The 57671-nt window shown below is 70.5% G+C and carries 48 protein-coding genes and 1 pseudogene (1 of these 49 running past the window's edge); 31 read left to right on the top strand and 18 right to left on the bottom strand.

The genetic code is table 11. The annotated features are described in order from the left end of the window. The 4 genes in view from WCE37_RS09950 to map are tightly spaced (at most 37 nt apart) and all read right to left on the bottom strand, a layout consistent with a single transcriptional unit that may run on beyond the window. Window positions 1–276: the 5' portion of a Spx/MgsR family RNA polymerase-binding regulatory protein gene (locus tag WCE37_RS09950; protein ID WP_343279429.1), read on the bottom strand. The gene continues 84 nt to the left of window position 1, outside the view; only the first 276 of its 360 coding nucleotides appear in the window; its start codon is at window positions 274–276; its stop codon lies beyond the left edge, outside the window. A gap of 14 nt (window positions 277–290) precedes the next feature. After that, window positions 291–1358 carry a 2,3,4,5-tetrahydropyridine-2,6-dicarboxylate N-succinyltransferase gene (dapD, locus tag WCE37_RS09945; RefSeq protein ID WP_343279223.1) on the bottom strand — a complete coding sequence of 356 codons (1068 nt, stop codon included), beginning with the start codon at window positions 1356–1358 and terminating at the stop codon, window positions 291–293. Beyond that, a complete protein-coding gene (glnD, locus tag WCE37_RS09940; protein WP_343279428.1) occupies window positions 1355–3982 on the bottom strand; it encodes a [protein-PII] uridylyltransferase in 2628 nt (875 codons plus the stop codon). Before glnD ends, dapD begins: the two co-directional genes overlap by 4 nt. 37 nt (window positions 3983–4019) lie before the next feature. After that, complete coding sequence (gene map, locus WCE37_RS09935) at window positions 4020–4793, bottom strand: type I methionyl aminopeptidase (RefSeq protein WP_343255262.1); 774 nt, start codon at window positions 4791–4793, stop codon at window positions 4020–4022. Between the two features lie 314 nt (window positions 4794–5107). Here map and rpsB point away from each other — a divergent pair, with 314 nt between their 5' ends. The 22 genes and pseudogenes from rpsB (at window position 5108) to WCE37_RS09825 (ending at window position 30205) form a co-directional block, all read left to right on the top strand. Beyond that, window positions 5108–5971 carry a 30S ribosomal protein S2 gene (rpsB, locus tag WCE37_RS09930; RefSeq protein ID WP_343279222.1) on the top strand — a complete coding sequence of 288 codons (864 nt, stop codon included), beginning with the start codon at window positions 5108–5110 and terminating at the stop codon, window positions 5969–5971. Window positions 5972–6056: 85 nt separating this feature from the next. After that, window positions 6057–6926, top strand: a complete 870-nt coding sequence (gene tsf, locus WCE37_RS09925; RefSeq protein ID WP_343255264.1) for a translation elongation factor Ts — start codon at window positions 6057–6059, stop codon at window positions 6924–6926. Window positions 6927–7099: 173 nt separating this feature from the next. Next, entirely contained in the window at window positions 7100–7822 is a 723-nt protein-coding gene (gene pyrH / locus WCE37_RS09920) for a UMP kinase (RefSeq protein WP_343255265.1), read from the top strand. 50 nt (window positions 7823–7872) lie between these two features. Further along, window positions 7873–8430: a ribosome recycling factor gene (frr, locus tag WCE37_RS09915; RefSeq protein ID WP_343255266.1), complete on the top strand. Its 558-nt coding sequence runs from the start codon at window positions 7873–7875 to the stop codon at window positions 8428–8430. A gap of 10 nt (window positions 8431–8440) precedes the next feature. Further along, on the top strand, window positions 8441–9205 hold the full coding sequence (gene uppS / locus WCE37_RS09910) for a polyprenyl diphosphate synthase (protein ID WP_343255267.1): 765 nt from the start codon (window positions 8441–8443) through the stop codon (window positions 9203–9205). Beyond that, a complete protein-coding gene (locus WCE37_RS09905) occupies window positions 9202–10026 on the top strand; it encodes a phosphatidate cytidylyltransferase (protein WP_343255268.1) in 825 nt (274 codons plus the stop codon). The genes uppS and WCE37_RS09905 overlap by 4 nt, the downstream gene beginning before the upstream one ends. Then, complete coding sequence (locus tag WCE37_RS09900; RefSeq protein WP_343279427.1) at window positions 10011–11195, top strand: 1-deoxy-D-xylulose-5-phosphate reductoisomerase; 1185 nt, start codon at window positions 10011–10013, stop codon at window positions 11193–11195. The genes WCE37_RS09905 and WCE37_RS09900 overlap by 16 nt, the downstream gene beginning before the upstream one ends. 10 nt (window positions 11196–11205) lie before the next feature. Next, a complete protein-coding gene (gene rseP / locus WCE37_RS09895; protein ID WP_343279221.1) occupies window positions 11206–12558 on the top strand; it encodes an RIP metalloprotease RseP in 1353 nt (450 codons plus the stop codon). 67 nt (window positions 12559–12625) lie between these two features. Next, a complete protein-coding gene (gene bamA, locus WCE37_RS09890; RefSeq protein ID WP_343279220.1) occupies window positions 12626–15076 on the top strand; it encodes an outer membrane protein assembly factor BamA in 2451 nt (816 codons plus the stop codon). A gap of 18 nt (window positions 15077–15094) precedes the next feature. Further along, window positions 15095–16117: a UDP-3-O-(3-hydroxymyristoyl)glucosamine N-acyltransferase gene (gene lpxD, locus WCE37_RS09885; RefSeq protein WP_343279219.1), complete on the top strand. Its 1023-nt coding sequence runs from the start codon at window positions 15095–15097 to the stop codon at window positions 16115–16117. Then, entirely contained in the window at window positions 16114–16575 is a 462-nt protein-coding gene (gene fabZ / locus WCE37_RS09880; protein WP_343255272.1) for a 3-hydroxyacyl-ACP dehydratase FabZ, read from the top strand. Before lpxD ends, fabZ begins: the two co-directional genes overlap by 4 nt. After that, the gene (gene lpxA / locus WCE37_RS09875) at window positions 16568–17362 is read left to right on the top strand and encodes an acyl-ACP--UDP-N-acetylglucosamine O-acyltransferase (RefSeq protein WP_343279218.1); all 795 of its coding nucleotides are present in this window, start codon (window positions 16568–16570) and stop codon (window positions 17360–17362) included. Before fabZ ends, lpxA begins: the two co-directional genes overlap by 8 nt. Next, a complete protein-coding gene (gene lpxB, locus WCE37_RS09870) occupies window positions 17359–18543 on the top strand; it encodes a lipid-A-disaccharide synthase (protein WP_343255274.1) in 1185 nt (394 codons plus the stop codon). The genes lpxA and lpxB overlap by 4 nt, the downstream gene beginning before the upstream one ends. Window positions 18544–18557: 14 nt before the next feature. Further along, window positions 18558–19157 (top strand): annotated as a pseudogene (locus tag WCE37_RS09865) (ribonuclease HII); the annotation flags it as partial. A 123-nt stretch (window positions 19158–19280) separates the two neighbouring features. Then, window positions 19281–22862 (top strand): DNA polymerase III subunit alpha, encoded by a 3582-nt coding sequence (gene dnaE, locus WCE37_RS09860; RefSeq protein WP_343279217.1) that lies wholly within the window; start codon window positions 19281–19283, stop codon window positions 22860–22862. Between the two features lie 137 nt (window positions 22863–22999). Beyond that, a complete protein-coding gene (locus WCE37_RS09855; protein ID WP_343279216.1) occupies window positions 23000–23959 on the top strand; it encodes an acetyl-CoA carboxylase carboxyltransferase subunit alpha in 960 nt (319 codons plus the stop codon). A gap of 71 nt (window positions 23960–24030) precedes the next feature. Further along, window positions 24031–24315 (top strand): hypothetical protein, encoded by a 285-nt coding sequence (locus WCE37_RS09850; protein ID WP_343279215.1) that lies wholly within the window; start codon window positions 24031–24033, stop codon window positions 24313–24315. Window positions 24316–24364: 49 nt separating this feature from the next. Further along, window positions 24365–25771: a tRNA lysidine(34) synthetase TilS gene (gene tilS / locus WCE37_RS09845; RefSeq protein WP_343279214.1), complete on the top strand. Its 1407-nt coding sequence runs from the start codon at window positions 24365–24367 to the stop codon at window positions 25769–25771. A 10-nt stretch (window positions 25772–25781) separates the two neighbouring features. Continuing rightward, window positions 25782–26048, top strand: a complete 267-nt coding sequence (locus tag WCE37_RS09840; protein WP_343279213.1) for an exodeoxyribonuclease VII small subunit — start codon at window positions 25782–25784, stop codon at window positions 26046–26048. Continuing rightward, the gene (locus WCE37_RS09835) at window positions 26041–26952 is read left to right on the top strand and encodes a farnesyl diphosphate synthase (RefSeq protein ID WP_343255280.1); all 912 of its coding nucleotides are present in this window, start codon (window positions 26041–26043) and stop codon (window positions 26950–26952) included. The genes WCE37_RS09840 and WCE37_RS09835 overlap by 8 nt, the downstream gene beginning before the upstream one ends. Before the next feature lie 92 nt (window positions 26953–27044). Further along, complete coding sequence (locus tag WCE37_RS09830) at window positions 27045–28898, top strand: CHASE2 domain-containing protein (RefSeq protein WP_343279212.1); 1854 nt, start codon at window positions 27045–27047, stop codon at window positions 28896–28898. Then, a complete protein-coding gene (locus tag WCE37_RS09825; protein WP_343255282.1) occupies window positions 28874–30205 on the top strand; it encodes a M48 family metalloprotease in 1332 nt (443 codons plus the stop codon). Before WCE37_RS09830 ends, WCE37_RS09825 begins: the two co-directional genes overlap by 25 nt. Window positions 30206–30272: 67 nt before the next feature. On the opposite strand, the gene WCE37_RS09820 is transcribed toward WCE37_RS09825, so the two are convergent. After that, complete coding sequence (locus WCE37_RS09820) at window positions 30273–30710, bottom strand: DUF4870 domain-containing protein (protein WP_343255283.1); 438 nt, start codon at window positions 30708–30710, stop codon at window positions 30273–30275. A gap of 108 nt (window positions 30711–30818) precedes the next feature. Next, entirely contained in the window at window positions 30819–32189 is a 1371-nt protein-coding gene (pmbA, locus tag WCE37_RS09815) for a metalloprotease PmbA (RefSeq protein WP_343279426.1), read from the bottom strand. A gap of 62 nt (window positions 32190–32251) precedes the next feature. Between pmbA and yjgA the strand changes: the two genes are divergently transcribed. Next, window positions 32252–32815 carry a ribosome biogenesis factor YjgA gene (gene yjgA, locus WCE37_RS09810; protein WP_343279211.1) on the top strand — a complete coding sequence of 188 codons (564 nt, stop codon included), beginning with the start codon at window positions 32252–32254 and terminating at the stop codon, window positions 32813–32815. A 10-nt stretch (window positions 32816–32825) separates the two neighbouring features. On the opposite strand, the gene tldD is transcribed toward yjgA, so the two are convergent. From tldD to WCE37_RS09790, 4 genes are all read right to left on the bottom strand, one after another. Then, entirely contained in the window at window positions 32826–34268 is a 1443-nt protein-coding gene (gene tldD, locus WCE37_RS09805; RefSeq protein WP_343279210.1) for a metalloprotease TldD, read from the bottom strand. A 63-nt stretch (window positions 34269–34331) separates the two neighbouring features. Then, complete coding sequence (locus WCE37_RS09800; RefSeq protein ID WP_343279209.1) at window positions 34332–38297, bottom strand: YhdP family protein; 3966 nt, start codon at window positions 38295–38297, stop codon at window positions 34332–34334. A 27-nt stretch (window positions 38298–38324) separates the two neighbouring features. Continuing rightward, the gene (gene rng, locus WCE37_RS09795; protein ID WP_343279208.1) at window positions 38325–39824 is read right to left on the bottom strand and encodes a ribonuclease G; all 1500 of its coding nucleotides are present in this window, start codon (window positions 39822–39824) and stop codon (window positions 38325–38327) included. Further along, complete coding sequence (locus WCE37_RS09790; RefSeq protein WP_343279207.1) at window positions 39821–40414, bottom strand: Maf family protein; 594 nt, start codon at window positions 40412–40414, stop codon at window positions 39821–39823. Before WCE37_RS09790 ends, rng begins: the two co-directional genes overlap by 4 nt. 122 nt (window positions 40415–40536) lie before the next feature. On the opposite strand from WCE37_RS09790, the gene WCE37_RS09785 reads away from it, so the two are divergent. Both WCE37_RS09785 and WCE37_RS09780 read left to right on the top strand, forming a co-directional pair. After that, on the top strand, window positions 40537–41280 hold the full coding sequence (locus WCE37_RS09785) for an SIMPL domain-containing protein (protein WP_343279206.1): 744 nt from the start codon (window positions 40537–40539) through the stop codon (window positions 41278–41280). Between the two features lie 74 nt (window positions 41281–41354). Then, window positions 41355–42065: an energy transducer TonB gene (locus tag WCE37_RS09780; protein ID WP_343279205.1), complete on the top strand. Its 711-nt coding sequence runs from the start codon at window positions 41355–41357 to the stop codon at window positions 42063–42065. A 14-nt stretch (window positions 42066–42079) separates the two neighbouring features. On the opposite strand, the gene rlmH is transcribed toward WCE37_RS09780, so the two are convergent. Genes rlmH through lptE form a run of 5 tightly spaced genes read right to left on the bottom strand, consistent with a single transcriptional unit; the run spans window position 42080 to window position 45311 of the window. Further along, window positions 42080–42550 carry a 23S rRNA (pseudouridine(1915)-N(3))-methyltransferase RlmH gene (rlmH, locus tag WCE37_RS09775; RefSeq protein ID WP_343279204.1) on the bottom strand — a complete coding sequence of 157 codons (471 nt, stop codon included), beginning with the start codon at window positions 42548–42550 and terminating at the stop codon, window positions 42080–42082. 8 nt (window positions 42551–42558) lie between these two features. Beyond that, window positions 42559–42996, bottom strand: coding sequence for a ribosome silencing factor (rsfS, locus tag WCE37_RS09770; protein WP_343279203.1), 438 nt, complete (start codon window positions 42994–42996; stop codon window positions 42559–42561). A 29-nt stretch (window positions 42997–43025) separates the two neighbouring features. Further along, window positions 43026–43703: a nicotinate-nucleotide adenylyltransferase gene (gene nadD / locus WCE37_RS09765; RefSeq protein WP_343279202.1), complete on the bottom strand. Its 678-nt coding sequence runs from the start codon at window positions 43701–43703 to the stop codon at window positions 43026–43028. Then, window positions 43700–44737 (bottom strand): DNA polymerase III subunit delta, encoded by a 1038-nt coding sequence (gene holA / locus WCE37_RS09760; RefSeq protein ID WP_343279201.1) that lies wholly within the window; start codon window positions 44735–44737, stop codon window positions 43700–43702. The genes nadD and holA overlap by 4 nt, the downstream gene beginning before the upstream one ends. Window positions 44738–44753: 16 nt before the next feature. Further along, window positions 44754–45311 carry an LPS assembly lipoprotein LptE gene (gene lptE / locus WCE37_RS09755; protein ID WP_343279200.1) on the bottom strand — a complete coding sequence of 186 codons (558 nt, stop codon included), beginning with the start codon at window positions 45309–45311 and terminating at the stop codon, window positions 44754–44756. A 102-nt stretch (window positions 45312–45413) separates the two neighbouring features. Here lptE and WCE37_RS09750 point away from each other — a divergent pair, with 102 nt between their 5' ends. Then, entirely contained in the window at window positions 45414–46229 is an 816-nt protein-coding gene (locus WCE37_RS09750; RefSeq protein ID WP_343279199.1) for a sulfatase-like hydrolase/transferase, read from the top strand. Beyond that, window positions 46226–46579 (top strand): hypothetical protein, encoded by a 354-nt coding sequence (locus WCE37_RS09745; RefSeq protein ID WP_343279198.1) that lies wholly within the window; start codon window positions 46226–46228, stop codon window positions 46577–46579. The genes WCE37_RS09750 and WCE37_RS09745 overlap by 4 nt, the downstream gene beginning before the upstream one ends. A 2-nt stretch (window positions 46580–46581) precedes the next feature. Here WCE37_RS09745 and leuS read toward each other — a convergent pair whose 3' ends face one another. Further along, entirely contained in the window at window positions 46582–49341 is a 2760-nt protein-coding gene (gene leuS / locus WCE37_RS09740; protein ID WP_343279197.1) for a leucine--tRNA ligase, read from the bottom strand. A gap of 32 nt (window positions 49342–49373) precedes the next feature. Next, window positions 49374–50024 carry a DUF998 domain-containing protein gene (locus WCE37_RS09735; protein WP_343279196.1) on the bottom strand — a complete coding sequence of 217 codons (651 nt, stop codon included), beginning with the start codon at window positions 50022–50024 and terminating at the stop codon, window positions 49374–49376. Window positions 50025–50124: 100 nt separating this feature from the next. Here WCE37_RS09735 and trxA point away from each other — a divergent pair, with 100 nt between their 5' ends. The 3 genes from trxA (at window position 50125) to WCE37_RS09720 (ending at window position 53609) form a co-directional block, all read left to right on the top strand. Further along, entirely contained in the window at window positions 50125–51009 is an 885-nt protein-coding gene (trxA, locus tag WCE37_RS09730) for a thioredoxin (protein ID WP_343279195.1), read from the top strand. Window positions 51010–51011: 2 nt separating this feature from the next. Continuing rightward, the gene (locus tag WCE37_RS09725) at window positions 51012–51482 is read left to right on the top strand and encodes a DUF4442 domain-containing protein (RefSeq protein ID WP_343279194.1); all 471 of its coding nucleotides are present in this window, start codon (window positions 51012–51014) and stop codon (window positions 51480–51482) included. A gap of 75 nt (window positions 51483–51557) precedes the next feature. Then, window positions 51558–53609: a bifunctional serine/threonine-protein kinase/formylglycine-generating enzyme family protein gene (locus tag WCE37_RS09720; RefSeq protein WP_343279193.1), complete on the top strand. Its 2052-nt coding sequence runs from the start codon at window positions 51558–51560 to the stop codon at window positions 53607–53609. Window positions 53610–53614: 5 nt separating this feature from the next. Here the strand turns inward: WCE37_RS09720 and WCE37_RS09715 are convergent, their stop codons facing one another. Next, entirely contained in the window at window positions 53615–55003 is a 1389-nt protein-coding gene (locus WCE37_RS09715; protein WP_343279192.1) for a DEAD/DEAH box helicase, read from the bottom strand. Window positions 55004–55414: 411 nt separating this feature from the next. Here WCE37_RS09715 and WCE37_RS09710 point away from each other — a divergent pair, with 411 nt between their 5' ends. Continuing rightward, window positions 55415–57493 (top strand): M13-type metalloendopeptidase, encoded by a 2079-nt coding sequence (locus tag WCE37_RS09710; protein WP_343279425.1) that lies wholly within the window; start codon window positions 55415–55417, stop codon window positions 57491–57493. Window positions 57494–57671 lie beyond the last annotated feature (178 nt).

Below are 57671 nucleotides of genomic sequence, written 5' to 3'. Positions count from 1 at the left end.
CCGACGGACCAGCTGCGGATACTCGCGCAGCAGCAGCTTCCATTCGGCGTCAGACCCGGGCGCCTTGCGGTTGTCCGGCAGCTGGCGCCAGATGGTGGACGACTTGTTGACCATGGCCTCGAAGCCACCGAGCTTGCCGGCCCATTCGACCAGGGTGTCGGGCCCGGGCTTGTCGTCGCGGTAGTCGACGAACCCATGCGCGATGCCGAAGCGGTCCAGCCACTTCCGCGCCTTCCGGCAGGTGTCGCAATTGTTCAGTCCATACAGGGTCGTCATCATCGTTCCCCGCTTCAGAGCGCGTGGCCGCGCAGCAGCTCGTTGACCGAGGTCTTGGAGCGGGTCTTCGCGTCCACCTGCTTCACGATCACCGCGCAGTACAGCGAGTGCGTGCCGTCGGAGGCCGGCAGCGAACCCGCCACCACCACGCTGCCCGGCGGTACCACGCCGTAGCTGGTCTCACCGGTCGAGCGGTTGTAGATGCGCGTGGACTGTCCCAGGAACACGCCCATCCCGATCACGCTGTGATGGCCGACGATCACGCCCTCCACCACCTCCGAGCGCGCGCCGATAAAGCAATGGTCCTCGATGATCGTCGGCGAGGCCTGCAGCGGCTCGAGCACGCCGCCGATGCCGGCGCCGCCGGAAATGTGGCAGTGGCTGCCCACCTGGGCGCAGGAGCCGACCGTGGCCCAGGTGTCGACCATGGTGCCTTCGCCGATCCAGGCGCCGATGTTGACGAACGACGGCATCAGCACCACGTCACGGCCGACGTGGGCACCGCGGCGGGCGATCGCACCGGGCAGCACGCGGGCGCCAAGCTTGCGGAAGGCAGCCTCGTCGAAGTCGGCGAAGCGCATCGGGATCTTGTCCCAGTAGGGCGCCGGATACTGCTCGCCGGCTTCCATTTCCTGCACGCGGAAATACAGCAGGACCGCCTTCTTCAACCACTCGTTGACCGTCCAGCCACCGGCGCCATCGGGCTCGGCCACGCGCAGTCGACCCTCCTCAAGGCCTTCGATGGCGCGTTCGACCAGCGGCCGCGTGGAGCCTTCGATCTCCTCCGGGGTCAGGGTCGAGCGCCGGTGCCAGGCGCTGTCGATCATGAAAGCGAGCTCCTGGTCGGGGCCGTTGTGCGGCGCGGCCGGAACTCCAGCCGCGGCAAGCTTGCCTGCCGCCAGCTTCCGTGCCGATGCCGTCTTCGCGACGCCGCCGCCGGCAGCAGCCTTTTTCGCCGCGGCCTTCTTCACGGCAACTCTCTTCACGGCAACTTTCTTTGCTGCAACCTTCTTTGCTGCAACCTTCCTTGCTGCAGTCTTCGACACCGCCTTCTTCGCGGCGGGCTTCTTCCTGGTGCTCATCTGCCTGCTTCTCCGTCGATCCTTGCCAGCAAGGCGCTGCGCAGTCGCGCGCACGCCGCCTCGTCCAGCGGTTGCTTGTCTTCGCCGGTCACCCGGAACACGTCTTCGGCACGGGCACCGAAGGTTGCGATGCGCGCGTCATGCACGCGGAGGTCCTGGCTGCGCAGGACGTGGGCAACGTCGGCCAGCAGCCCCGGCCGGTCGGTGCACACCAGGCTCAGCACGGTGGCGGAGCCGTCGGCGCTGGGCGCGAATTCAACCTGCGGCACGATGCGGAAATGGCGCAGGTGCCGCGGCAGATTGCGCTGCGCCGGACGCACCCGGTCGAGCGGTCCCGCCAGCACCGCGGCCAGCTTGCGCGCGACCATGCGCGGCTCGCAGTCGGCGCGCGCGTCTTCCGGCAGCACCTGGAAACTGTCGAATACCCCACCGCCCGGCCCGTCGATCGCGCGCGCCTGCTGGATCGCCAGGCCCAGCCGGTCGAGCGTGACCACGATCGCCGCGAACAGGCCGTCGCGGTCCGTGTCGTGCACGAAAACCTCCATCGCCGGGCTGCCGGCGGCCACCCGCCTTGCCTTCACCACCGGCCGTCCAGCGACCTCGCCGGCCGCCGTCGACTCGTGCAGGGCCAGCGCCTGCCACGCGATCTGCTCGGCCCGCGCGCGCAGGAAGCTGTTGGCCGGGAAGCGCCCGAGCAGCGCGTCCGCATCCGCCGGGTCGATGCCCTTGTCGGCGAGCAGCGACGCCGCCGCGGCGCGGGTCCCCGCGATGCGCTCGGCGGCCGCGACCGGATGCTCCAGGCCCCGGCGCAGGGCCAGGCGGGTGGCGTTGCGCAGGTCTGCCAGCAGCCGGTCCTTCCACGCGTTCCACAGCTTGGGCGAGGTGCCGGCGATGTCGGCGCAGGTCAGCAGGTACAGGTAGTCGAGGCGCTCGCGATCGGCGACCTCGCCGGCGAAGCGATGGATCACCGCCGGATCGGCAATATCCTGCTTCTGCGCGGTTACCGACATCAGCAGGTGGCGCAGCACCAGCCACTCCACCAGCGCGGTGTCGGGCTCGTCCAGGCCATGCGCCTCGCAGAAGGCGCGCGCATCCACCGCACCCAGTTCGGAATGGTCGCCGCCGCGGCCCTTGGCGATGTCGTGGAACAGGCCCGCCAGCAGCAGCAGCTCGGGCTTGTGCAGGGTCGGATACACCGCGTGCGCCTGCGAAAAGCGCTGGTCGGGCACGCCGGTCGCGAACGCAGCCAGGTTGCGCAGCACCGCCAGCGTGTGCTGGTCGACGGTATAGACGTGGAACAGGTCGAACTGCATCCGCCCCGACACCTGGGCGAAGGCCGGGATCCAGCGCCCGAGCACCCCGAGGCGCGCCATGCGCTCGAGCGTGCGCACCGGCGACGGTCCGCGCAGCAGGTCCATGAACGCCTCGCGATGCGCCGGCGCGGCGGCGGTATGCGCGGGCAGTCCGTCCAGCGCTTCCGCGAGCGCGCGCGCGGTGTGCGTATGCAGGCCGCGGAGTTCGCCCAGCCGCGCCCAGGCCGCGAACAGCGCGAACACTTCACCCACGTCGCCATGCGGCCAGTCGTGGTCGCGCGCGGCAAGATAGCCCCGGCGCAGCTCGAAGTCCGCGTCGACCGGCTCCGGCACCGCGGTGCCGTCGAAGTGCTCCTCGAAGCGCTGCTGCAGCCGATCGCCGATCCGGCGCACCACCGCGGCGCTGCGGTAGAAGCCCTGCATCATCTGCTCGACGCCCAGGTTGCGGGCGTCGTCGGCGAAGCCCAGGCGCGCGGCCAACGGCTTCTGATGGTCGAACCTGAGGCGGTCCTCGCCGCGGCCGGCGACCAGGTGCAGGCCGTAGCGCAGCCGGGCCAGCGCACGATGCTCGCGGTCGAGCGCGGCGGCCTCGTCGGCACCGACGTGGCCCAGCGCGACCAGCGGCTCGAGCTCATGGGTGCCGAAGGCGCGGCGCGCCATCCAGCCCAGGGTCTGCAGGTCGCGCAGGCCGCCAGGGCCTTCCTTCAGGTTCGGCTCAAGGTTGTCGGAGGTGTCACCGAAGCGCGCGTGCCGGCGATCCTTTTCTTCCGACTTGGCGACGAAGAAGTCGCGCGCGGGCCAGGCCCGGTCGGGCGCGATGGCCCTCGACAGCGCCAGGCGCGCGTCATCGCCGGCCACCACCGGCCGCGCTTCGAGCAGCGCGGTCATCACGGAAATATCGGTGGCCGCAGCGGTGCACTGCTCGGGCGTGCGCACCGAATGGCTCGCCGGCAGGCCGCAGTCCCAGAGCAGCGCGAAGAAGCGCGACAGCGCGGTGCCCCCGGCCGCGTCGGCGTCAGGCTCCACGTCCACCAGCACCAGCAGGTCGATGTCTGAATGCGGGAACAGCTCGCCGCGGCCATAGCCGCCGACCGCGAACAGCGCCATGCCCGGCGCGTGCGTGGCGTCCAGCGGAGCCGGCTCGCAGCGTCGCCAGGCCGCGGCGACGATCAGGTCGACCGCTCGCGCGCGCTCTGCGGCCAGCTGCACGGCGTCGGCACCACGATCGAACCGCCCTGCCAGGGCTTCGTCGATCACAAGCAGCGCGTCGCGGCGCTCCTGCGCCCAGCCCGCGTCACCGGCAACGCCCATGCGCCCGGAGGCGTCAGCTGGCGCGGCCGTGTCCACGTCAGAAGTCGTTGTCGTCGCCGGGCAGGCGCGTGAGGACGTCGACGCCGTCGGCGGTCACCGCGACCATATGCTCCCACTGCGCCGAGAGCTTGCGGTCCTTGGTGACCACGGTCCAGCCGTCGGGCAGCAGGCGGGTGTGGCGCGCGCCCTCGTTGATCATCGGCTCGATGGTGAAGGTCATGCCCTCCTCCAGCACAAGGCCCTCGCCCGGGCGGCCGTAGTGCAGCACCTGCGGTTCCTCGTGGTAGACCCTGCCGATGCCATGGCCGCAGTACTCGCGCACCACGCTGAAGCGTTCGGCCTCGGCGTAGGTCTGGATGGCATGGCCGACGTCGCCCAGGGTGGCGCCGGGCTTCACCGCGCGGATGCCACGGAACATCGCTTCGCGGGTCACCTCCACCAGGCGCCTGGCCATCACCGACGGCGTGCCGGCGAAATACATGCGGCTGGTGTCGCCGTGCCAGCCGTCCTTGATGACGGTGACGTCGATATTGATGATGTCGCCATCCTTCAGGACCTTGGCCTCGTTCGGGATGCCATGGCAGATGACGTTGTTGACCGAAATGCAGGTGGCCTTGGGATAGCCGCGGTAGCCGACGTTGGCCGGCGTGCCCTGCTGCACATTGACGATGTGCTCGTGGCAGACGCGGTCGAGCTCTTCGGTGCTCACGCCGGGCTTCACGTACGGGGCGATCATCTGCAGGACCTCGGCGGCCAGGTGGCCGGCGATGCGCATCTTCTCTATCTGGTCTGGGGTCTTGGGAGTAATCATGGCCGCGATTATCGCCGATCCCGCGCGCCGCCGCCCAAAACTTGCCCCGGGAGGGGCCGCAGGCTAGTATCAGCGGGTTCCCAGGCCGGGCTCCGGCCGGGAATCGCCCACGACGGGCGACACCGTCGAATACACACCTGCCGCAACAGCCCGTCCCGGGGTGTCCAGCGCAGCAGGGCCGCAAGGCCCCGCCACGCCGGATTCGGAGACGGAAGCAGCAGGGAGGCCCAACCCCGGAACCCATCGCCTGCCATCGTGCAGGCAAGCCGCCCCTACCCTTCCGGCGGCCGGGTTCCCCATCAGGAATGACCACAATGTCCCAGATCACCATGCGCCAGATGCTGGAAGCCGGCGTCCACTTCGGCCACCAGACCCGCTACTGGAACCCCAAGATGGCGCCGTACATCTTCGGCGCCCGCGGCAAGATCCACATCATCAACCTCGAGAAGACCGTCCCGCTGTTCTCGGACGCGATGAACTTCATCTCGGGCATCGCGCAGAAGCGCGGCATCATCCTGTTCCTCGGCACCAAGCGCAGCGCGCGCGAGCCGATGAAGGAAGAGGCCGAGCGCTGCGGCATGCCGTACATGACCCAGCGCTGGCTGGGCGGCACGCTGACCAACTTCCGCACCGTGAAGGGCTCGGTCTCGCGCCTGAAGACGCTGGAAGCCGGCGAGACCGACGGCAGCTTCGAAAAGCTGGTCAAGCACGAAGTGCTGGGCCTGCGCCGCGAGCGCGACAAGCTCGAGGCTTCGCTGGGCGGCATCAAGGAAATGAACCGCCTCCCCGACGCCCTGTTCGTGATCGACATCGGCCATGAAGACATCGCCATCAAGGAAGCCAAGAAGCTCGGCATCCCGGTGATCGCGGTCGTCGACACCAACTACGACCCCAACCTGGTCGACTACGCCATCCCCGGCAACGACGACGCCATCCGCGCCGTGCAGCTGTACGCCCGCGCCGCGGCCGACGCCGTGCTCGAGGGCAAGGCCGCCGCGCCGAGCGCCGCGACCGTGCGCGAGGAAGAGTTCAGCGAAGGCGGCGAAGGCGAGAAGCCGCGCCGCGCCCCGGCCCGCAAGAAGCCCGAAGCCGCGGAGGCGAAGTCCGCAGCCGCCAAGCCCGAGGCCGTAGAGGCCAAGACCGAGGCAGCCGAGGGCAAGCCCGAAGCCGCCGAGTAACGCGCCAGGCATCACGCGCCTGACACGCGGCCGCGCCACCATGCGCGGCCGCGCACTTTGAAAACCCACAGATTCGAGGTCCCCAATGGAAATCACCGCTTCCCTGGTCAAGGAACTGCGCGAGCGCACCGGCGCCGGCATGATGGAGTGCAAGAAGGCGCTCACCGAGGCCGGCGGCAACATCGACGCCGCCGCCGAGGCGCTGCGCAAGTCGGGCCTGGCCAAGGCCGACAAGAAGGCCGACCGCGTTGCCGCGGAAGGTCGTGTCGCCCTCGCCCAGCAGGGCAATCGCGCCGCGCTGGTCGAGATCAACTCCGAAACCGACTTCGTCGCCAAGGACGAGAATTTCCTCGCGTTCTGCGAGGCCGTGGCCACCGCCGCGCTGGGCGTCGACAGCGTCGAGGCCCTCAAGGCCGCGGCGCTCGACGGCCAGACCGTCGAGGAAACCCGCGCCGCGCTGATCTCCAAGGTCGGCGAGAACGTGCAGGTGCGCCGCATGGTCTCGATCGAGAGCGCCGACACCGTTGCCGGTTACGTCCACGGCGGCCGCATCGGCGTCCTGATCGAGCTGAAGGGCGGCGATGCGGAACTCGCCCGCGGCCTGGCCATGCACGTGGCGGCGATGAACCCGCCGCACAACAAGGCCGCCGACGTCCCGGCCGACTTCCTCGCCAAGGAAAAGGAAATCGAGCTGGCGAAGATGAGCGACAAGGACCGCGCCAAGCCGGCCGAGATCCTCGAGAAGATCATCAGCGGCAAGATCGCCAAGATCGTCAACGAGGTCACGCTGTACGGCCAGCCCTATGTGCTCGACACCGACAAGAGCGTCGAGCAGGTGCTCAAGGCCGCCGGTGCCGACGTCATCCGCTTCGAGCGCCTGGCCGTTGGCGAAGGCATCGAGAAGGTGGTCGAGGATTACGCCGCCGAAGTGATGAAGCAGGCCGGCCTGGCCTGATTGAAGGGTGCGGCGAAAGCCGCCACCCGCTCCCTCCCCCCGCAAGGCGGGGGTAGGTGCCCGACGGCGGAAGGGGGCAACCCCGCGACAAAACACACGAAGGGCCGCGGCGCAATCCGCGGCCCTTCGTCTTTTTCCGCTAGAATTCCAGCGATTACCGCCGGAGACCCGCCATGTCGCAACTCGCCTATCGCCGCATCCTCCTCAAGCTGTCCGGCGAGGCGCTGATGGGCGACGAGGACTACGGCATCGACCCCAAGATCATGCACCGCCTGGCCGCCGAGATCATCGAGGCGCAGCAGGCGGGAGCCGAGATCGCGCTTGTGGTCGGCGGCGGCAACATCTTCCGCGGTGCGGGCCTGGCCGCAGGCGGCATGGACCGGGTCACCGGCGACCAGATGGGCATGCTGGCCACGGTCATCAACGCGCTGGCGTTGCAGGACGCGCTGGAGAAGCTCGGCGCCAAGGTCCGGGTGATGAGCGCGATCAAGATCAACGACGTCTGCGAGGACTACATCCGTCGCCGCGCGATACGTCATCTTGAAAAAGGCCGGCTCACGATCTTCGCCGCCGGCACCGGCAATCCCTTCTTCACCACCGACTCGGGCGCCGCGCTGCGCGCGATCGAAATCGGCGCCGACCTCCTGCTCAAGGCGACCAAGGTCGACGGCGTGTATGACTCCGATCCGAAGAAGAATCCCGATGCGGTGCGCTTCGACCGCCTGACGTACGACGAGGTCATCCGCCGCGACCTGCAGGTCATGGATACCGCGGCATTCGCCCTGTGCCGCGACAGCGACCTGCCGCTGCGGATCTTCGACATGGAACAGCCCGGCCAGCTGCTGCGCATCCTCAAGGGCGAGCCGATCGGCACCCTGGTCCAGGGCCGCGGCTGAGCCCTGCTTCGCCTATAATCCGTCGATTGCGAACCAGGAGCGGGCAGCCGATGCTCAACGAGATCAAGAAGGAAACGCAGACGCGCATGGCGAAGAGTGTCGAGTCGCTGCGCCACGACCTGACCAAGGTCCGTACCGGCCGCGCGTCCACCGCGCTGGTCGACCACCTCAGGGTCAACTACTACGGCTCGGACATGCCGCTCACGCAGGTCGCCTCGGTAGGGGTCAGCGACGCGCGCACGCTCACCATCACGCCCTGGGAAAAGCCCATGATCGCGGCGGTCGAGAAGGCGATCCTCGCCTCCGACCTCGGCCTGACGCCGAACACCGCCGGCACCACCATCCGCATCAACCTGCCCGCGCTCACCGAAGAGCGCCGCCGCGAGCTGAGCAAGCTGGTCCACGCCGAGGGTGAATCCACCAAGGTGGCGATCCGCAACATCCGCCGCGACTCCAACCAGCAGGTCAAGGAGCTGCTGAAGGAAAAGGCGATCAGCGAGGACGACGAGCGCCGCGTCGAGGGCGAGATCCAGAAGATCACCGACGAGGCCATCAAGGACGTCGATGAGGTGGTCAAGGCCAAGGAGCAGGAGCTGATGGCGGTCTGACGGCGTCGCAATGAACGCCCCGTCCGCCACTCCACGCATCCCGCGCCACGTAGCCATCATCATGGACGGCAACGGCCGCTGGGCCGCGCGCCGTCGAAGGCCGCGCATGATCGGCCACCGCGCCGGCGCGCGCGCGGTCAACCTGTGCATCGATTTCTGCCTTGAGCGCGGCGTCGGGGCCCTGACCCTGTTCGCGTTTTCCAGCGAGAACTGGGGGCGTCCGGCCGACGAGGTCGGCGCGCTGATGAAGCTGTTCCTCAACGCGCTTGACCGCGAGGTGGGCGAACTCCACCGGCGCGGCGTGCGCGTGCGCTTCGTCGGCGACCGCAGCCGCTTCGACGCCGCGATCACCGCGCGCATGGACGCCGCCGAAGGACTCACCGCGGGCAACAGCCGCCTGGCGCTCTCGATCGCGGCCAGCTACGGCGGCCGCCAGGACATCGCCACCGCCGCGCGTGCCCTGGCCGTGGACGTCGCCTCGGGCCGCCTGCGCCCCGAGGACATCGACGAGGCGGCGCTGGGCGCGCGCGTCGCGCTGGCCGACCTGCCGGCGCCCGACCTGTTCATCCGCACCGGCGGCGACCTGCGGATCAGCAACTTCCTGCTCTGGCAGCTCGCCTACACCGAACTCTGGTTCACCGACCTCTTGTGGCCCGACCTCGACGCCGCGACCCTGCAACGGGCGTTCGACGACTTCGCGTGCCGCGAGCGCCGCTTCGGCCTCACCGGTGAACAGGTAGCCACCGGCGCAACCACGGATACCATCACCCCATGACCCGCATCCGAATCATTGCCGCCCTCATCATGGCGCCAGGGACCATTGCCGCCGTGCTGCTGCTGCCCACGCCGTGGATGATGCTGGCCGCGGCCATCGTCTTCCTCGCCGCGCTGTGGGAATGGTTCGCGCTTGCCGAGATCGAGGACTCGCTCGCGCGCAGCGCGCTGCTGGTGCTGAACCTGCTGCTGATGGTGGCCCTGGTCTGGGGCACAGGCGGCACTGCCGCCACCCTGGTGCTGTTCAAGCTCGCGGTGGTGCTGGGCGTGGTCTGGTGGCTGCTGGCCATGCTGTGGCTGGTGCACTACGACTTCGCCTCCGACCACGACACCAACGCGCGCGTGTTCAAGCTCGCCGCGGCAACCTTTGCCGTGGTCCCGGCATGGTGCGCGCTGGCCCTGCTGCACAATGACGGCCCCGCCTGGCTGCTGCTGGTGCTGATGACCGTCTGGGCCACCGACACCGGTGCCTATTTCGCCGGACGTGCGTTCGGCAAGCGCAAGCTGGCGCCGCGGATCAGCCCCAACAAGACCGTGGCCGGCCTGGTGGGCGGTGCCGCGGGCGGCGTGCTGGTGGCGACCCTGGGCGCATGGCTCATCGGCGTCGGCGTTCCCGCGCTGCCCTTGGTGGCGCTCGTGGCCCTGCTCACTGTGCTGTTCTCGGTCGTGGGCGACCTGTTTGAAAGCCTGCTCAAGCGCCACGTCGGCGCCAAGGATTCCGGCAACCTGATCCCCGGCCACGGCGGCATCATGGACCGCCTCGACAGCGTGTTCGCCGCCCTGCCCGTGTTCGCGCTGGGCAAGATCTGGCTGGGCTTCTGATGCGCAGCGTCGCCGTCCTCGGCGCCACCGGCTCGATCGGCACCTCGGCGCTCGACGTCATCGCCCGCCACCCGGAGGCCATGCGCGCCAGCTCGCTGGCCGCCGGCAGCAAGGTCGAGGCCCTGCTCGAGGCCTGCCGTCGGCATCGCCCCGACGACGCCGCGATCGCCGACGAAACCGCGTACCCCCGGCTCCGCGACGGACTGCGCGAGGCCGGCCTGGCCACCCGTGCCCACGCCGGCATGGCCGCAATCACCGGACTTGCCGGCGACGGAGGGAATGACACCGTAGTCGCCGCCATCGTCGGCGCCGCGGGCCTGGATTCCACGCTTGCCGCCGCACGTGCCGGAAAGCGCCTGCTGCTCGCCAACAAGGAGTCGCTGGTGCTGGCCGGCGAGCTGGTCATGGCCACCGCCCGCGAGCACGGTGCCCGGGTCATCCCGATCGACAGCGAGCACAGCGCGATTTTCCAGTGCCTGCCGCCCGATGGCGCCTGCACGGACGTGCGCCGGCTGGTGCTGACTGCATCAGGCGGGCCGTTCCGCGGCCGCGACCGCGCGTCGCTCGCGGGGGTGACACCCGCACAGGCCGTGGCCCACCCCAAGTGGTCGATGGGCCCGAAGATCTCGGTCGATTCCGCCACCCTGATGAACAAGGGCCTGGAGGTGATCGAGGCCCACCACCTGTTCGGGCTGCCCGCGGCCCGCATCGACGTGCTGGTGCACCCGCAGAGCCTGGTCCATTCGCTGGTGGAGTTCATCGACGGCTCGACCCTTGCCCAGCTCGGGCTGCCGGACATGCGCACCGCGCTTGCGGTCGGGCTGGCCTGGCCGCGGCGCATCGAATCCGGCGTCGGCGGGCTGGACCTGCTCGCCCACGGCCGCCTGGACTTCGAGCCGCCGGATACCCAGGCCTTCCCCTGCCTGCGCCTGGCCTTCGATGCCCTGGCCGCCGGCGGCACCGCGCCGGCGGTGCTCAACGCCGCCAACGAGGAGGCGGTTTCAGCCTTCCTTCAGGGCCGCACCGGCTTCCTGTCCATTCCGGCGCTGGTCGAAGACGCGCTGGCAGCGCTGCCGGCCAGACCCGCCGCGTCCCTCGACGCGCTGCGCGAGGCCGACGCGCTCGCCCGCGAGTCGACCCGGCGCGCCCTCGCCCGCCACGCCCACTGACGAGCACGCAATGACTACCTTCCTGGGTTCCGTGTGGTGGATGATCGTCAGCCTGGGCGTGCTGGTGACCTTCCACGAGTTCGGCCACTTCTGGGTGGCGCGGCGCAACGGCGTGAAAGTCCTGCGGTTCTCGGTCGGGTTCGGCCGGCCGCTGTGGAAGCGCATGGGCCGCGACGGCACCGAGTACGTGGTCGCCGCCCTGCCCTTGGGCGGCTACGTGCGCATGCTCGACGAGCGCGAAGGCGATGTGGCGGAGTCGGAGCTCGGGGCGGCCTTCAACCGCAAGTCGGTCTGGCAGCGCATCGCCATCGTGGCCGCGGGACCCATCGCCAACCTGCTGCTGTGCCTCGCCCTGCTCTGGGCGATGTTCGTGATCGGCCGGCCCGACTACCAGCCGGTGCTGGGCCAGGTCCAGGGCATCGCCGCGGAGTCGGGCCTCGCGCGCGGCGACACCGTGCTCAGCATCGGCGACCGCCCTACGCCGACCTGGAGCGAGGCGGCCATGGCCCTGACCACCGCCGCCATGGACCGCTCCGATGTCGAGGTGCGCCTGCGCACCGCCCAGGGCAGCGAGGCCGTCCGCACGCTGCGCCTGTCCTTGCTGCCGGCGGACCTCGAGGTCCGGCGCACGATCCCGGCGATCGGCCTGCTGCCGCAGGCCTTCGTGCTGCCGCCGGACGTGGGCCGGGTGCGCGAGGACAGCGCGGCCTGGGGCGTGCTCGCCGAGGGCGACCGCATCACCGCCATCGACGGCGTGGCGGTGCACATCTTCGCCGACATCGGCCCGCTGGTGCAGGAACTCGGCAACCAGGGCGGGACCGGCATGATCGAGGTCGAGCGCGAAGGCGAGCGGCTGGCGCTGGAGATCGCGCCGACGCTGGCCGAAGCGGAGGGGCGGGAACCCTTCTGGGCGCTGGGCATCGAGCCCACTCCGCGCTCGGCGGTCCACGACGCCACCCTGCGCCATGGCCCGCTGGCCGCGGTTCCCGCGGCCGCCGCCGAGACCTGGCGACTCACCCGCGACACCCTCGGCATGGTCTGGCGCATGGCCAGCGGCCGGGCCTCGATGGAGAACGTCTCGGGTCCGATCACCATCGCACGCTATGCCAACGCGTCCGCCGGCATGGGCGCCGCCTGGTTCCTGAATTTCCTCGCCCTGCTCTCGCTCAGCCTGGCGATCATCAACCTGCTGCCGATCCCGATCTTGGACGGCGGTCACCTGTTGTATTACCTTATCGAGTTGGTCAAGGGCAGCCCCTTGAGCGAGCGCGCGATGGTCACCGGGCAATATGCCGGAATGGCCATGCTCGCAGGCCTGATGGGCCTGGCGTTCTACAACGACATCCTGCAACTGGTGCGCTGATGCCCGCATGTACCGCCGCCGCGCCCAGCGCCGCACCCCCACGAAACGCCCGACCCGGACGCCATTGATGACGCGACTCCCGAAACGCCGCCTGCTTGCCATCGCCCTCGCCTCGACGCTCGCCGCGCCGGCCTGGGCCCAGCAGCCGGTCGACCCGCTGGCCGCCTTCGGCATGCCGCCCCAACCCGCCACGGTCCTCGCCCCCGGCGCATTCACCGTCTCCGACATCCGCGTCGACGGCCTGCAGCGCATTGGCGCCGGCACCGTGTTCACCTATCTTCCGATCGAGCGCGGCGACAGCATCGACTCCGGCCGCGTCGGCGCTGCCATCCGCGCGCTGTACGCCACGGGCTTCTTCGAGGACGTCAGCGTGGGCCGCCAGGGCGACATCCTGGTGGTCCAGGTCACCGAACGCCCGGCGATCAACAAGCTCACGCTCACCGGCAACAAGGACATCAAGACCGAGGACCTGACCAAGGGCCTGAGCGACATCGGCCTGGCCGAGGGTGAGACCTTCGACCGCCTGGCGCTCGACCGCGTGACCCAGGAGCTGACCCGCCAGTACAACAATCGCGGCAAGTACAACGTCGCGATCACGCCCACGGTCTCGCCCCTGGACCGCAACCGCGTCGACGTCACGATCAAGGTCGACGAAGGCAAGGCGGCGAGCATCCGCCACATCAACCTCGTGGGCAACGACAGCTTCGACGACGAAACCCTGACCGGCGCCTGGGAATCCGGCGAGACCAACTGGCTGAGCTGGTACCGACGCGACAACCAGTATTCGCGCGAGAAGCTCGAAGGCGACCGCGAGAAGCTGCGCAATTTCTATCTCGACCGCGGCTACATCGATTTCAGCGAGGACAACATCCAGGTCGCAATCAGCCCGGACAAGCGCGACATGTACATCACCGCCGGCCTCACCGAGGGCGAGGTGTACACGGTCGATTCGGTGGAGGTCACCGGCGATACCGTGCTGCCGAAGGAAGACATCGAACGGCTGGTGTTCATCAAGCCCGAGATGACCTTCTCGCGCGCGCTGCTGGAGTTCAGCTCCGACCAGATCGCGGCCACGCTGGGCAACATCGGCTACGCCTTCGCCCAGGTCAACGTGATCCCGGAAGTGGACCGCGAGAACCGCCGCGTCGACATCAACCTGCAGGTCGTGCCCGGGCCGCGCGTCACCGTGCGCCGGATCGTGTTCAAGGGCAACGCCCGCACCGCCGACGAAGTGCTGCGCCGCGAGATGCGGCAGTTCGAGGGCGCGTGGTATTCGCAGGCGGCGATCGACCGCTCCAAGGTCCGCCTGCAGCGCCTGGGCTTCTTCGAAACCGGCAGCGTCAACGTCGAGAGCAAGCCGGTTCCCGGCACCAACGACCTGGTCGACATCGAGTACAGCGTCACCGAGACCACGTCCGGCAGCTTCATGTTCGGCGTCGGCTACTCGCAGCTCAGCGGCATGACCACCTCGGTGCAGCTGTCGCAGAACAACTTCCTCGGCAGCGGCAACCGGGTCTCGGTCGAGGCCCAGCGCAACGTCTACCTGCAGCGCTATTCGTTCTCGTACCTGAACCCGTACTTCAGCGACAACGGCCTGTCGCTGGGCTACAACCTGTGGTGGCGCGAGTTCGACAACTCCGAGTACAACACCGCGCAGTACTCCTCGACCAGCCGCGCGGCGCAGATGGTGCTGGGGATCCCGCTGACCGAGCACGACACCATCACCGCGATGTTCGGCATCGACAGCAACCAGATCTTCGCCTGGCGCGGAAGTTCACCGCAGTCGATCGTGGACTACATCGACGTGATCGGGCAGCGCACCTTCCACGCCTGGCGCGCCGAGCTGGGCTGGGCCCGCGACACCCGCAACGACTTCCTGCAGCCGACGCGCGGCACCCTGCAGCGCGTGTCCATGGAAGTCGCCCTGCCCGGCTCCACCGCCGAGTACTACAAGCTCAACTACGAGTTCTCGAAGTACTGGCAGATTTCCCGCGCGCTGGTGCTCAACACCCGCTTCGAGTTCGGCTATGGCGACAGCTACGGCGATGCGCGTTATGGCATCGTCTACGACCCGGATTCCCCCGAAGACACCGACGACCTGCCGGATGCCCGCAGCGCCATGGCCGACGGCCTGCCGTTCTTCGAGAACTTCTACGCCGGCGGCGCGCGCTCGGTGCGCGGCTTCCGCGACAACACCCTCGGCCCGCGCGAGGCCGCCTGGAACAGCAGCTACCGCCAGGTCATCGGCGGCGCGGTGAAGACCGTGGGCTCGTTTGAAATGTTCTTCCCGACCCTGTTCGATTCGCCGGCCGCGCGCGTGTCCGCCTTCGTCGACTTCGGCAACGTGTTCAAGGACGTCGATGCCTTCGACGCCGGCGAGCTCCGCGCCTCGGCGGGTGTCGCACTGATGTGGCGCGCACCGGTGGGGCCGATCTCGATCAGCTACGCGATGCCGCTGCGCGAGCAGGACGGCGACGAACTCGAGCGCCTGCAGTTCACCTTCGGCGGCGCGTTCTAGCCGCTCGGGCGCGCAACGATGGCATCCACCACGCAGACGGCGGCGGCACTGGCCGAACGCTTCGGTCTTGCCCTGTGCGGTGACGGCGGGGTGGCGGTCGACTCGGTCGCGACGCTGTCCGGCGCTGGCCCACGGCAGCTGTCCTTCCTCGCCAACCCGCGCTACCGCGGCCAGCTGGCCGGCTCGGACGCGGGCGTGGTGGTGGTTCGCGAAGGCGACGCCGAAGGACTCGAGCGGACGCTGCTGGTCGCGCGTGATCCCTATGTGGCGTTCGCGAAGATCGCGGCGCTGTTCGATCCGGCACCGGTTGCCAACGCCGGCGTGCATGCCTCGGCGGTGGTGGATGCCTCGGCCGAGGTCGACCCGTCGGCGGAGATCGGCCCGTTCACCTGCATCGGCGCGCGTTCGCGCATCGGCGCCGGCGCGATCATCGGCCCTGGCTGCGTCATCGGCGAGGACTGCGTGGTCGGCGCCGGCAGCCGGCTGGTGGCGCGCGCCACCCTGGTGCGCCGCGTGCGCCTGGGCGAGCGCGTCCTGGTCCACCCCGGCGCGGTCCTGGGCGCCGACGGCTTCGGCCTGGCGATGGATGCCGGGCGCTGGATCAAGGTTCCGCAGCAGGGCGGCGTGCTGGTCGGCGACGATTGCGAGATCGGCGCCAACACCACCATCGACCGCGGCGCCATCGAGGACACCGTGCTCGAAGAGGACGTCCGCCTGGACAACCAGATCCAGATCGGACACAACGTCCGCATCGGCGCGCACACGGCCATGGCCGGGTGTTCCGCCGTGGCCGGCAGCGCCGTCATCGGCCGCTACTGCCTGGTCGGTGGCGGCGCGGGCATCCTCGGCCACCTCGCCATCTGCGACCGGGTCGTGATCACCTCGATGGCCCTGGTCACGCATTCGATCGACGTGCCCGGCGAATACTCGTCGGGGACGCCGATCATGGACAACCGCAGCTGGCGCAAGAGCGCAGCGCGGTTCAAGCAACTCGACGCGCTCGCCCGCCAGGTGCAGGCGCTGGAAAAGGAGAAGACATGACGGCGGGCACCCTGAGCTTTCCCATTGGCGTGGAGGGCATCCGAGAGATGCTGCCGCACCGCTACCCCTTCCTGCTGATCGACCGCGTGGTGGCCTTCGAGGACGGCAAGCGCGTGCTTGCGTACAAGAACGTGACCGCGAACGAAAGCTATTTCCAGGGCCACTTCCCCGACCGCCCGGTGATGCCCGGCGTGCTGGTGATCGAGGCGATGGCGCAGGCCGGCGGACTGCTGACCCAGCTCGCGCGCGGTGGCGCAAGCCACATCGGCCGCCTGTCCTACCTGGTCAAGGTCGACAACGCACGCTTCGCGCGCATGGTCGTGCCCGGCGACCGCCTCGACATCGAGGTCACGATCAAGCGCGAGATCCGCAACATGACCCTGTACTGCGGCATCGCCACCGTCGATGGCGAAAAGGTGGCCAGCGCCGACATCCTCTGTGCCGAGGTCGATGCCTGACATGGCTGCGGCGTCGATCCACGCCAGCGCGGTCGTCGACCCGTCCGCCATGATCGGCGAAGGCGCCACGATCGGAGCGTTCACGATCATCGGCGCCGGCGTCGAGATCGGCGCGAACACGCAGGTCGGCCCGCACTGCAGCGTGCAGGGGCCGGCCCGCATCGGCCGCGACAACCGCATCCATGGCCACGCCGCGATCGGCGGCGAGCCGCAGGACAAGAAGTACCGCGGCGAGCGCGTCGAACTCGAGATCGGCGACCGCAACGTCATCCGCGAGTTCACCACCATCAACCGCGGCACCGGCGATGGCGGCGGGATCACCCGCATCGGCAGCGACAACTGGCTGCTGGCCTATACCCACGTGGCGCACGACTGCATCGTCGGCGACCACTGCATCTTTTCCAACAACGCGACGCTGGCCGGCCACGTCGTGGTCGGTGACCACGTGATCCTGAGCGGCTTCGCGGGCATCCACCAGTTCTGCCGCATCGGCGACCATGCCTTCATCGGCATGGGGGCCTTCGTCAACGGCGACGTGCCGCCGTTCCTGATGATCGCGCAGGAAGGCTACGGCCGGCCGCGCGGCATCAATGCCGAGGGCCTGAAGCGCCGTGGCTTCGACCCGGACCGGATCGCGGCCATCCGCCGCGCCTACCGCGCCGTCTACATGTCCGGCGAAACGCTGGACGACGCCCGCGGCAAGCTCGCGGAGCTGGCATCGGGCAGCGAAGACGTACGGCTGATGCTCGACTTCATCGAGGGCGGCGAACGGCCGCTGCTGCGGTGACCGGCGGCGGGCCGCGCTTCGCGCTGGTCGCCGGCGAAGCGTCCGGCGACCTGCTCGGCGCCGGGCTGGTCGAACGCCTGCGCGAGCGCTTTCCGGACGCCGAATTCGCCGGCATCGGCGGCGACGCGATGCGCGCGGCCGGCATGGAGACCTGGCACGACGCCGGCGAGCTGGCGGTGATGGGCCTGGCCGAAGTGCTGGCCCACCTGCCGCGCCTGCTGCGCCTGCGCCGCGGCCTGCGCCGCCGCATCCTGGACTGGAAGCCCGATGCCTTCATCGGCATCGATGCTCCCGACTTCAACCTCGGCCTCGAACGCCAGCTCAAGGCCCGTGGCATATGCACCGTGCACTATGTCAGCCCCTCGGTCTGGGCCTGGCGCCAGGGCCGCGCGGCCAGGATCGGGCGCAGCGCCGACCGCGTGCTCTGCCTGTTCCCGATGGAGCCACCGATCTACGCCCGGCACGGCGTCGACGCGCGCTTCGTCGGTCATCCGATGGCCGATGCCATGCCGCTCAACCCCGACCGCCGCGCCGCGCGCGCAGCGCTCGGAGTCGACCAGGACGCGCCCGTGCTGGCGGTGCTGCCCGGGTCGCGCCTGGGCGAAATCGAGCGCCTGGGCCCGGCTTTCCTGCAGGGCGCGGCGCTGGTGGCCGAGCGCATCCCGGGCCTGCAGGTGCTGGTGCCCGCGGCCAACGCGGCGTGCCGCGAAGCGCTTGCGGCGATGCTGCCGGCCGCGGGCACGACTGCGCTGCGCCTGCTCGACGGCTCCGCGCGTGCGGCGATGGTGGCAGCCGACGTGGTGCTCCTGGCCTCGGGCACGGCGACCCTGGAAGCAATGCTCGCCAAGCGTCCCATGGTCGTGGGCTATCGCATCTCGCCCACCACCCACGCCATCGTCAGGGGCCTGGGCATGCTCAAAGTGGACCGCTACGCCCTGCCCAACGTGCTTGCCGGCGAAACCATCGCGCCCGAGCTGATGCAGGACGACTGCACGCCGCTGCAGCTGTCCGAAGCCGTGCTTGCCTGGTTCTCCGATCCCGCTGCGATCGAAGCGCTCGAGCCGCGCTACCGCGAGCTGCACATCCTGCTTCGGCGCGACGCCTCGCGCGAAGCGGCCGCGGCCGTGGTCGAGCTGCTGGACCCGCGGCATCTGGCCGCCGACGCCGGCGCCGCGCCATGAGGCAGCGGCCTGCGCTGGCGGGAGTCCGCGTCCGGCCGGCGCCGGCAGGCACGACCGCTGTGTCCAGCCTGGTGGCCGGCATCGACGAAGCCGGCCGCGGTCCGCTGGCCGGTCCGGTGGTGGTGGCGGCGGTCGTCTTCGACCCGGCGCGCCAGCGCATCAACGGCCTGGACGATTCCAAGGCGCTGAAGTCCGCGCGCCGCGACGAGCTCTACGAACGCATCATCGACCGCGCCCTGGCCTGGCACGTGGTCGCGATCGGCGTCGAGGACATCGACCGCATCAACATCTACCACGCCACCATGCTCGGCATGCGGCTGGCGATGGAAGCGGTCGCGCACGTGGCCGGCATGGCGCGCATCGACGGCAACGCGATTCCGCCCGGCCTGCCCTGCGCGGCCGAAGCCTGGGTGGGCGGTGATGCGCGCGATCGCAGCATCATGGCCGCATCCATCCTCGCAAAGGTCACCCGCGATCGCGCCATGAACGAGCTCCACGGTCGCTATCCCGCCTACGGATTCCACGAGCACAAGGGCTACGGCACGCCCGCCCACCTCACCGCGCTGCGCACGCACGGGCCCTGCCCGCAGCACCGCAGGAGCTTCGCGCCGGTGCACGCAGCCTGTGCACCCGACCTGTTCGGCGCCTGCTGACCCTGCGAAAGCCGCGGGCCTCGCTGTCAAGCCTTGTCCGCACGGAGGCTGGGACCTAACCTGCTTGGCTGCAACTCCGGCCCCGTGATGTCCCGACGCTTCGTCCACCTGACGCTCCACAGCGAATACTCGCTCGCCGACTCGACGATCCGCATCCCGGAACTCGTCAAGCGCTGCGTGGCCCTGGGCCAGCCGTCGGTGGCGGTGACCGACCGCAACAACCTGTTTTCGCTGGTGAAGTTCTTCCGCGCGGCCGAGGGCGCCGGCATCAAGCCGATCGCCGGTGCCGACATCAGCATCGCCGAAGGCAACGAGGCGCCGGCCACGCTCACCTTGCTCTGCCGCGACCACGAGGGCTACCTGTCGCTGTCGCGACTGCTGACGCGCGCATGGATGGAAGGCCAGCGCCATGACGGCGTGGTGGTCCGCCCGGAGTGGCTGCGCGAGGTGCACGGCGGCCTGTTCGCCCTGGCCGGGCGCCAGTCGCCCGCCGGTCGCCTGGTCGCCGCCGGCAGACCGGACCAGGCCGAGGCCTGGGTGAAGGACTGGCGCGGCGTGTTCGACGACGGCCTGCACCTGGCTCTGGCGCGCTGCGGCTTTGCCGACGAGACGGCATACAACGACTTCGCGCTGCATGCCTCCTCGCTGTGTTCGGTGCCGGTAGTCGCCGGCAACGAGGTGCGCTTCATCGACCGCGAAGGCTTCGACGCCCACGAAGCGCGGGTCTGCATCTCGTCCGGCCGCGTGCTGGACGATCCGCGCCGGCCGCGCGACTACACCGCCGAGCAGTATCTGAAGTCCGGCGAGGAAATGGCAGCGTTGTTTGCCGACGTGCCCGACGCGCTGGACAACACCGTGGCGCTCGCGCAGCGCTGCAACCTCGAGCTGCGCCTGGGGACCTACCACCTGCCGGCGTTCCCGGTGCCCAGCGAGCACACGCTCGATTCCTGGATCCGCAGCGAGGCGCGCGACGGCCTGGAGCGCAGGCTCGAGCAGGCACCGCTGGCCGAAGGCCACGACCGCGCCAGCTACCAGGCGCGGTTGGAGACCGAGCTCGACGTCATCATCCGGATGGGCTTCCCGGGCTACTTCCTGATCGTCTCGGACTTCATCCGCTGGGCCAAGGAACAGGGCATTCCGGTCGGCCCCGGCCGTGGTTCAGGCGCCGGCTCGCTGGTGGCCTGGGCGCTGGAGATCACCGACCTCGACCCCCTGCCCTACGACCTGCTGTTCGAACGCTTCCTCAACCCCGAACGCGTGTCGATGCCCGACTTCGACATCGACTTCTGCATGGACAGGCGCGACGAGGTGATCGACTATGTCGCCGCCAAGTACGGCCGCGACCGCGTCAGCCAGATCATCACCTACGGCACCATGGCCGCGAAGGCCGTGGTGCGCGATGCCGGGCGTGCGCTGGGCTATCCCTTCGGGCTGGTCGACAGCATCGCCAAGCTGGTGCCGATGACCCTGGGCGTGTCGCTGCAGGACGCGCTGGGCCTCACCGAAAAGGGACGCAAGGACGATGCCTGGCGCTCCGACGAGCTGATCGCGCGCTACAGGGACGAGGACGACGTCCGCGACCTGATCGATCTTGCGCTGCAGCTCGAGAACCTGACCCGCAACGCCGGCAAGCACGCCGGCGGCGTGGTGATCGCGCCCTCGCCGCTGTCCGACTTCTGCCCGCTGTTCGCCGAACACGACGGCGACGGCGGCGGCCGCAACCCGGTGACCCAGTTCGACAAGGACGACGTCGAGGCGGTGGGCCTGGTGAAGTTCGACTTCCTCGGCCTGCGCACGCTGACGATCATCGACTGGGCGGTGAAGGCGATCAACAAGCGCCTGGCCGGACAGGCCGCGGCGGACGGAAACACAACGGCGCTGGTCGACATCACCAAGCTGCCACTCGACGACGCAAAGACGTACGAACTCTTCGCCCGCGGCGACACCGTGGCGGTGTTCCAGTTCGAATCACGCGGCATGCGCGAGCTGCTCAAGCGCGCGAAGCCGGACCGCTTCGACGACCTGATCGCCCTGGTGTCGCTGTACCGCCCGGGGCCGATGGACCTGATCCCGGACTTCATCGAGCGCAAGCACGGCCGCGCCGAAGTCCAGTATCCGCACGCGCTGCTTGAGCCGGTGCTGGCGCCGACCTACGGCGTGGTGGTGTACCAGGAACAGGTGATGCAGACCGCGCAGATCCTGGGCGGCTACTCGCTGGGCGGCGCCGACCTCCTGCGCCGGGCGATGGGCAAGAAAAAGGTCGAGGAGATGGCGCGCGAACGCGCCAAGTTCGAGGACGGCGCGCGGGAAACCCACGGCATCGAGCCCAGGGTGTCCGGCCCGATCTTCGACCTGCTGGAAAAGTTCGCCGGCTACGGCTTCAACAAGTCGCACGCCGCCGCTTATGCGCTGGTGTCGTACCAGACCGCATGGCTGAAGACCCACTACCCGGCCGAGTTCATGGCCGCGGTGCTGTCGAGCGACATGGACAGCACCGAGAAGGTCGTCGGCTTCCTCGCCGAGGCGCGCGCGCTCGGACTCGAGGTGCTGCTGCCGGACGTGAACCATTCGGGCTATATGTTCGAAGCCATGGACGCGCGCACCCTGCGCTACGGCCTGGGCGCGGTGAAGGGCGTGGGCCAGGGCGCCTGCGAGGCGATCGCCGCGGAGCGCGAGCGCGATGGGCCCTACGCCAACCTGATGGACTTCTGCCGCCGGATCGAATCCGCGCGCCTGAACCGGCGCACGCTCGAGGCGCTGGTCAACGCCGGCGCGCTGGATGCGCTGGGCCTCAACCGCGCTTCACTGATGCTGCAGCTGCCCGAAGTGCTCAAGGCCACCGACCAGCTGGCGCGCGAGCGCGAAGCCGGGCAGACCTCGCTGTTCGGCGGCTTCGCCGAGCCCGCGGCCGCGGCGGCGCAGATCACCCTGCCCGAGGTCGCCGAATGGCCGCTGGCGCAGAAGCTCGCGGGCGAGCGCGACACCCTCGGCCACTACCTGAGCGGCCACCCGCTGGATCCATGGCGCAGCGAACTCAAGACCCTGGTCGGCGCCGACCTCGGCCAACTCGACCAGCTCTGGGAGTCGGGCAGCAGCGCGCGCAAGGGCGGCAACGGCAATGGTGAAGGCGGTCGCGGCGGCTGGCGGCAGGAGGTCACGGCGATAGTGGCAGGCCAGGTCATGGGCATCCGCAAGCGCGGCGAAAGCCAGGCCTTCGTCCAGCTGGAGGACGGCCGTGGCCGCATCGAGTGCGCCTTCTTCTCCGAAGCCTGGGTGGAGTACGCATCGCTGCTCGGCGGCAACCGCATCGTGATCGTCGAAGGCGGCCTGCGCGAGGACGAGTTCAGCGGTGGCTTCTCGCTGCGCGCGCGCCGGGCCTGGGATTTCCACGAGGTCTGCAGGCAGTGCGCACAGCGCCTGTCATTGCGCCTGGACCTGAAGTCCACCGGCGTCCTCGACCGCATCGACACGCTGCTGGCCGCCCACCGCCCGGGTACCACGCCGCTGCGCCTGGACCTGCTGCTGGCAACCGGTGCCGCCGGCAGCCTGGACATCGACGGCACCGGCTCGGTGCGCGTCGAGCCGGACCTCCTGGGCCAGCTGCGCGCCGAATCCGGCGTGCGCGCCGTGCACGTCGCCATGGGTACGCGCCCCTGGGCCAGCTGAGCACCTGCAAGCATCAAAGCCGTTATAACGGCGACTCGAGGAAAATCGCCGCTATAGCGGCTCCCCCCAAAAGCATGCGTCCCGGCCCCGCCGGAGCGACTCCGCTAGACTGGCCCCTTTCACGATCGCAGCCGCCGATGAATCCCAACTACCTAGATTTCGAACAGCCCATCGCGGACCTGGAAGCCAGGATCCAGGACCTGCGCCAGGCCAGCTCCGGCCCCGGTGTCAACATCGATGCCGAGCTCCGGACTCTTCAGAACAAGCTGCGCCTGCGCACCGCGCAGATCTTCCGCGACCTCAGCCCCTGGCAGGTCTCGCAGCTTGCGCGCCACCCGGCGCGGCCCTACACCAACGACTACATCCGCTATGTCTGCGACGAGTTCCAGGAGCTGGCCGGCGACCGCGCCTACTCCGACGACGCCGCCATCGTCGGCGGCATCGGCCGCATCAACGGCCGCAGCGTGATGATCATCGGCCACCAGAAGGGCCGCGACACCAAGGCCAAGGTGCGCCGCAACTTCGGCATGCCGCGTCCCGAGGGCTACCGCAAGGCGCTGCGCCTGATGAAGATGGCCGAGCGCTTCAGGCTGCCGCTGCTGACCTTCATCGACACCCCCGGCGCCTATCCCGGCATCGGCGCCGAGGAGCGCGGGCAGTCGGAGGCCATCGCCCGCAACCTGATGGAAATGGCGGAGCTGCGCACGCCGATCGTGTGCACCGTGATCGGCGAAGGCGGCTCCGGCGGCGCGCTGGCGATCGGCGTCGGCGACCGCACGCTGATGCTGGAATACAGCACCTATTCGGTGATCTCGCCCGAAGGCTGCGCGTCGATCCTGTGGAAGGACCCGGCCAAGGCCAGGGACGCCGCCGAGCAGCTGGGCCTCACCGCCAAGCGCCTGCTGGGCCTGGGCCTGGTCGACAAGATGGTGCGCGAGCCGATCGGTGGCGCGCACCGCAAGCCCCGGCAGATGGCGCTGCGCCTGAAGGCGGTGCTGGTCAACGAAATCGACGCGCTGGAAAGCCTGCCGGTCGACGCCCTGCTGGAAAAGCGCTACCGGCGCCTGCGCGGCTACGGCGCCTACGAAGCCGCCTGAGCACCCGGCCAGCCGCGCCCGATCGCATAGACTTCGCCTGCCGGCAATCCGCCGGCAAGGGGAGACAATGGATGATCATCAAGCGTATCGACGTGCTGTCCGCGGCAAAGATCTCGGGCATCATCGCAGCCGCCTTCGGCCTGCTGGCGGGCGTCATCATGTTCCTGTTCAGCAGCCTGTTCGGCAGCATGATGGGTGACAGCGGCGGCATGTTCGCCGCGGTCGGCGGATTCATGGGGATCATCATCCTGCCGATCATGTACGGCATCGTCGGCTTCATCGCCGGCGCCATCCAGGCGATCATCTACAACCTCGCGGCCGGCTTCATCGGCGGCATCCGCATCGAAACCGAGTGACACGGCGCGGCGCGCGGCGGCCCGTCCGCCGCGTGCCGCGGCGCTGCCGATGAACCCCGACCTGCCCGATGCCATCCGCCTGGAACGCCTGCTGCCGGAGCAGCTGCTCAGGGTTCCGGACGACGACGCCGGCACCGCGATCACCGTCGCCCTGAGCGGCGGACTCGACTCCAGCGTGCTGCTGCACCGGCTTGCGGCGCTGCCCACCATCCGCGCGCGCGGCCTGCGCGCACTGCATGTGCATCACGGCCTGCATCCCGACGCCGATGCCTGGGCCGCCCACTGCAGCGCGACCTGCGCCGCACTGGGCGTGCCGCTTGCGGTGCAAAGGGTCGCGGTGGGGCGCGACAGCGGCCTGGGCCTCGAAGGCGCGGCGCGCGCGGCGCGACACGCGGCCTTCGCCCGGGCCCTGGGCAAGGACGAGGTGCTCGCGCTCGCCCACCACCAGGACGACCAGGCCGAAACCTTCCTGCTGCGCGCCCTGCGCGCCTCCGGCCCCGATGGACTGGCGGCAATGCGTCCCTGGCGCCGCTTCGCCGCGGGCTGGATGTGGCGCCCCCTGCTGCTGCTGCCACGCACCCGCCTGGAAGCCTGGGCGCGTGCCCGCAACCTGGCCTGGATCGAAGATCCGGCCAATGCCGACCCGATGCACGACCGTACGTTCCTGCGCCGGACCGTGCTGCCCCTCCTGCGACAGCGCTGGCCAGGCGCCGATACGGCGCTGGCGCGCAGTGCCGCGCTGTGCGCCGAAGCGGCGGACCTGCTCGCCGTGCATGACGCGGCCGCGCTGGACGGCCTGATGGCCAGGGCGAGCGACGGCGACGGGGGCGATGCCTTGCCGGCCGATCGCGACCGCACGGGCGACCGCACTCGCGGCCGCCGGACCTTGCCGATCGGCCCGCTGGAAGCCTTGCCGCCCGCGCAGCGCGCACGCCTGCTCCGCGCCTGGGCCGCCGGGCTTGGCCTGCCACCGCTGCCGGCATCCGCCATCCCCGGAATCGAGGCCCTGCTCTCGGCCCGCGGCGACGGCGCCGCCGCGTACCGCTGGAGCAACGCATGCGTCCGCGCATGGCGCGGACGGCTCCACGCCATGCCGCTGCAGGCGCTGGCCCCGCTCGAGCCCGGCTGGGCGCGGCCCTGGGACGGCCGCGCGCCCCTGCCGCTGCCCGGCGGCGGCAGCCTCGCGCTTGAAGGTGCCGACGCCTTCGGACAGCCCCTGCACGCCCATGCCCGCCGCGGCAGCGAACGCATCCACCTGCCCGGCCGGACGCATTCGCACGCGCTCAAGCAGGTGCTGCAGGATGCCGGCATCGCACCGTGGCAGCGCGCGCGCATGCCGCTGCTGTCCGACGCCGCCGGCCGGCTGCTGGCGGCGGGCGACCGCATCCTCGACGCGTCCCTGTACGCCTGGCTGCAGGCGCGCGGCGCCAGGCTGCGCTGGCGGGACTTGGCGTAAACTGGCACCCATGCCAAGCACGCCCGATTCCACCAACGCCACGTCCCCCGTCGCCGACTTCGAAGCCTCGCTCGACTCGCTTGAACAGCTGGTCGAAAAGATGGAGCGCGGCGAAATGAGCCTGGAAGACTCGCTCGCCGCCTACGAACGCGGCGTCGGCCTGTACCGTCGCTGCCAGCAGGCGCTGGAAGCGGCCGAGCTGCGCGTGCGCCTGCTCACCGATCCGCAGCAGCCTGACTCGGCGACGGCATTCCCGGACAGCGGCAACGATGCCTGACGCCCACGCCGCGGACGCCACCGCGGCACGGCTGGAGGACTGGCGGCAGCGCATCGACGGCGTGCTTGAAGCCGCCCTCGCCGACCATCCCGCGGCCGAACAGCGCCTCGGCGCCGCCATGCGCCACGCCCTGCTGCTCGGCGGCAAGCGCATGCGCCCGCTGCTGGTCTACGCCGCCGGCACAGCATTGGGCGCAGCGGAGTCCGCGCTTGATGCGCCCGCGGCGGCCATCGAACTGGTCCACGCGTACTCCCTTGTCCACGACGACCTGCCGGCGATGGACGACGACGCCCTGCGCCGCGGCCAGCCCACCGTGCACGTCGCGTATGGCGAAGCCACCGCGATCCTCGCCGGCGACGCCCTGCAGTCGCTGGCCTTCGCCGTGCTTGCCCGCGCCCATCCCGATGTCGGCGACGCCGCACGCGTGGCAATGGTGCGCGAGCTTGCGCAGGCCTCGGGCGCCGGCGGCATGTGCGGTGGCCAGGCGCTGGACCTGGCAGCGACCGGCACCGGTTCCGCGTCCAGCCTCGAGGCCCTTGAACGCCTGCATGCGCTCAAGACCGGCGCCCTGATCCGTGCCGCGCTGCGCATGGGCGCGATCGCCGCCGACGCCGGCGACGACGGGCGCCAGCGCCTGGACGCCTTTGCCGGCGCCCTCGGCCTGGCCTTCCAGATCCGCGACGACCTGCTCGACGTCGAGGGCGAAAGCGCCGTGCTCGGCAAGACCGCCGGCAAGGACGCGGCGCAGGACAAGGCGACCTTCCCCGCACTGGTCGGCGCCACGGCATCACGCGCGCGGCTCGCGGAGCTGGCGGCGGCCATGGACGCCGCGCTCGCTCCGATCGGCCCCCGCGCGGCCCCACTGGCCGCGCTGGCCACGCTGGCGATCCACCGCTCGCACTGATCACTGGCGGGTTTGTCCCGCGTTTGTCGTATACCCCCTGAACCGGTGCAAGAGGCGCAGCGACAGGGGTGAGAGGGACATTCGGATACAGGGTGCGCGCGGCCATCGACCGCATGATGGCGAGCGCCGGCATCGGCTTCATGGATGCGTGGGCGGTACTCGAACGGGCCTACCGGCGGCCCCTGGCGTGGATCTCGCAGCGGCTGCGCTTTGCCTTCTATCCCCTGCTGGCGGTGCTGATGCTGGGCTGGCTGGGCTGGGACATGCAGCACGCGCGCTCCCTCGATGCCGCGGAAGACGCCGTGTTCGACCGGATCATCGGCTGGCGGCCAATCGAACCGGTGCCCGGCGGGCGCACCGTGGTGGTCGAAATCGACGACTGCTCGATCGACTATTACCGGGCCCGTGGCGAAGGTGGCTGGCCCTGGAGCCGCGAGCGCCATGCCGACCTGCTGGAAGCGCTGGACCGCGCGGGCGTGCGCGCGGTCGGGATCGACGTGCTGTTTGCCGACCGCGCCCCCGCCGACCCCGCGGGCGACGCCCTGCTTGAAGCCATGGCCGCGGCCGGCGACGGCAGGTTCGTCTTCGCCGCCAGCCGCATGCACCGGGACTTCGACCCGCTGGCGACGCTTCACGCCGCCGAAGCACCAGGCGCGGTGCGTCGCGTTGCCGATGCCGCCACGCCCGGACCGGCGGTCGCACTGGTCCAGCCCTACGGTGCGGCCATGGCCCGGCATTCCGGGCTGGTCAACATCGAGCGCGGCCGGGACGGCGTGCTGCGCGATGTCCGCCTGTACGAGCCCGCCGGCGATTGGGCGATCCCCGCCATGACGCTACGCCTGGCACAGGCCGCGGGGGCCGAAACCACCGCCGCCGTGGCTGCACGCGGCGGCGCACTGCGCATCAACTGGCGCGAGCGGTCGCGCCTGCCCTATGCCAGCGCCGCCGACCTGCTCGAAGGCGTACCGGTCTGTGGCAGCGGACTGCCGCCGCTGCGCGATGCGGTCGCCGTTATCGGGCACACCGCCGCCGGGATCAACGACAGCAAGCCGACGCCGGTGGACATGGCGATGCCCGGGGTCGAGATCCTTGCCGAGGCCACCGAGGCCCTGCTCACCGGCAGCTGGATCCGGATGCCGCCGGGCTGGCTGAAGTACGCCCTGGCGGCGATCCTGGTCCTGCTGTCCTGCTTCGTCTTCTGGCGCGGCGAACCGCACCAGGACGTCGACCCGGTGTTCGTCGCCCTCAACCTGGTGCTGCTTGCCGTGGCCTTCGTCGGCCTGACGCTGTTCGGCTGGTTCATCGACATTTTCGCCAGCCTCGCGTTCGGCGCCCTGTGCTTCGGACTGTGCCGGGGCTACGCGGCGGTGCAGCGCGGGCGCGCCATCGGCAACTCCGACTATCTGCGTGAATACGACCCCGCCACCCGCCCCTGGCTGCTGCTTGCGCGCCTGCGCTTCGAGCCCGATCCCTCGCTGTCGCCGCAGCGCGCCAAGCGCGCCCGCCGGGAATACCGGCGCACGCTGCGCAGGCTGGTCCATTCCAGCGACCGCATCGTGCTGATCGAGGGCGTGATCGAGCGCAAGCACTGGATGCACGCATTGCTCGACGACCTGGTCCTGCTGACCTGGGCCGCCGAAAGCGAAGCCGCCGCGCGCGCGATGGCGCAGGCCGATCTCGATGCGCTCCACGCCCTGCTCAACGCCGGCGGCGAACGCCTGGACGGCATCGGGCGCGTCATGGCCTGCGTCGCCACCACGGCGATCGAGGACCGCACGGTCGAGGGCATCCAGGGCGCGCGCCACCGGCGGCTGCGCCTGCGCGCGCTGCTGGGCCAGGACCTGGACCGCCTCCCGCACTGGCCGTTGGCGAAGCACAACAACTGGATCCATAAAAACCCGTTGCCCGAGGAGGGAACTCCATGCGAAACACGATCCGATCCCTGAGTTTGGGCCTGCTGGCGTTCGCGTCGGCTGCCTGCCTGGCGATACCCGCGCACGCCGCTGATCTTCCCGCCGTGGTGCACAAGCGCTCGGTGGAGGTACGCGCGGCACCCGACTTCGAATCCCCCGCGATCACCACCCTGGGCCGCGACGCGCCGGTCGCGATCAGCGCGCAGAAGGGCCTCTGGTACCAGCTGGCGCTTGACGGCGGGCGCAGCGGCTATGTCCGCATCAACGAGGTGCGAGTGGTCCCGGCCGGCCAGGAGTCGGATGACGACGGACGGCGTGCGCTGTTCCAGGGCACGGCGGGCAAGGGGCGCGTGACTGAAACCGCGACCGTGCGCGGCATCGATGCCAGCGTCCTGGCCGCTGGCCGCCACGATGCCGCCGGCCTGGCGCGGCTGGAGGCCCATCGCGTCGACGCCGGCACCGCCGCGGCGCACGCACGCGCGCAGGGCTGGCAGGCGCGCAGCGTGCCGCTGGCGGGCGAAGCGCAGGAACTCGACGTCTCCGGAACCCAGGCCACGCAGGCCGACAAGCGCAGCAGCCTCAGGGCCGCGCGTGGCCTGCTGTCGAAACTCGGTGGCGGCATGATCAGCGAGTCCGCGGGCAGCCGCATCGCGGACCGGGCCATCGGCAAGTCCAACCGGGAAATCGCCGAAGAGGAGCGGGCCTTCGGACCCGCCGTCAGCGCCCGCATGCTCGGCGCGGCACCGCTGTGGAACGACGATGCCGCCCAGCGCCGCGTCAACCTGATCGGACGCTGGGTGGCCTCGCAGACATCGCGCCCGGACCTGCCCTGGACCTTCGGCATCATCGACGACGGCGAGATCAACGCCTACGCTGCGCCCGGCGGATACATCCTGCTGACCCGCGGCCTGTACGGGCTGCTTGCCGACGATGCCGAGGTGGCCGCCGTGATCGCCCATGAGCTCGGGCACGTGGTCCAGCGCGATCACTTCGAAGTGATCCGCAGGCAGCAGGTGCGCGAGGCCGGGAAGGACGTCGCGCTGTCGCAGGTCAGCGCGCCCGGCGCCGCGGCCCATGTGAAGGACTACATCGACCGGCACGGTGCCGCGGTGCTGCTGACCGATCTCGACCGTGAGGCCGAGTACCGTGCCGACGCGGCGGCCGGGGTCTACCTGCAGCGCGCCGGCTTCGATCCGCTGGCGTTCTATTCGGTGCTGCAGAAGATGGCTTCCTTCGGCAGCCGGCCGGCGCGCCTGGCCCAGCTTTACCGGACGCACCCGCCACTCGACGAGCGCATGGATCGCCTGGACCGGGGTGGCGGACGCGACGGCCGGCGCTGAGCCGGGCCGGCGCCCGCTGCATGCGGCACCTTGCGCGGTGCGCCTGCCGGCACAGCGCCGCCAGGGCTCAGAACAGGCGCAGCGTCAGGGGGTAGCGATAAGCCTGCCCGTTCCATGCGCGGACGATCGCGATCACGCTGCAGACCAGCCACATGATCGCGATCGCGCAGTAAGCGAGCAGGAGCAGCAGTCCCGCGGGCAGGGTCACGATCGCACCCAGGCCCAGGGTCAGCACGGTGGCGCCGACCAGCACGATGCCGATCGCCGTGGCGACGCATGCATAGATGAACATGCTGAGGTTGAAGTTCAGCGCCTCGCGGGCGTGGGTGGCGACGAACTGCGACTGGTCACGCTTGAACAGATAGACCGCGCCGGCACCAAGCATGCCGGCCGCGCCTGCGATCCAGCCCGTGCACAGCGCCAGGACCAGCGCGGCCAGATGCGCCAACGCGGCCCACTGGCGCTCCGACGGCGTGCTGGTGACGAGGGGAAGTGGATTGCGCATTGCTTCGGCTCCGGCCGGAAACGGTCCGGCCCAGGGCAATGATGGGGTCGTGGCGCGTGCAGGCAACCCAACTGATGGGCCAGTCCCGGCTGCGATGACGCCGTGGCCTCAGTCGCTGCCGGCCACCGTCATCGCGCCGACCAGGATCGAGCCGGTGCGGATGTGCGAGCGCGGATCAACGTCGGTGCCCACGGCTTCGATCGCCTTGAACATGTCGCGCAGGTTGCCGGCCACGGTGATGCCGTCGACCGGGCGCACGATGGAGCCTCCTTCCACCAGGAAGCCCGACGCCCCGCGCGAATAGTCACCGGTGATGGTGTTCACGCCCTGCCCCATCAGGCTGGTGACCACCAGGCCGCGGTCCATGCCACGCACCAGTTCGTCGAAGCCGCCGGCGTTGGCCGCGAGCTCGAGATTATGCACGCCGCCGGCGTTGGCCGTGGTGTCCAGGCCAAGACGGCGCGCGGAGTAGCTGCCGAGGACGTAGCGCTGCAGTACGCCGCCGTCGACCAGGGCCGATTCACGCGTGGCCACGCCTTCCGCATCGAAGGAGGCAGAGCGCAGGCCGCGCGCCAGGAAGGGGCGCTCGTGGATCGAGAACCACTCCGGGAACAGCTGCGTGCCCGCCGCATCGACCAGGAAGCTGGCACCGCGGTACAGCGCACCGCCGGACACCGCGCCGAGCAGATGGCCGACCAGGGAACGTGCGACCTCGGCCGAGAACAGCACCGGGTGGCGGCCGGTGGCGAGCGGTGCCGGGTCCAGGCGTGCGAGCGTGCGCTGCGCCGCGGCGCGTCCAATCGCGGCCGCGGGCTCCAGGTCGCCCGCGGCCAGGGCATAGCTGTACCAGCCGTCGCGCTGCATGTCTTCGCCGCGGCCGGCGATCAGCGCGCAGGACACGCTGTGGTGGCTGCCGCGCTCGGCACCGATAAAGCCGTGCGAGTTCGCGTACACGCTGAGCGAGGTGCCGCTGCCGACGCCGGCGCCGTCGGAATTGGTGATCCGGACATCGGCGTCGCGGCCGGCCTGCTCGGCCGCCAGCGCAAGCGACACCGCGCCCTGCGCATCGATGTCCCACGGATGCCAAGTGTCGAAGTCGCGCAGGTCGCGCGCCATCAGCGCGGCGTCGGCCAGGCCGGCGGCGGCATCGTCCTCGGTATGACGCGCGATGGCACAGGCCTGTTCGACCGTCGCCGCAAGGCTCTCCTCGCGCAGGTCGGCGGTGCTGGCGCTGCCCTTGCGCTGGCCGAAGTAGACGGTGACCGCGACGCCGCGGTCGCGGGTGGATTCCACCGATTCCACTTCGCCCATGCGCACGTTGACGTTGAGGCCCCGGTCCTCGCTTGAAGCGACCTCGGCCTGGGTGGCTCCGGCATCGCGGCAGCGGTCCAGCAACTGCCCGGCGATGGCCTCCAGGCGCGCCAGGCGCTCGCGGCTGTCGTCGTTGATGGGGCTGGCGTCGGGGCTGGCGTCGGTGATCGCGGTGGTCAATGCCTTATCCTTGGAGTTCTTGAAATGGTTCAACGGGCGACTGGAACGACATGCGCGGCAAGGACGAAGAGAGCGGCGAATTCCTCGGCCCCAGCCGCAGCGCGCAGCGCCGCGAGGCGCTGGACGTGCTGGAACTGGCCAAACAGCTGGTGGAACTCGACCCGGGCAAGCTGGCGAAGCTGCCGCTGGACGAGCACCTGCTCCCGCATATCGACCGGGCGCGGCGCATCAGCTCGCACATCGCGCGCAAGCGCGAGGTCGCGTTCCTGGCCAAGCAGCTGCGCCGCGAAGACGATGAGGCGCTGGACGCCCTGCACGACGCGCTCGACGTCGGCGGCGAGGCCGCACGCCTGGACACCGCGCGCCTGCACCGCGCCGAGGAATGGCGCGAACGCCTGCTTGGCGACGAAGGCGACGCCGCACTGGCGGCGCTCATCGACGAATTCCCCGGCGCCGACCGCCAGCGCCTGCGGCAGCTGGTGCGCAACGCGCTGGCCGAGCGCAAGGCGAACAAGCCGCCGCGCGCCTTCCGCGAGCTGTACCGCGAAATCCGCGCCCTGCTCGACAGCCAGCCCGAAGCCGCTGGAGCGGACGACGCCACCGCCACCGACTGACCCTCGGGCATCAGGCCCTGGTGCCGCCGACGGTGATGCCGTCGATCAGCAGCGAGGGCTGGCCGACGCCGACCGGAACGCTCTGGCCGTCCTTGCCGCAGATGCCGACGCCGTCATCGAGCGCCATGTCATGCCCGACCATGCGCACCTTCTGCATGGTCTCCGGCCCGTTGCCGATCAGCGTCGCCCCCTTCACCGGCGCGGTCACCTTGCCATCCTCGATCAGATAGGCCTCGGTGGCCGAGAACACGTATTTGCCGCTGGTGATATCGACCTGTCCACCGCCGAAATTGACCGCGTACAGGCCCTTCTTCACAGAGCGGATCATGTCGGCCGGGTCGTCCTGCCCCGCCAGCATGTAGGTATTGGTCATGCGCGGCATCACCAGGTGCGCGAACGATTCGCGGCGACCGTTGCCGGTCGGCGCCACGCCCATCAGCCGCGCGTTGAGCGTGTCCTGCATATAGCCCACGAGCACGCCGTCCTCGATCAGGGTGGTGCACTGCGTGGCCGTGCCCTCGTCGTCGACGTTGAGCGAGCCGCGGCGCTTGTCGAGCGTGCCGTCATCGACGATGGTCACGCCTGGCGCCGCCACGCGCTGGCCCATGCGCCCGGCGTAGGTGCTGGTGCCCTTGCGGTTGAAGTCGCCCTCCAGGCCATGGCCGACCGCTTCGTGCAGCAGCACGCCGGGCCAGCCGCTGCCGAGCACCACCGGCATCACGCCGGCCGGGGCGTCGATGGCCTCCAGGTTCACCAGCGCCTGGCGCAGCGCTTCGCGCGCGAACTTTTCAGGCTGGCCGTCGCCCAGCAGCTCGGCGTACGAGTAGCGCCCGCCATAGCCGGCATAGCCGCTCTCGCGGCGGCCACCCTGCTCCACGATCACCTGCACGTTGAGCCGCACAAGCGGCCGCACGTCGCCGGCCATCACGCCGTCCGAGCGCGCCACGAAAATGGTGTCGACGCCGCCCGACAGGCTCACCATCACCTGTTTCACCCGCGGGTCGGCGGCGCGCAGCAGGCGATCCACGCGGCGCAGGGCCTCGACCTTGGCGTCATTGGCCATGCCATCGACCGGATCCTCGGGCGCGTACAACGCACGCACGCCGGCCGGCACCAGCGCCTGCACGCGCCGTTCGGCGCCGCTGTGGGCAATCGCCCGCGCCGAACCGGCCGCCGACAGCAGCGACTCGGCGTTGATGTCGTCGGCATAGGCGAAGCCGGTCTTCTCGCCGCTGATCGCGCGCACGCCCACGCCCTGCTCGATCGAATGCGCACCGTCCTTGACGATGCCGTCCTCGACCGTCCAGCTCTCGCGCCGCGCGTGCTGGAAGTAGATGTCGCCGAAGTCGATGCCCGGGCCCAGCAGGGTCCCGAAGGCGCGGTCCAGGCCGCCGCCGTCGAGGCCCGCAGGCAGCAGCAGGCGTGATTCGGCGATCGCAAGGGCTTGGGTCATGGTCGGGTCCGGCTCGGGGTCACGGGAAGTCATCACATAGACGTGCGGGCGCAGGCCCGCCGATCAAGGCCGCGGGTCATCGGGCGCAGGCTCCGACACCGGCGCCGCATCCGGGTCGGGCTCCGGCGCACCCTCGACCGGGGCCGGCATCTCGCGGCCTTCGACCACGACCTTCGGATCCTTCCATGGCCCGGTGACGTGGTATCGGCGTGCGCCCATGCGGCCCAGCGGCTTCTCCAGCACCACGTTGGCCACGGCACCCACCGCCGCGCCGACCGGGCCGGCGGTGAGCGCACCCACCGCGGTGAGCAGGCTCCCGGTGCGCGGGAAGACATCGATCAGCTGGTCGTAGGTCTGCGCACGCAGGTCGGCGCTGCCGCCGATGCGGATCTCGGCGGCAGGTCCATCGATCACCAGCTCGTCGCCGCGCGCCATGCCGCCGGCGAACTCGACGCCGCCGCCGATGCGGTTGAAGGCGAAGCCGCGCGAAAAGAAGTCGCGGAAATCAAGCATCAGCCGCCGCGGCAGCTCGGCAACGCTGAGCAGGCCCAGGACCCGGCCCGCACCGGGCTCGACCTCGACCAGGCGTCCATCCTTGATCGTGAGCGCAAGCCGGCCTTCGAGCCCGCCGAGCCTGAAGCCGGCGGGCGAGCCCGGCCAGGAGCCCTCGAAGTGCGCCGTTCCGGTGCCACCGTCCATGCGTCCGGCCATGCCGAAGCCGTCCAGCAGGGCACCGAAGTCGCCGCTGTCCACGGCCACCTGCATCCGTGTGCGCGCGTGCGCGCCGCGCCCGACCCAGGCGCCTTCGATATCGATCGATTGTTCCGGTGCACGCAGCTGCAGCGACTCGACCTGCAGGCCGGCGGCGGTCGGGCGCGTGCGCAGGTCCACCCGTCCCAGCGATGCCTTGGCGACCCGCAGCTCATCGATCACGAGAGACAGCGGCGGAATCGCAGCGGGGTCGATGTCGGCATCGGCAGCGGCATCGCGGCCATCGGGACCGCCTGGAGCCGTCGCCTCCGGAGCCTGGGCAGTGACGCCGGCACGGACGCCGCCGGCGCCGGCGGCGTCCACATCGGCACCGCGGGCGCTGCGCCAGTACAGGCGCTGCAGGTGGCCCGACAGCGTCGCGCCCTTGTCCTGAGGAATGCGCAAGCTGCCCGCCAGGGCCTCGCCATCAAACCCGATCGTGGTGGCCCCGCCCTCCTGCCGCGCCACCACGCGGGTTTGCGGGAAGCCCGCGCCCAGCAGCTGCAGGCTCCCGACGACCAGGTCGATCCCGCGCAGCGCAAGACCATCGGCGCCGTCCTGTCCGCCGCCGCTGAACATCCCCGCCCATTCCATCGCATCGAGCACCGGTGTGCGGCCTTCGATCCGTATGCCCGAATCCGGCGGCGCCGCGTCGACGCGATCGCGGCCGAGCACCGCAAGTATTCCCGTGCGTCCGGCCCGGCTGCGTGCGCGCAGCGCGACTCGGTCGCCCAGCACCACGTCGATATCGTCCTCGCCCATCGGCAAGGTCAGGTCGATGCGCGCGGCCAGCGGTTCTGCGGCCGGCTTGCCCAGCGGCTGCGGCAGCGTCAGCCGGGTTCCCACCAGGTCCGAACGCAGCTGCAGCCGGCCGCCAGCGCCATCGCTGCCGGCGTCCGCGGGCAGCCCGAGGGCCAGCGTCCACGATGAGCGCCCGTCCATGCGCGCGCCCAGCCACGCCAGCTCCGGCGCGCGCGCGGCGAGCTCCGACGATGCCAGGCTGGCTTCAAGCTCGGCCTCGAAGGCCATGTCGCGGTTGCGAACGTGGGGCCGGCCCGCGCGCAGGGACAGGCGGCCCGGCTGGCCCTCGCGACGCACCCTGAGCCTGTCGGCAGCGAAACCCGACTGGTCGTAGCGGGCCTCGCCGCGGACATCGTCAAAGGCCAGCTGCCATCGCGTTTCGCCAAGCTTCGCGCCTGCCAGTGCCACCCGGCCAGACACCTGCAACCCGCCATCGCCGCCGCCATCGCTGCTACCCAGCGGAAGCTCCATGGCGTAGGTGGCCCGCAGCGGCCCCGAGGCGTCCAGCGCATCCAGCAGCTCTTCTCGCCCGTCGCGGAGCGGGCTGGCACGGAGCAGGGCCAGGACGGGGGCCGCGTCGGACGCGAATTCCGTCGACAGCCGCAGCGGCGCGTGCCCGAAGTCGGCGATGTCGGCGCGCAGCGATTCCATGGCCACGCCTCCAAGCTCCGCGCTGCCTTCGAACGTGAAACCATTGGCGACGAAGTCCAGGCGCCCGGCGAGCGCCTGCGCAGCGGGCCAGTCGGGATCGAAGCGGACCACGGCATCCTCGAGCCTGCCCGAGGCGTGGAACAGGCCGCGCCCGGCCACCCCGTCCGCGGCGTCGAACGGCCAGTCATCGAGGTCGCCCGACACCACTGCGCGACCATCGAGCACCTGGCCGTCGACCAGGGCGGAGTCCAGCCAGTCAACCGCCGCCCCGGGCATGATGTGGCGGATCCAGAAGCGCTTGGCCATCGGCACGCGTGCAGCGTCGACCTCGGCGGCCAGGTCGATGCGCGGCCGGGTTCCATCGCCTTCGAACGCCAGGCCGCCGCGAACGTCGGCGCCATAGCCCTGGCCATCGATCCGCAGCGCGGGCGCGTGCACCTGCCAGCCGGCGCCAGCGACCCAGGCCGCCACTTCGCCGCGCAGCCGGATCGCATGCGGCGGCGGACCAAAACCCATCGGCCAGTCGACGTGTACCGTCGCCTGCGGGTCGGGAGTGAAGACCAGCCCGGCGGCATCGCCGCGAAGGCTGCCTGCCAGGCCGGACACGCCGGGTGCGCCGCCGCGCGGCAGGAACCCGAAGTCTTCGATGCGCGCGCTTGCGCGCAGGGCACCGCCGGCCTCACCGGCCACGTCCACGGCATGCAGGATGCCTGCCGGCCGCGCCTCGCGAAGCCAGTCGACCAGCGGGGACGGCACCGACGGCAGCAGTGGTGCCAACGACAGCAATGCCCCGGCATCGAGGCGCTCGGCGACCAGCGCACGGCGCGCACCGCCGGCCAGCAACAGCCCGTCGAGGGTGTGCTCGTCGCCGCCCTCGCCCAGGCGCAAGCGCGGCGCATCGAGGCGCCAGCCGCCGTCCAGCGCGGTCCAGCGCGCGTCGATGTCGAGCGGTCCGATGTCCACCTCGCGCGCCCGGCCACCGGTGCCGGCATCGCCGCCACCCTCCAGGCGCACGCCCTCGAGCGCGGCGCGCAGCGTCAACGATTCCACCCGATAGCCGCGCAGGCGCGCCCAGGTCTGGATCCGGCCGGAGCCCGACAGCGGACCAATGCCACCGATGCGCAGTGCCGACCACGCCGCGAGGTCCGCGCGGCGCAGCGCCATCCAGGCGCGCGCATCGCCGCTGTCGCGATCCAGCTCGGCGGTGATGTCCAGCGGCGACACCCCCGGGCGCATCCAGGCCCGCGCCGCGGCGCGCACGCGGTTGCCGTCCACGCGCAGGCGCAGGTCGACCTCGCCCAGGCGCGATGCAATCCCCAGGCCCGGCGCCGACACCTCGAGCACGCCGTCCACCACCTGCAGTTCGCCCAGACCTTCCAGCACGGCAAACGGATCGCCGTCGGACTGTTCCTCGCCGGGCAGTCCACGCACCTGCCAGCGGCCGTCGTCGCTGCGCTCCAGCCGGAGCTCCAGCCCGCGCAGGCGCAGCTCGGTGAACGAACGCCCGGGCAGCAGGCCGGCGTACTGCGCCACCAGCACCTCGGCCTCGCCGACCGGGATCGCGTCGGGACCTTCGCCGATGCGGAGTCCATCGAGGCGCAGCAGCGGGCCGCGCCGCGTCCACGCCGTCTCCAGGCCATCGAACGACACCGGCCGCCCGGCACGCTTGCCAAGCCACTCGGCGATCCGGTCCGGATGGCGCTCGGCCAGCGGCAGCAGCTGGCTGGTGAGGCCGGCACCCAGCGCCATCAGCACCAGGCCGACGGCGAACACATACCAGGCGCCGCGCCGCGCGCGACGCAGGCCGCGGCGGAGCCGGCCGGGCATCAGCGGCCTGCGCGCCGTGCGCGGGGCTCAGAGCAGCACGACATCGAACTGCTCCTGCATGTACTGCTCGTCGGCCTGGAAGCGGATGCTCTTGCCAAGGAACTCCTCGAGTTCCGCCACCGCGGCCGACTCCTCTTCGGTGATCCGCGCCACCACCTTGGGCGAAGCGATCACCAGCAGGCGCTCGGCGTCGAACTGGCGCACCGCGCGCACGATCTCGCGGAACACTTCGTAGGTCACTGTCTCCGCGGTCTTGAGCATCCCGCGGCCGCCGCATTCGTGGCAGGTTTCGCTGAGCTGGCGCTGCAGGCTCTCGACCGTGCGCTTGCGCGTCATCTCCACCAGGCCCAGCGGCGAGAAGTCGTAGACCGTGGTCCTGGCATGGTCCGGCGCCAGCGACTTCTCCAGCGTGCGCAGCACCTGGCGGCGATGCTCGGGATCGGTCATGTCGATGAAGTCGATGATGATGATGCCGCCGAGGTTGCGCAGCCTGAGCTGGCGCGCCACCGCCTGCGCGGCCTCCAGATTGGTGCGATAGACCGTTTCCTCCAGGTTGCGCTGGCCCAGGAACGAACCGGTATTGACGTCGACCGTGGTCATCGCCTCGGTCTGGTCGATCACCAGGTAGCCGCCGGACTTCAGCGGCACTTCCTTTTCCAGCGCGCGGCCGATCTCGTCTTCGACGCCGTAGAGGTCGAACACCGGGCGCGCGCCGCTGTAGTGCTCGATCTTCTCGGCCAGCCCCGGCATGTACTGCGCGGCGAAGGCCTTGAGCCGGTCGCAGGTCTCGCGCGAATCCACCTTCACCTTTTCCACGTCCCGGCGCATCAGGTCGCGCACCGCGCGCATCGGCAGGGTCAGGTCCTCGTACACGCAGGCGCCCACGCGGGCCCCGGCCACGCCGCCCTCGACCAGCGCCCAGGCGCGCGCCAGGTAGGCGATGTCCTCGGCCAGCGCCTCGGCCGGCTGGCCTTCCGCGTTCGTGCGCACGATGTAGCCGTGGCCGTTGGCGAGCGCGCGCTCACCCACCAGTGACTTCAGGCGCGCGCGTTCGGCTTCATCCTCGATCCGCGCCGAGACGCCGATCACCCTCGACTGCGGCAGCAGCACCAGGTAGCGCGACGGGATGCTGATCTGGGTGGTCAGGCGCGCGCCCTTGCCGCCGATCGGATCCTTCACCACCTGCACCACGACCTCCTGGCCGCAGCGGAGCAGTTCGCTGATCGGCGGCGTGGCCTGCGGCGCCGGCTGCGCGGGACCGGGGCCGGGCTCTTCCACGGCGAGGCCCTCGGCGCGGCCGGGCCGCAGCACGTCGTTGGCATGCAGGAAGGCCGCGCGCTCGAGGCCGACGTCGACGAACGCCGCCTGCATGCCCGGCATCACCCGCTGCACGCGGCCCTTGTAGATGTTGCCGACGACCCCGCGGCTCCAACCACGCTCGATGTGCAGCTCCTGGAGCATGCCGTTCTCGACCACCGCGACGCGGGTCTCGCGCGGGGTCACGTTGACCAGGATCTCCTCGCTCATGCGCCGCCCCCGCGCGGGGTGCGCGCATGGATGTCGAATTCGCGCAGCAGCGCGGCGGTCTCGTGCAGGGGCAGGCCCATCACCCCGGAATAGCTGCCTGCCAGGCGGCTGACGAAGCGTTCGGCACCGCCCTGGATGGCATAGGCGCCGGCGCGACCCATGGACTCGCCGCTGGCGACGTAGTCGGCGATGTCATCGTCCGACAGCGGCGCGAAGGCGACCTCGCTGGCCACCATCACTCGCGCCTCGCGCCCGGCGGACACCACCGACACCGCGGTCAGCACCCGGTGCGTGCGGCCCGACAGGCGGCGCAGCATGGCCTCGGCCGCGGCTTTATCGGCGGGCTTGCCGAACACCTCGTCCTCGAGCACCACCTCGGTATCCGAACCCAGCACCACCGCGCCAGGCACCGCGACCACGCGCAGCAGCCCGGCGCCGGCCTTGTCGCGGGCGACGCGGGCGACATAGCCTTCCGCCGATTCGCCGGGCGCACGCTGCTCCGGCACGTCGACGTCGAGCACGCCGAAGTCGAGTCCCAGGCGCGCCAGCAGTTCGCGCCGGCGCGGTGATTTGGAGGCAAGGTGGAGCATGTCGGAAGGATACCGTGCCGGGGCCGCGGCCCGCCGATGCTCCGCGGCCGCAACCCCGTTCCGGCTCACGACCCGTTCACTCCCCCGTCCCGACCCTGTTTCCACCGCTTCCGGAGATCCACATGAGCCCGACCATCCTGCGTACGGCAGCCGCCGCCACCCTCGCCATCAGCCTGGTCCTTGGAAGCCTCGCCATGACCGCATCCGCGCAAACCACGTACCCGGGCGCCGGCAGCGACGGCACCCTGCTTTCGGTTTCGGCCCGGGGCGAATCCAGCCGCGCGCCCGACATCGCCACGGCCTCGGCCGGCGTGGTCACCCAGGCCGCCGACGCCAGTACCGCGATGCGCGAGAACGCCGCGCAGATGTCGCGGGTGATGGCCGCGATCCGCGCCGCGGGCGTGGCCGAGAAGGACATCCAGACCTCCGGCATCAACATCCACCCGAGCTACCGGCACGTCGAAAACGAAGAGCCGCGGATCTCCGGCTACAACGCCAGCAACACGGTGAACCTGACCGTGCGTGACATCGCGAAGCTGGGCGAAGTGCTTGACGCCCTGGTGGCCAGCGGCGCCAACAACGTCAACGGCCCCAGCTTCGGCATCGACCGGCCCGAGGTGGTCTACGACGAGGCGCGGCGCAAGGCGCTCGAGCAGGCCCGCGCCCGTGCCGACATGTACGCCAAGGCGCTTGACCTGCGCGTGCGCCGCATCGTCAGCATCAGCGAAGGCGGCAGCATCCCGCAGCCGCGGCCGATGTACGCCATGCGCGCGATGGCGGCCATGGATGCGGAGTCGACCCCGGTGGCGCCGGGCGAGAACACCCTGGAGGCCAATCTGGAGATCGTGTTCGAACTGGGGCGCTGACAACCCCGCGGCCGCCGGCCGCGCGTTGGCCCCCGTGCAGCCGGCAGCATGCCGGTACAACGAGGAGGTGGTCCATGGTCCTGCAGCCCGAAGTCCGCAGTCCGTCGTCCGTCCCGCATGCGCGCCTTGAGCCGCACGCCGCCAGCCGGCCCGATCCGGTGCGCATCGCCGGGGTGTCCGGCGCGCTGCTGTTCAACGGCGCGCTGTTGCTGTTGATGCTGGTTCCGCTGTCCCGGCCCACGTCCGAACCCGCGGCACCGCGCGGCCTGGAGGCCGAGTGGTTCGAGGCCAGGCCGGTGCCGCCGCCCCCACCGCCCGAGATCGTGCCGGTGGAGCGTCCGGTCACTCCGCCGGCGCCGACCGCTCCCGCGCAGCGCGTGGTCGCGCGCGACCCGGCCCCGGTCGCGCCGCCGCTGGTCGAGGGCGGCATCATCGCCGCCGATCCGGCCCCGCCGCTCGAGTACGGCAGTGCCGACATCGCACCGCCGGCGTCCGGCCCCCTGACCGGCATGCGCCTGGCCTATGCCGAGGCCAGCGCACCGCCCTACCCGCGCGAGGCGCTGCGCGCGGGGCTGCAGGGAACGGTGATGCTGCAGGTCCTGGTCGACGTCGATGGCCGGCCGCTGCAGGTCCAGGTGCAGGAGGGCAGCGGCCACCGCCAGCTGGACGAGGCCGCGCGCCGCCACGTGCTGCGGCATTGGCGCTTCCAGCCGGCGATGCGCGACGGCCGCGCGGTCCAGGCGATCGGGCTGGTCCCGATCGACTTCAGGCTCGACCGCGGCTGAGCAGCGACCCGGGCCTAGGCCCGGTGGTAGGGATGGTTGGCGAGCAGCGCCGCGGCGCGGTACAGCTGCTCGGCCAGCACCAGCCGCACCAGCATGTGCGGGAGGGTGAGCGGCCCCAGCGACCAGGATTCGTCGGCGCGAGCCAGCACGTCGTCGGCGTGGCCTTCGGGCCCGCCGACCAGGAACGCGAGGTCGCGCCCCTGCCCGCGCCAGTGTTCGAGTCGCGTCGAAAGCGCCTCCGAATCCCAGGCGCGGCCGCGGCCGTCCAGCGCCACCACGTGCACGTCGCGCGGGAGCGCCGCCAACACGCGCTGGCCTTCATCATGGGTGGCGCGCACGGCGTCACGGCCCTTGCCGCGCAGGCCGGGCGTGATTTCCACGAGTTCAAGCGGCAGCCAGTGCGACAGCCGCTTGCGATATTCGGCGAAGCCGTCCGCGACCCAGCCCGGCGGGCGTTCGCCCACGGCAACCAGGCGTGCCTTCACCCGGAACCTCAGCCGGCGTCGCGGGCCGGACCGCGGATGTCGCTGAAGCCGTCATCGTCGGCACCCGGCGGCTCGTCGCCAACCGTCCAAAGGCGCTCCAGGGCATAGAACTCGCGCACCCGCGGCAGCATGATGTGCGCCACGACGTCGCCGAGGTCGACCAGCACCCATTCGGCCTCGCGCTCGCCCTCCACGCCCAGCGGCTGGCAGCCCAGTCGCTTGGCGAACTTCACCACTTCATCGGCGATCGATTTCACATGGCGGGTCGACGTGCCGGAGGCGACCACCATGTAATCGCACACGCTGGTCTTGCCGCGCACGTCGATCCCGGTGACATCCACCGCCTTCAGTTCGGCAACGGCTTCCAGGACCGTGGACAGCAGGACATCCACGGACGGCGGCGGGTTGGGCAGGCTGGTCTTGATGACTTGCGCTTGGCTGGACAAGGACTGTGGCTCGTTGGCGGGGGCGTGGATTATAGCGAAGGAGGCGTCGCCGCCCCGTATCCATACATTCGGCGTTCGCGGATGAATCCGGCCACCGCCGGCGGCAGCATCGGCTCCCAGTCCCCGTCATCGGCAACCAGCCGCCGCACCTCGGTAGAAGACTCGGGGCGCAGGCGGGGCAGTTCCAGCGTCGCGAAGCCACCCGCCGGCGATCGCGCCAGCGCCTCGGCCGGCCTGCGCCGGAAGCCCAATTGACGCTCAACCGCGGGCGCGCGCGCCGCGATCTCGTCCGCCCGCAGCGGCGAGCCGGGGCGCGCGACCGCCAGCACGTGGCCGTGGGCGAAGATTTCACGCCAGCGGTGCCAGGCGTCGAGCTGCAGCAGGGAGTCGCCGCCCACCACCCAGGCGATCGGGCGATGCGGTCCCTGCTCTGCCCGCAGCAGGCGCAGGGTGTCGACGGTGTAGGACGGGCCCTCGCGTTCAAGCTCGCGCGCATCCACGCGCAGTGCAGGCTCGCCGGCGATGGCCAGTTCGAGCATCCGCACGCGCTGGGCGGCCGTGGCGTGGGTCGCGTCCTTGTGCGGTGGATCCGCGGCCGGCACCAGGGCCACCTCGGCCGCGAGGGCGTCGCGCACCGCCACGGCGACTGCGATATGGCCAAGATGAACCGGGTCGAAGCTGCCGCCGTAGCAGGCCAGCAGGGTCATGCCGCCAGCAGCGGAACCGCGCGCGGATCCGCGACCGCAAGCAGCAGCCGTTCCAGCATCAGCCATTCGTCGCCGGCGCCGCGGCCCTTGGCGACCCGGTCCACTTCGCCCGCCGTCGCGACGAAGCGCTCCCAGCGCGCGGCGGGGTGGCGATCCAGGGCGCGGCGGTAGGCCGCCTCCTTGGAATCCCAGATCCGCTGGGCCTTGAACTCGGCCGCCAGGTTGCCCCCGCGCGCCTTGACACGCGCAAGCGCCGCCGCACGCTGCAGCTCCATCACCACCATGCCCATGAGCGCCGGCACGGCAGCGCCCTCGGCGCGCAGCCCGGCCAGCATGCGCAGCACGTGCACGCCTTCGCCGTTGAGCGCGGAATCGACCAGGCGGAACACGTCGTAGCGCGCGGCGTCGGCCACCAGGGCCTGCATCCGCGCCGCGTCCAGGGTGTCATCGCCTGCGACCAGGGCCAGCTTGTCGATTTCCTGGGCGGCCGCAAGCAGGTTGCCTTCCACGCGTTCCAGCAGCAGCTGCACCGCTCCACGGTCGGCGCGCACGCCCTGGCGGCGCAGGCGCGCTTCCAGCCAGCCCTGCAGCTCATGCGGCTTCACCGGCCAGGCCACCGCGATCGCGCCGACCGAGGCGATCGCCTGGCTCCACTTGCCGCCGTGTTTGCCGCTCCACTCACCGCCGGTGACGAGCATGCAGGTGTCGGGCGGCGGCGCCGCGCAGTAGCCGGCGATCACTTCCGCGCCGCGCTTGCCCGGCTTCGCCGTCGGCAGGCGGACCTCGATCAGTCGACGCGACGAAAACAGGCTTGGCGCACGCAGGCTGGCCTCGAGACCGTCCCAGTCGATGTCGCGTGTCTCGACCTCGAATACTTCGCGTTCGGCATAGCCCTGCACGCGAGCCTCGGTGCGGATGGCGTCGGCACACTCCAGCACGCGCAGGGGCTCCGCGCCGGCAACCAGGTACACGGGTGCCAAGGGACCTCGGGAAAGGCCACCGGCCAGCTGTTCGGGACTCGGGTCGCGAGCCATTGCCGAGCGTGGCCGCTCAGCCGCCGGCAGGCGGCAGCGGCACCGGCGCCGGCAGCTGCACCTGGTCCTGCTCCAGGTGGGCGCGGCTCACCGCGTCGATACGGCGCAGCACGGCGGCCGCCATCTCGCGCTCCATCTCGCGCGACAGCATCTCGCGCTCGCTTTCCGAGCCCGAGGAATTCGCCGGAAGGGACACGTAGTCCCGCGACAGCTCGATCACCTGCTCGGGCACCAGTTCGTCACCGTTGCCATCCAGCAGGCTGAACACGGCCGCATAGCGCAGGGTGAATTCCTGGGCGCGGCCGAACTGGTCGACGCTGATCGCCTGCGACTCCCAGCGCTCGGAATGGATCTGGAGCCGTCCAACACCTTCGCCCGCGCGCTCGGGGACTTCGAAGCCGGCGTGCTCGAGCGTGCGGGTGAGCGCCTGCAGCAAGGGGCTGTAGGGACTGCGCGCCGTCACCTGCACGCCGATGAGGTCCGGCGGCAGCTGCAGCGGTTTGCGGAGATGGAAGCCGCAGGCGGTCAGCAGCAGGACCAGGGCGACGGCGGACAGCGTGCGGAGTCGTTTCATAGTGCCGCAGTGTGAACGACGCGGCGTCTGCTTATCAACAATCCAGGCGCCGCGAGCCCCAGGCGTGCCACCGCGAGGCCACCATGACGGAATCCTTTCAGGATGACGGCACGCGCTCCGCAAGTGGCCGGCGAAGGGGCAGGCAGGACATGGCGCGAGGCCGGCTATCGCACCGTCGCCATCCATGGCCACCAGGGCTCCTTCTACAACCGGGCCAGCGTGTACAAGCCGCTGGGTTTCCAGAAGTTCCTCACCTCGCGCGACTTCCGCCCCGACGGACACAAGGACGGGCTGTGGTATTCCGACCAATCCATGACCGACCTGCTGGTCGGCGAGCTCGAGGCCGGGGAGGCGCCGCTGTTCGCGTTTGCGATCAGCATGCAGAACCATGGCCCGTACAACCAGGCGCGAACGCTCCGCCATCCGGACGCCTGGGAAGCGCTCACACTGCCCGACGGCATCTCCGCGGAGAGCGCGATCGAACTGCGCAACCTGCTCTACCACCTCGGCAGCGCCGACACGCAGTTCGCCCGCCTGCTCGGCGTCCTCCAGCGGCGCGAGCGTCCCTACATGCTGCTCTTTTTCGGCGACCACCTGCCCGGGCTGAAGTCCACGTATCCAGAGCTCGGCTTCGTGGACGGGAAATCGCCGCGTACCCAGAAGCCGTCATGGGTCCTGATCCGCGGCCAGGGCACGACCACCTGGCCGGCCGATCGCGACATCGGCTTTCCCTGGCAACTTCCAGCGGAGCTGGTATGGGAGGCCGGAATCGACAACGCCTACTTCGACTTCAGCCGCCGCGCCGGCGCGGCCTTGGGGCCGGACTACGCGAAAAAGCCCGGTTCACCGCTGGCCAAGGGCCTCACTGCGGCGGCGCGCGCCAATCTCAAGGGCGAGCTCGAGGCCAGGCTGCCATGAGCCGCGTCCGCGCCCTGCTGCCCGCCGCCACGACGCTGGCACTCGCGTTTGCGACCGCGTGCTCCCCGCGGGGTGCAGGACTGGAAATCGACCCCGCGCGGCCGGCGTGCAGCATTCCAAAGGTCGTGACGGTCCGCTGGAACCTGCCCCCGGACCAGGTGTTGCCGGCATCGCTGATGGTCAACGGTCCCGGGAAGCCCATGAAGAGCTGGCGCCGGGCCACCACGCACGTGGGCGAAGCCGACACCGGCGCATGGGCGAGCGACGGGCTGACCATCACCCTGGTGTCGAACGCAGGCAAGCCGCTGGCCCGGCGCACCTTGACCCGGGCCCCCTGCGACGACGTTTGAACTCAGCCGGCGACGATGTTCACGATCTTGCCCGGCACCACGATCACCTTGCGCACCGAGAGGCCCTCGAGCACCTTCACCACGCCCGGCTCGGCCAGTGCGCGGGCCTCGATGGCATCGCGCGCGGCGTCGGCGGCGACCTCGATCGTGCCGCGCAGCTTGCCGTTGACCTGCACCGCCAGCGTCATCGCGTCGCGCGCCAGGGCCTCCGGGTCGACGACCGGGAACGGGACATCGTCAAGCACCTGCTCGGCATGGCCCAGCAGCTGCCACAGCGCGTGGCAGGTGTGCGGCGTCACCGGGTTCAGCATCAGCACCATCGCTTCAAGCACCTCATGGCGAACAGCGCGGCCGGCCTCACTGGCGTCGTTGAACTTCACCAGGTGGTTCAGCAGCTCCATCAGCGCCGCGATGGCGGTGTTGAAGCTGTGGCGGCGGCCGTAGTCGTCGCCCACCTTCTGGATGGTCTCGTGCAGGTGGCGACGGAGGGTTTTCTGTCCCGGGGTGAGGTCGCCGGCGAACCGGGGCAGAGGCGTCGCGGCCGCGAGCGTTGCTGCGTGCTCCTGGGCCAGGCGCCAGACGCGGCGCAGGAAGCGCGACATGCCTTCGACGCCGGCCTCGTTCCACTCCAGCGACAGCGTCGGCGGCGAGGCGAACATCGAAAACAGGCGCACGGTGTCGGCGCCGTATTTGTCGACCATCGACTGCGGGTCGACGCCATTGTTCTTCGACTTCGACATCTTCTCGATGCCGCCCACCCGCACCGGCTGGCCGTCGGCCGCAAGACGTGCGCCGGTGATGCGACCGCGCTCGTCGCGCTCGACGTCGACATCGGCAGGGTTGAACCACTCCCTGGCGCCGTTGGCATCCTCGCGGTAGTAGGTATCAGCCACCACCATGCCCTGGGTGAGCAGGTTGACCGCCGGCTCGTCGCTGTCCACCAGGCCCTGGTCGCGCAGCAGCTTGTGATAGAAGCGGAAGTAGAGCAGATGCAGGATCGCGTGCTCGACGCCGCCGATGTACTGGTCGACCGGCGTCCAGTACTTCGCGCGCGCGTCGACCATGTCGGCCGCGCCCGGCGAGGTGTAGCGGGCGTAGTACCAGCTCGACTCCATGAAGGTGTCGAAGGTGTCGGTCTCGCGCTCCGCCTTGCCGCCGCACTCGGGGCACGTCGTTTTGCGCCACTCGGGATCGGCCTTGATCGGCGACTGCACGGTGCCCGAGGCGAAGGCGTCCTCGACGTCTTCCGGCAGGATCACCGGCAGCTGGTCGTCGGGCACGGGCACCGCGCCACAGCCATCGCAGTACACCACCGGGATCGGGCAGCCCCAGTAGCGCTGGCGGCTCACGCCCCAGTCGCGCAGGCGGAAATTGATCCGGCGACGGCCCTTGCCGTCGGCGTCCAGACGCGCCGCCAGCGCATCGAAGGCGGCGTCGAAATCCATGCCGCTGTATTCGCCCGAGGACACCAGGATGCCGCGATCGGTGTACGCGCCCTCGCTGCGGACCGATTCGAAATAGCCACGGACCACGGCCACCGCGGCGGAGGTGTCGTAGGCATCCACCGAACCACCGGCCAGCGCCGCCTGGAAGGGATCGGCGTCGTGCGCGACGTCGCTGCCGACTTCGCGCAGCGCGTCGGCCACGCCCGGCGGCACGATCACCGGCCGCACCGGCAGCCCATGGGTCCCGGCGAACTCCCAGTCGCGCTGGTCGTGCGCGGGCACCGCCATGACCGCGCCGGTGCCGTAGCCCATCAGCACGAAGTTGGCGACGTAGACCGGCAGGTCCTCGCCGGTGAGTGGATGGATCGCCCACTGGCCGGTCGCCATGCCGCGCTTGTCCTGGGTCTCGACCTCCGCCTCGGAGACGCCGCCCTTGCGCAGTTCGGCGATGAATGCCGCGAGCTCCGCGTTTCCTTCAGCCGCCTTCAGCGCCAGCGGGTGTTCGGCCGCGATGCTGATGAAGGTCACGCCCATCAGCGTGTCCGGGCGCGTGGTGTAGACGGTCAGCGGCTCGTCTTCGCCATCGACCGCGAACTGGATTTCAAGGCCCTCGCTGCGGCCGATCCAGTTGCGCTGCATGGTCCTGACCGAGTCCGGCCAGCCGTCGAGCGTGTCCAGGCCGTCCAGCAGCTCCTGGGCGTAGTCGGTGATGCGCAGGAACCACTGCGGGATCTCGCGCTTCTCGACCAGCGCGCCGGAGCGCCAGCCGCGGCCGTCGATCACCTGCTCGTTGGCGAGCACGGTCTGGTCGACCGGGTCCCAATTCACCACCGCATTGCGGCGGTACGCCATCCCCTTCTTCATCAGTCGGGTGAACATGCGCTGTTCGTGGACGTAGTAGTCCGGGCTGCAGGTGGCGAACTCGCGCGACCAGTCGATCGCGTAGCCCAGCATCTTCAGCTGCCCGCGCATGTGATCGATGTTGGCGTAGGTCCACTTCGCCGGCGCGGTGCGGTTCTTGATCGCGGCATTTTCCGCCGGCAGGCCGAAGGCGTCCCAACCCATCGGCTGGAGCACGTTGAAGCCGCTCATGCGCTTGTGGCGGCTGATGACGTCGCTGATGGTGTAGTTGCGCACGTGCCCCATGTGCAGGGCACCGGACGGGTACGGCAGCATCGCCAGGCAGAAATACTTCGGCCGGCCCGGGTCTTCGGTCGCTTCGAACGCGCGCGTACGCTCCCAGAAGCCCTGGGCCGCGCGTTCGACGTCAGCGGGACGGAAGGAGGTCGGCTCGGTCGCAGCGGGGGTTTCGGACACGTCGGGACGCCAGCAAAACAGGGCCGCCAAGCCTACCGCAGTGGGCGATGCCGCCGCCATGCGCCGCCGGATCCGGCAAGGCCGACGCAGGCGATCCAGGCAAACCAGCAGGCGAACGCAGCGCGCTGCGCCAGCGCCGCCGGTACCAGATCGGCGGCAAGCCACGCCAGGCTGAAAACGAATACGCCCGCGGCCAGATGGCCGAACGCCGCAAGCCGTCGCTGCAGCCGCAACGCCGCCATGGACAGCGCCGTTGCCGCCGCCGCGAACGCGATGCCCCACAGCCCCCACGCCACGCCGTGCAAGCGGCCCCGGCCGGCATCGGGCGCGGAGGCATCAAGCGGCAACAGCCCCTGCGCCGCGAACGCCAGCGCCGCCAGCAGCGCCATCGTCCAGCCCAGGCGTGCGGCCAGCGGTGCCGAGGGCGGCAGCCCGCGGCGACGATGGAGGGCGACGAACGCAGCCAGCAGACCAGGCAGCACGAACCCAAGCAGGTTGAACGCGGTTGCACGCGGAACGCCGGCAGCGCCCAGCAGTGCCACCGGATAGTGCAGTTGCGCGTAGCCGGTGAGCGCGGAACCGAAGCCCGCGAGCGCCAGCGCGAAGCAGATGCCGGCGGCAAAGGCCGCCGCACATCGCGCCCTGGCCCACTGGCCCGGCGATGTTTCCACTGCTTCGATCATGCGCGCCCGGGCTCCTGGCAAGGCCCGGCATCCTCGCCCCCGGGCTTGCAATCGGCAAGCGCTGGCACAATCTCCTGTCCATCGCATACCGGATCGCGCAATGTCCCCCCCACACGCCAAGCCACACGTCCTTGATGTCACCACCGACAACTTCGAAGTCGAAGTCCTCGATCGTTCGCTGCAGACACCGGTCCTGATCGACTTCTGGGCGGAATGGTGCGGGCCGTGCAAGACCGTCGGCCCGGTGCTGGAAAAGCTCGCCGCCGACTACAACGGGGCCTTCCTGCTGGCCAAGGTCGACGTCGAGGCCGAGCAGCAGCTTGCCGGCGCCTTCCAGATCCGCTCGATCCCGACCATCATCCTGGTCAAGGACGGGCAGCCGGTCGACGGCTTCCCCGGCGCGATGCCCGAAGGCGAGCTGCGCGAGTTCCTCGCCCGCCACGGCATCGTGCCCGCGGACGCCCCGGCAGATGCCGATGCCGCGGCCGATGCGGGACCCGTCGCACCCGTCGACCCGCAGGCGGACGTCCAGCGCCTGCGTCGCGAAATCGAGGCCGCGCCGGACAATGACGGCCTCAAGCTCGACCTCGCCGTCGCCCTGCTTGCCACCGGCGCTACCGCCGAGGCCGGCCGCCTGCTCGACGCACTGCCGGCCAACCTTGCCACTGACGACCGTGCACTGCGCGCGCGCGCCGCGCTGGGCTTCGCCGCCCTGCTGCGCGACGCGCCCCAGGCCGCCGTGCTCGAAGCCGCGCTCGCCGCCGATCCCGGCGACCTTCGCGCCCGCCACCTCCTCGGCGCCCATCACATGGTCGCCGGCCGGCACGAAGCCGCGCTTAAGGAGTTCATGGAGATGCTGCGCCATGACCGCGGCTTCGACGACGGCCTGCCGCGCAAGGCCCTGATCGAAGCCTTCCGGGTGATCGACGACGCCGGACTGGTCTCGCGCTACCGCCGGCAGATGTCGGCACTGCTGCTGTCCTGAGCGTGCGCGCCGCGACGTTGCGCCGGGGCATGAACGCGTGGCCGCCGTTCCTGTTCGCCGGCATCCGCATCACGGCGATCAGCGGCGACTTCCGCCACGCGCACGTGGAACTGCGCCAGCGCTGGTACAACCGCAACTACGTCGGCACCCATTTCGGCGGCAGCCTGTTCGCGATGACCGATCCGTTCTGGATGCTGCTGGCCATGCGCTCGCTGGGGCGTGGCTATTACGTCTGGGACCAGGCCGCGGAGATCCGCTTCCTCAAGCCGGGCCGCGGCACGGTGCACGCAAGCTTCGATCTCGGCGATGACGTGCTCGACACGATGCGCGCCGCCACCGCCGGCGGCGCCAAGTACCTGCACTGGTTCGACACCGAAGTGCGTGACGCGGACGGAGATGTCGTCGCCGCGGTGCGCAAGCAGGTCTACGTCCGCCGCAAGCCGGATCGCCAGCCCCCCGACGCAGGCCCGTGACCGGCGTCGCACCGTCGTTCATCCCATCCCGGCGCGGGGGCGCTATCCTCGTCCACGCCTGAGGGGGGCCGGGACATGCACGACAGGACACGCAGCGCGGACACGCCATTGCCCGACATTCCCGGCTACCGGATCAACCGGGTGGTCGGCGCCGGCGGCATGTCCACGATCTACCTGGGCGAGCAGCTTTCGCTCAATCGCGAGGTGGCGATCAAGGTGATGCTGCCCGAAGCGCTCGGGGATGAGGTCAGCCGCCGCCGCTTCGAGAACGAAGCGCGCACCATCGCCCGCCTCGACCATCCCAACATCGTCGGCATCCACGACGTCGGCCGCACCCGCGACGGGCTGCCCTATTACTCCATGCCCTACCTGGCGCGCGGCCACCTCGGCCAGCGCGACCTGCGCGGCGACGAAGCCACCGCCCGGCATATCCTGCGCAGCCTGCTGTCGGCGCTGCAGTACGCGCACTCGCGCGGCATCGTGCACCGCGACGTCAAGGCCGAGAACGTGCTTTTCGATGACGCCGGCCGGCCCCTGCTGGCCGACTTCGGCATCGCCCTGCGGCGCGGCTACGGCTCGCGCGTGACCACGGCCGGGCTGGCGGTGGGCAGCACCGCCTACATGCCGCCCGAGCAGGCACGCGGCGAAGGCGTGGATGCCCGCGCCGACCTCTACAGCGTCGGCGTGCTGGCCTGGGAAATGCTGGTGGGTGCCCTGCCCTACAACGCCGCCGACGCGCTGTCGATGGCGATGATGCACGTGCAGGATCCGATCCCGCGCCTGCCGCGGGGACTGCGTCACTGGCAGCCGTTCATCGACCGCGCCCTGGCCAAGTCGGCGGGACACCGGTTCACCGACGCCGCGCAGATGCTCGCCGCCCTGGATCGCGTTCCGGCCGCGGGGCGAGCCGGTGCAGGCAGCCTGCTTCGCGATCTCGGGACCCGGCTCGGTGCCCTGTCCGCCCGCGCATGGGCGGCTGCGGGCCTGCTGGCCGTGGCCAGCCTCGGCGCCGGCTTGTACCTCGAGCACCGAAGCGACTCCCCCGGCTTCTATCGCGCGATCGCCACCGGCGATGCCGCCGCCAGCGCCCATGCGGCGCCGTCCAGCCGACCGGCACCGCTGCTGGGCGATCCCGGCGATGCACTGCTGCGCGCCGCACCCGCGTCCGACGCCGAGCGCTTCCTGGCCCTTGCCGAGCGCCAGCTGCGCGCCGGCAAGCTGACGTCGCCCGCCGGCGACAATGCCTACACCAGCCTGCTCGATGCCTGGCAGGCCGACCCCGACCACCTTCGCCTGGCGCCGGCGATCGACGCCATGATCACCACCCTGGGCGACAAGGCCGGCCGCGACTTCGCATCAGGCCGGACCGACTCGGCCCGCACCGGCATCATGCAGGCGAGCCAGCTGGCGTCGCGGACCTCGCGAGCGGACGGTGCGGCCTTGCGCAAGGCCAAACAGGGCATGGACAAGGTGGTCGCTGCGCGGGTGGCGCAGGCCGCGGCCGATTTCGACCGCGCCGCGGGCCTCGACGCGGTCGAAGCCGCGCGCCGCATGGGCCTGGAGGCACCGGCACTCGCTGCGCTGGAAGAGCGCGCACGCGCCATCCCGATCCCGGGCGAGCGCCTGGGCGGGCCCGGTATCGACATGGTCCTGGTGCAACAGGGTGGCATCCGCCTGGGCGCGATGCGCCGCCTGGTCAGCCGCGACGAGTACGCGAGCTTCGCCGACGCGACCGGCCGAGAGCCCGCGCGCTGTCGCGAGCGGGCATCGCTTCTGCGCATGCTTGCGCCGCGCAACTGGCGCTCGCCCGGGTTCGACCAGCGTGGAGCCGACCCCGTGGTCTGCGTGTCCTGGGACGACGCCAGCGCCTATGCGGCGTGGCGGGGCAAGCGCGATGGCCTGGCGTATCGCCTGGCCACCGCATCGGAATGGAGCCGCCTGCCGGCACCCGGTGGCGACCGCCGAATCTCGGAATGGAACATCGACTGCAGCGGCAGCTGCGCGCAGCGCGTGGCCAGCGGTGCCGGCTGGCGCAACGAAGGCGCCGCCGGCCCCGAGGCCCACGAAGCCGAGCGCGGCTTCGACGACCTCGGCTTCCGCCTGGTCCGCGACCTCGGCGGCGGTTAGCGCGCTCAGGCGCTGGAACCACTCCTGTTGCCGCCGTGGCCACGCCCGCCGCGTCCGCGGCTGCCAGGCGCCTTCGGGCCGGCATGGGCATGCGCCGCCACCGGCTGCGCTTTGCCATGGCCACCCTGGCGGTGGCCGGGCTTGGCGCCCGGGGCCCGCGGGGGACGCTGGCCACCGGGACGCGGCGCGCCCTGGCGCTGGCCGCGGCCACCCTGCGGAGGCATCGGCGCATCCAGCCTGATCGGGCGGCTCGGCTCATAGCCGGCCACGACGTCCATCTGGATCTCGGCCTTGAGCATCTTCTGGATCTGGTTCAGCAGCCCACCTTCTTCAGGCGAAACCAGCGACAGTGCCTCGCCGGCCACGCCGGCACGGCCGGTGCGGCCAATGCGGTGCACGTAGTCCTCGGCCACCATCGGCAGGTCGTGGTTGATCACCAGCGGCAGGTTGGGAATGTCCAGGCCGCGTGCGGCGACGTCGGTCGCGACCAGGATCCGGGCACGCCCGGCCTTGAAAGCGTCCAGCGCCTTCTGGCGCTGCGCCTGGCTCTTGTTGCCGTGGATCGCGACGGCCGGCAGGCCGGCGGTCTCGAGCTGCTCGGCCAGGCGGTTGCAGCCGTGCTTGGTCTTGCCGAACACCAGCACCCGATCGGTGTGGCGGGCAGCGAGGATGTCGATCAGCAGGTCGCGCTTGCGTCCGGAATCAACCGGGTGCGCGCGATGCACGATGGTGTCGGCGATGCTGGTGCGGCTCGCCACTTCGACCTGCTTGGGCGACTGCATGTAATCCAGAGCAAGCGCCTTGATGCGCGGCTCGAAGGTGGCCGAGAACAGCAGCGTCTGCCGCTGCTTGGGCACGCGGCCCATGATCCGCTTGATCGACGGCAGGAAGCCCATGTCGAGCATCCGGTCGGCTTCGTCAAGCACCAGGACCTCGACCGCGTCGAGCTTGGCGTGGCCATTCTCCATATGGTCGAGCAGGCGCCCCGGGCAGGCGACGAGGATATCGACGCCGCGGCGCAGGTTGTCGATCTGCGGCTGCATGCCGGCGCCACCGAAGATGGTGGTGACGTTCAGGCGCATGTGGCGGCCGTACTCCTTGATGCTTTCGGCGACCTGGACCGCGAGTTCGCGGGTCGGCACCAGGATCAGCGCGCGCGGCTTGCGCGGCCCCTTCGGCGGGGTTTCCTTCGCCAGTCGCTGCAGCATCGGCAGGCCGAACGCGGCGGTCTTGCCGGTGCCGGTCTGGGCGGCGCCAAGCACGTCGTGCCCGGCCAGTACCAGCGGGATCGCCTGCTCCTGGATCGGGGTGGGAATGGTGTAGCCGCTCGAATCGAGCGCGCGCAGCAGCGCGGACGAGAGCCCGAGGGCCTCGAAGGTCCGGGTATCGGACATGGATTTGAACTCCTGGTTCGCAGCTTGCCCGGCGCTTTCCGTGAACCGCGCGGCGGACAATGGTTTTGACGGCCACCGGAGATGTCCGGGGCCGTGTCTGCGCGACGAGAGACGTGCGGGAGTTAAAGGGCCGGGCCGCATGGAGCGACCGCGGCTGGGCAATGACCGGATAACGGACTGCCGTGCGCCAACCCGCTCATCATACGGCAGAAAGATGAATGTGGGAGGACCGTGATCGATGGCGACCATTACTGCGGCGAAAGCCCGCCATGACCTTCTGCACCCCCGACAACGGTAGTGCAGGCGTAAATTCAGGGGCCGGCCCGCCCGCGTGGCCGTTCCATTCCATCACCCATGCCCAACAGGGCGGAGTTCGCCGTGAGCCATTTTTCCAAGTCCGTACCCAAGTTCCTGCTGCTGTCGCTGGCCGTTGCCACCGCAGTGGCCGGTTGCCAGCGTGACGCCGCGACCGAAACCGCGGCCGTGGACGCTCCGCCCGCAGCCGCCGCGGCGTTCACCCTCGATGAAACCACGCTTCCCGGCGTCAACAGCTTCAAGGCGAGCGACTTCGACGCCAAGGGCAACGCCTGCACCGACTTCGGCGCGTACGTCAACGGAACCTGGCTCGCGGCCAACCCGGTCCCCGGCGACCGCACGTCGTGGGGCGCGTTCGAGATGCTGGACGAGCGTTCGCAGGCGATCCAGCGCCAGCTGGCCGACCAGGCCGCGGCGGTCGAGGGCGCGACCGGCGTCAACAAGATCGTCGGCGACATCTGGTCGACCGGCCTCGACGCCGGTGCGATCAACGCACAGGGCATTGCGCCGCTGGAATCCGAGCTGGCGGCCATCGCCGCGCTGGACGCCCCGGCGGCGATCGCCGACTACCTGCGCAGCAGCGCGGCCAAGGGCCAGTTCACCGTGTTCGGCTTCGGCCCCGAGGCCGACTTCATGGATTCGTCCATGAACATCGCCTACGCGTTCCCGGGCGGCCTGGGACTGCCCGACAAGACCTACTACTTCGACGCCGACAAGAAGGACAAGCTCGAGGCCTACCAGGCGCACGTCGCCAAGATGCTCGAACTGTCGGGCGTGCCGGCCGCCGACGCGTCCACCCAGGCCGCCGACGTGGTCGGGTTCGAGACCCGCCTGGCCAAGGTCTCGAAGTCGAGCGAGGAAATGTCGCGCGACGTCGGCCTGTTCTACAACCCGGTCAGCCCGGCGGACGCCGACGCGCTGGCACCGGACTTCGCCTGGACCACGTTCTTCGAATCCCAGGGCCTGGAGATCCCGGAGAAGTTTTCGCTCGCGATCCCGGAGTTCCATTCCGAGGTCAGCAGCATGATCGCCGACGTCGCGCCCGCGACCTGGCAGGCCTACCTGCGCTTCCACACCGTCGACAGCGCTTCGCCCTACCTTGCCGACGCCTTCGCCGAAGAGCACTTCAACTTCCATTCCGCCACCATGCGCGGGCAGAAGGAAATGAAGGAGCGCGGCAAGCGCGTGCTCGACACCATCGGCAGGCAGACCGGCGAGGCCCTGGGCCAGATGTACGTCGATGTCGCGTTCTCGCCGGAAGCCAAGGAACGGATGGAGACCCTGGTCGCCAACCTGAGCGAAGCGCTGAAGCTGCGCATCGAGAACCTCGACTGGATGTCCGACGACACCAAGGCCAAGGCCATGGATAAGTGGGCCAGCTTCACGCCCAAGATCGGCTATCCGGACAAGTGGCGCGACTGGTCGGGCCTGGAGACCTCGCGCGACAGCTACATCGGCAATGTGCTGGCCGCCAACGAGTTCAACTACAAGTGGATGCTGGGCAAGATCGGCAAGCCGGTCGACAAGACCGAGTGGGCGATGCCGCCGCAGATGGTCAACGCCTACTACAACCCGCTGGCCAACGAGATCGTGTTCCCGGCCGCGATCCTGCAGCCGCCGTTCTTCGACGCCGAGGCCGACGATCCGCTCAACTACGGCGGCATCGGCGCGGTGATCGGGCACGAGATGACCCACGGCTACGACGACCAGGGCAGCCGCTTCGACGCCAGCGGCAAGTTCCAGAACTGGTGGACCGAGGCCGACGCGGCGGGCTTCCTGGGCCGCACCGACAAGCTCGTGGCCCAGTTCAACGGCTACGAAGCCGCGCCCGGCCTGCACGTCAACGGCAAGCTGACGCTCGGCGAGAACATCGCCGACCTCGGCGGCCTGGCCACGGCCTACGACGCGATGAAGAAGGCCACCGCCGGCAGCGAGGATCCGATGATCGAGGGCCTGTCGCGTGACCAGCGCTTCTTCGCCAACTGGGCCACGGTGTGGCGCCGCAACTTCACCGACGAGGAACTCAAGGTGCGCATCGCCACCGATCCGCATGCCCCGGCGAACTTCCGCGCGATCGGCGCGCCCTCGAACCTGCCGGCCTTCGCCGCGGCGTTCCAGTGCACCCCGGGCAGCGCGATGGTCCGCGAAGGCGAGTCCCAGGTCGTGATCTGGTAAACGCGGCACACGCACTGCCAAAAAGGCCCGGCCCATGCCGGGCCTTTTTCGTGGTTCGTAGTCCGCGCTGCCCGTCCCGCGCACAGGGGGGTGTGCTGCGCCGGCCGTCTCCGCGTCCTGCTCCCAGCGGCCGGGCGCCGGCCATCCATGGCCGGCTCCCCACACACCCCCCTGTGCG

The sequence above is a fragment of the Luteimonas sp. MJ250 genome (assembly GCF_039548455.1).
Taxonomy (GTDB): domain Bacteria; phylum Pseudomonadota; class Gammaproteobacteria; order Xanthomonadales; family Xanthomonadaceae; genus Luteimonas.
This window is presented reverse-complemented; position numbering and strand designations above follow the sequence as displayed.

Bases quoted from the DNA above. Each gene is read 5' to 3' on its own strand.
- dapD (WP_343279223.1), bottom strand. From the start codon at position 1,358: ATGAGCACCAGGAAGAAGCCCGCCGCGAAGAAGGCGGTGTCGAAGACT.
- glnD (WP_343279428.1), bottom strand. From the start codon at position 3,982: ATGGGCGTTGCCGGTGACGCGGGCTGGGCGCAGGAGCGCCGCGACGCG.
- map (WP_343255262.1), bottom strand. From the start codon at position 4,793: ATGATTACTCCCAAGACCCCAGACCAGATAGAGAAGATGCGCATCGCC.
- rpsB (WP_343279222.1), top strand. From the start codon at position 5,108: ATGTCCCAGATCACCATGCGCCAGATGCTGGAAGCCGGCGTCCACTTC.
- tsf (WP_343255264.1), top strand. From the start codon at position 6,057: ATGGAAATCACCGCTTCCCTGGTCAAGGAACTGCGCGAGCGCACCGGC.
- pyrH (WP_343255265.1), top strand. From the start codon at position 7,100: ATGTCGCAACTCGCCTATCGCCGCATCCTCCTCAAGCTGTCCGGCGAG.
- frr (WP_343255266.1), top strand. From the start codon at position 7,873: ATGCTCAACGAGATCAAGAAGGAAACGCAGACGCGCATGGCGAAGAGT.
- uppS (WP_343255267.1), top strand. From the start codon at position 8,441: ATGAACGCCCCGTCCGCCACTCCACGCATCCCGCGCCACGTAGCCATC.
- WCE37_RS09905 (WP_343255268.1), top strand. From the start codon at position 9,202: ATGACCCGCATCCGAATCATTGCCGCCCTCATCATGGCGCCAGGGACC.
- rseP (WP_343279221.1), top strand. From the start codon at position 11,206: ATGACTACCTTCCTGGGTTCCGTGTGGTGGATGATCGTCAGCCTGGGC.
- bamA (WP_343279220.1), top strand. From the start codon at position 12,626: ATGACGCGACTCCCGAAACGCCGCCTGCTTGCCATCGCCCTCGCCTCG.
- lpxD (WP_343279219.1), top strand. From the start codon at position 15,095: ATGGCATCCACCACGCAGACGGCGGCGGCACTGGCCGAACGCTTCGGT.
- fabZ (WP_343255272.1), top strand. From the start codon at position 16,114: ATGACGGCGGGCACCCTGAGCTTTCCCATTGGCGTGGAGGGCATCCGA.
- lpxA (WP_343279218.1), top strand. From the start codon at position 16,568: ATGCCTGACATGGCTGCGGCGTCGATCCACGCCAGCGCGGTCGTCGAC.
- WCE37_RS09855 (WP_343279216.1), top strand. From the start codon at position 23,000: ATGAATCCCAACTACCTAGATTTCGAACAGCCCATCGCGGACCTGGAA.
- WCE37_RS09850 (WP_343279215.1), top strand. From the start codon at position 24,031: ATGATCATCAAGCGTATCGACGTGCTGTCCGCGGCAAAGATCTCGGGC.
- tilS (WP_343279214.1), top strand. From the start codon at position 24,365: ATGAACCCCGACCTGCCCGATGCCATCCGCCTGGAACGCCTGCTGCCG.
- WCE37_RS09840 (WP_343279213.1), top strand. From the start codon at position 25,782: ATGCCAAGCACGCCCGATTCCACCAACGCCACGTCCCCCGTCGCCGAC.
- WCE37_RS09835 (WP_343255280.1), top strand. From the start codon at position 26,041: ATGCCTGACGCCCACGCCGCGGACGCCACCGCGGCACGGCTGGAGGAC.
- WCE37_RS09825 (WP_343255282.1), top strand. From the start codon at position 28,874: ATGCGAAACACGATCCGATCCCTGAGTTTGGGCCTGCTGGCGTTCGCG.
- WCE37_RS09820 (WP_343255283.1), bottom strand. From the start codon at position 30,710: ATGCGCAATCCACTTCCCCTCGTCACCAGCACGCCGTCGGAGCGCCAG.
- yjgA (WP_343279211.1), top strand. From the start codon at position 32,252: ATGCGCGGCAAGGACGAAGAGAGCGGCGAATTCCTCGGCCCCAGCCGC.
- tldD (WP_343279210.1), bottom strand. From the start codon at position 34,268: ATGACCCAAGCCCTTGCGATCGCCGAATCACGCCTGCTGCTGCCTGCG.
- WCE37_RS09800 (WP_343279209.1), bottom strand. From the start codon at position 38,297: ATGCCCGGCCGGCTCCGCCGCGGCCTGCGTCGCGCGCGGCGCGGCGCC.
- rng (WP_343279208.1), bottom strand. From the start codon at position 39,824: ATGAGCGAGGAGATCCTGGTCAACGTGACCCCGCGCGAGACCCGCGTC.
- WCE37_RS09790 (WP_343279207.1), bottom strand. From the start codon at position 40,414: ATGCTCCACCTTGCCTCCAAATCACCGCGCCGGCGCGAACTGCTGGCG.
- WCE37_RS09785 (WP_343279206.1), top strand. From the start codon at position 40,537: ATGAGCCCGACCATCCTGCGTACGGCAGCCGCCGCCACCCTCGCCATC.
- WCE37_RS09780 (WP_343279205.1), top strand. From the start codon at position 41,355: ATGGTCCTGCAGCCCGAAGTCCGCAGTCCGTCGTCCGTCCCGCATGCG.
- nadD (WP_343279202.1), bottom strand. From the start codon at position 43,703: ATGACCCTGCTGGCCTGCTACGGCGGCAGCTTCGACCCGGTTCATCTT.
- holA (WP_343279201.1), bottom strand. From the start codon at position 44,737: ATGGCTCGCGACCCGAGTCCCGAACAGCTGGCCGGTGGCCTTTCCCGA.
- lptE (WP_343279200.1), bottom strand. From the start codon at position 45,311: ATGAAACGACTCCGCACGCTGTCCGCCGTCGCCCTGGTCCTGCTGCTG.
- WCE37_RS09750 (WP_343279199.1), top strand. From the start codon at position 45,414: ATGACGGCACGCGCTCCGCAAGTGGCCGGCGAAGGGGCAGGCAGGACA.
- WCE37_RS09745 (WP_343279198.1), top strand. From the start codon at position 46,226: ATGAGCCGCGTCCGCGCCCTGCTGCCCGCCGCCACGACGCTGGCACTC.
- WCE37_RS09735 (WP_343279196.1), bottom strand. From the start codon at position 50,024: ATGATCGAAGCAGTGGAAACATCGCCGGGCCAGTGGGCCAGGGCGCGA.
- trxA (WP_343279195.1), top strand. From the start codon at position 50,125: ATGTCCCCCCCACACGCCAAGCCACACGTCCTTGATGTCACCACCGAC.
- WCE37_RS09720 (WP_343279193.1), top strand. From the start codon at position 51,558: ATGCACGACAGGACACGCAGCGCGGACACGCCATTGCCCGACATTCCC.
- WCE37_RS09715 (WP_343279192.1), bottom strand. From the start codon at position 55,003: ATGTCCGATACCCGGACCTTCGAGGCCCTCGGGCTCTCGTCCGCGCTG.